The organism is Actinomycetospora cinnamomea (assembly GCF_003096675.1).
In the GTDB taxonomy this organism is placed as follows: domain Bacteria; phylum Actinomycetota; class Actinomycetes; order Mycobacteriales; family Pseudonocardiaceae; genus Actinomycetospora; species Actinomycetospora cinnamomea.
Genome location: NZ_QEKW01000013.1, coordinates 109895 through 161207, shown reverse-complemented (window position 1 = coordinate 161207; position 51313 = coordinate 109895). Strand labels below are relative to the sequence as shown.

General features: G+C 75.0%; 43 protein-coding genes and 1 pseudogene (1 of these 44 only partly in view). 23 read left to right on the top strand and 21 right to left on the bottom strand.

Features of this window, described 5'->3' with window-relative positions:
• From C8D89_RS29870 to C8D89_RS21425, 3 genes are all read right to left on the bottom strand, one after another.
• The coding region (locus C8D89_RS29870; protein ID WP_207787349.1) for a hypothetical protein at positions 1–301 on the bottom strand (301 nt) is incomplete at its 3' end.
• A 211-nt stretch (positions 302–512) separates the two neighbouring features.
• Positions 513–1376, bottom strand: a complete 864-nt coding sequence (locus tag C8D89_RS21430) for a DedA family protein (RefSeq protein WP_207787348.1) — start codon at positions 1374–1376, stop codon at positions 513–515.
• Positions 1377–1489: 113 nt separating this feature from the next.
• Positions 1490–2836: an FAD-dependent oxidoreductase gene (locus tag C8D89_RS21425; protein ID WP_116710174.1), complete on the bottom strand. Its 1347-nt coding sequence runs from the start codon at positions 2834–2836 to the stop codon at positions 1490–1492.
• Between the two features lie 134 nt (positions 2837–2970).
• Between C8D89_RS21425 and C8D89_RS21420 the strand changes: the two genes are divergently transcribed.
• The 3 genes from C8D89_RS21420 to ppk2 all read left to right on the top strand — a co-directional run bounded on the left by C8D89_RS21420 (position 2971) and on the right by ppk2 (position 8053).
• On the top strand, positions 2971–5814 hold the full coding sequence (locus C8D89_RS21420; RefSeq protein WP_165825853.1) for an ATP-binding protein: 2844 nt from the start codon (positions 2971–2973) through the stop codon (positions 5812–5814).
• A gap of 149 nt (positions 5815–5963) precedes the next feature.
• Positions 5964–7205, top strand: coding sequence for an AI-2E family transporter (locus C8D89_RS21415; RefSeq protein ID WP_116710158.1), 1242 nt, complete (start codon positions 5964–5966; stop codon positions 7203–7205).
• A gap of 26 nt (positions 7206–7231) precedes the next feature.
• Positions 7232–8053 carry a polyphosphate kinase 2 gene (ppk2, locus tag C8D89_RS21410; protein ID WP_116710173.1) on the top strand — a complete coding sequence of 274 codons (822 nt, stop codon included), beginning with the start codon at positions 7232–7234 and terminating at the stop codon, positions 8051–8053.
• A gap of 27 nt (positions 8054–8080) precedes the next feature.
• Here ppk2 and C8D89_RS21405 read toward each other — a convergent pair whose 3' ends face one another.
• From C8D89_RS21405 to C8D89_RS21380, 7 genes and pseudogenes are all read right to left on the bottom strand, one after another.
• Complete coding sequence (locus C8D89_RS21405; RefSeq protein WP_116710157.1) at positions 8081–8677, bottom strand: TetR/AcrR family transcriptional regulator; 597 nt, start codon at positions 8675–8677, stop codon at positions 8081–8083.
• 79 nt (positions 8678–8756) lie between these two features.
• The gene (locus C8D89_RS31000; protein ID WP_243418284.1) at positions 8757–9296 is read right to left on the bottom strand and encodes an NAD-binding protein; all 540 of its coding nucleotides are present in this window, start codon (positions 9294–9296) and stop codon (positions 8757–8759) included.
• Positions 9297–9374: 78 nt separating this feature from the next.
• A pseudogene (locus C8D89_RS30995) lies at positions 9375–10414 on the bottom strand (cation:proton antiporter domain-containing protein); the annotation flags it as partial.
• A gap of 2 nt (positions 10415–10416) precedes the next feature.
• Positions 10417–11277: a universal stress protein gene (locus C8D89_RS21395; protein ID WP_116710156.1), complete on the bottom strand. Its 861-nt coding sequence runs from the start codon at positions 11275–11277 to the stop codon at positions 10417–10419.
• Positions 11278–11283: 6 nt separating this feature from the next.
• Positions 11284–14061 carry an HAD-IC family P-type ATPase gene (locus tag C8D89_RS21390; protein WP_116710155.1) on the bottom strand — a complete coding sequence of 926 codons (2778 nt, stop codon included), beginning with the start codon at positions 14059–14061 and terminating at the stop codon, positions 11284–11286.
• Between the two features lie 46 nt (positions 14062–14107).
• Positions 14108–14851 carry a universal stress protein gene (locus tag C8D89_RS21385; protein ID WP_116710154.1) on the bottom strand — a complete coding sequence of 248 codons (744 nt, stop codon included), beginning with the start codon at positions 14849–14851 and terminating at the stop codon, positions 14108–14110.
• Between the two features lie 131 nt (positions 14852–14982).
• A complete protein-coding gene (locus C8D89_RS21380) occupies positions 14983–15297 on the bottom strand; it encodes a YdhR family protein (protein WP_116710153.1) in 315 nt (104 codons plus the stop codon).
• Between the two features lie 325 nt (positions 15298–15622).
• On the opposite strand from C8D89_RS21380, the gene C8D89_RS21375 reads away from it, so the two are divergent.
• The 3 genes from C8D89_RS21375 to C8D89_RS21365 all read left to right on the top strand — a co-directional run bounded on the left by C8D89_RS21375 (position 15623) and on the right by C8D89_RS21365 (position 19976).
• On the top strand, positions 15623–18460 hold the full coding sequence (locus C8D89_RS21375) for a helix-turn-helix transcriptional regulator (RefSeq protein WP_133252009.1): 2838 nt from the start codon (positions 15623–15625) through the stop codon (positions 18458–18460).
• A gap of 111 nt (positions 18461–18571) precedes the next feature.
• A complete protein-coding gene (locus tag C8D89_RS21370) occupies positions 18572–19405 on the top strand; it encodes an oxygen-binding di-iron domain-containing protein (protein ID WP_116710172.1) in 834 nt (277 codons plus the stop codon).
• Positions 19398–19976: a hypothetical protein gene (locus C8D89_RS21365; protein WP_116927974.1), complete on the top strand. Its 579-nt coding sequence runs from the start codon at positions 19398–19400 to the stop codon at positions 19974–19976. Before C8D89_RS21370 ends, C8D89_RS21365 begins: the two co-directional genes overlap by 8 nt.
• A gap of 14 nt (positions 19977–19990) precedes the next feature.
• On the opposite strand, the gene C8D89_RS21360 is transcribed toward C8D89_RS21365, so the two are convergent.
• Positions 19991–20701, bottom strand: a complete 711-nt coding sequence (locus C8D89_RS21360) for a maleylpyruvate isomerase family mycothiol-dependent enzyme (protein WP_165825852.1) — start codon at positions 20699–20701, stop codon at positions 19991–19993.
• 217 nt (positions 20702–20918) lie between these two features.
• Between C8D89_RS21360 and C8D89_RS21355 the strand changes: the two genes are divergently transcribed.
• The 5 genes from C8D89_RS21355 (at position 20919) to C8D89_RS29865 (ending at position 29463) form a co-directional block, all read left to right on the top strand.
• Positions 20919–23825 (top strand): ATP-binding protein, encoded by a 2907-nt coding sequence (locus C8D89_RS21355; RefSeq protein ID WP_116710149.1) that lies wholly within the window; start codon positions 20919–20921, stop codon positions 23823–23825.
• Positions 23822–24913 carry a class I SAM-dependent methyltransferase gene (locus C8D89_RS21350; protein ID WP_116710148.1) on the top strand — a complete coding sequence of 364 codons (1092 nt, stop codon included), beginning with the start codon at positions 23822–23824 and terminating at the stop codon, positions 24911–24913. The genes C8D89_RS21355 and C8D89_RS21350 overlap by 4 nt, the downstream gene beginning before the upstream one ends.
• Positions 24914–24923: 10 nt before the next feature.
• Complete coding sequence (locus tag C8D89_RS21345) at positions 24924–25817, top strand: alpha/beta fold hydrolase (protein WP_133252008.1); 894 nt, start codon at positions 24924–24926, stop codon at positions 25815–25817.
• A 143-nt stretch (positions 25818–25960) separates the two neighbouring features.
• On the top strand, positions 25961–26602 hold the full coding sequence (locus C8D89_RS21340; protein ID WP_116710146.1) for a hypothetical protein: 642 nt from the start codon (positions 25961–25963) through the stop codon (positions 26600–26602).
• A 188-nt stretch (positions 26603–26790) separates the two neighbouring features.
• Positions 26791–29463: an MFS transporter gene (locus C8D89_RS29865; RefSeq protein WP_207787347.1), complete on the top strand. Its 2673-nt coding sequence runs from the start codon at positions 26791–26793 to the stop codon at positions 29461–29463.
• 21 nt (positions 29464–29484) lie between these two features.
• On the opposite strand, the gene C8D89_RS21330 is transcribed toward C8D89_RS29865, so the two are convergent.
• Both C8D89_RS21330 and C8D89_RS21325 read right to left on the bottom strand, forming a co-directional pair.
• On the bottom strand, positions 29485–29736 hold the full coding sequence (locus tag C8D89_RS21330; protein WP_116710145.1) for a hypothetical protein: 252 nt from the start codon (positions 29734–29736) through the stop codon (positions 29485–29487).
• Between the two features lie 108 nt (positions 29737–29844).
• Positions 29845–30657: a DUF3048 domain-containing protein gene (locus C8D89_RS21325; protein ID WP_116710144.1), complete on the bottom strand. Its 813-nt coding sequence runs from the start codon at positions 30655–30657 to the stop codon at positions 29845–29847.
• A 283-nt stretch (positions 30658–30940) separates the two neighbouring features.
• Between C8D89_RS21325 and C8D89_RS21320 the strand changes: the two genes are divergently transcribed.
• The 10 genes from C8D89_RS21320 to C8D89_RS21275 all read left to right on the top strand — a co-directional run bounded on the left by C8D89_RS21320 (position 30941) and on the right by C8D89_RS21275 (position 40231).
• Positions 30941–31291, top strand: a complete 351-nt coding sequence (locus tag C8D89_RS21320; protein WP_116710143.1) for an NADH-quinone oxidoreductase subunit A — start codon at positions 30941–30943, stop codon at positions 31289–31291.
• Positions 31282–32400, top strand: a complete 1119-nt coding sequence (locus tag C8D89_RS21315; protein WP_116710142.1) for a hypothetical protein — start codon at positions 31282–31284, stop codon at positions 32398–32400. Before C8D89_RS21320 ends, C8D89_RS21315 begins: the two co-directional genes overlap by 10 nt.
• Positions 32393–33322: an NADH-quinone oxidoreductase subunit H gene (locus tag C8D89_RS21310; RefSeq protein WP_116710141.1), complete on the top strand. Its 930-nt coding sequence runs from the start codon at positions 32393–32395 to the stop codon at positions 33320–33322. Before C8D89_RS21315 ends, C8D89_RS21310 begins: the two co-directional genes overlap by 8 nt.
• A 16-nt stretch (positions 33323–33338) precedes the next feature.
• Positions 33339–33908, top strand: coding sequence for an NADH-quinone oxidoreductase subunit J (locus C8D89_RS21305; RefSeq protein ID WP_341477331.1), 570 nt, complete (start codon positions 33339–33341; stop codon positions 33906–33908).
• On the top strand, positions 33905–34207 hold the full coding sequence (locus tag C8D89_RS21300; RefSeq protein ID WP_116710140.1) for an NADH-quinone oxidoreductase subunit NuoK: 303 nt from the start codon (positions 33905–33907) through the stop codon (positions 34205–34207). Before C8D89_RS21305 ends, C8D89_RS21300 begins: the two co-directional genes overlap by 4 nt.
• A gap of 30 nt (positions 34208–34237) precedes the next feature.
• Positions 34238–36127 (top strand): proton-conducting transporter transmembrane domain-containing protein, encoded by a 1890-nt coding sequence (locus tag C8D89_RS21295; RefSeq protein ID WP_243418282.1) that lies wholly within the window; start codon positions 34238–34240, stop codon positions 36125–36127.
• Positions 36128–36130: 3 nt separating this feature from the next.
• Positions 36131–37621, top strand: a complete 1491-nt coding sequence (locus C8D89_RS21290; RefSeq protein WP_116710138.1) for a complex I subunit 4 family protein — start codon at positions 36131–36133, stop codon at positions 37619–37621.
• 2 nt (positions 37622–37623) lie between these two features.
• The gene (locus C8D89_RS21285; RefSeq protein ID WP_116710137.1) at positions 37624–39048 is read left to right on the top strand and encodes an NADH-quinone oxidoreductase subunit N; all 1425 of its coding nucleotides are present in this window, start codon (positions 37624–37626) and stop codon (positions 39046–39048) included.
• A gap of 150 nt (positions 39049–39198) precedes the next feature.
• Complete coding sequence (locus tag C8D89_RS21280) at positions 39199–39678, top strand: universal stress protein (RefSeq protein ID WP_116710136.1); 480 nt, start codon at positions 39199–39201, stop codon at positions 39676–39678.
• Between the two features lie 43 nt (positions 39679–39721).
• On the top strand, positions 39722–40231 hold the full coding sequence (locus C8D89_RS21275; protein WP_116710135.1) for a universal stress protein: 510 nt from the start codon (positions 39722–39724) through the stop codon (positions 40229–40231).
• 43 nt (positions 40232–40274) lie between these two features.
• Here C8D89_RS21275 and C8D89_RS21270 read toward each other — a convergent pair whose 3' ends face one another.
• From C8D89_RS21270 to C8D89_RS21255, 4 genes are all read right to left on the bottom strand, one after another.
• Complete coding sequence (locus tag C8D89_RS21270; RefSeq protein ID WP_116710134.1) at positions 40275–40844, bottom strand: rhodanese-like domain-containing protein; 570 nt, start codon at positions 40842–40844, stop codon at positions 40275–40277.
• Between the two features lie 74 nt (positions 40845–40918).
• Complete coding sequence (locus C8D89_RS21265) at positions 40919–41710, bottom strand: OBAP family protein (protein WP_116710133.1); 792 nt, start codon at positions 41708–41710, stop codon at positions 40919–40921.
• A gap of 63 nt (positions 41711–41773) precedes the next feature.
• Positions 41774–42580: a sulfite exporter TauE/SafE family protein gene (locus tag C8D89_RS21260; RefSeq protein WP_116710132.1), complete on the bottom strand. Its 807-nt coding sequence runs from the start codon at positions 42578–42580 to the stop codon at positions 41774–41776.
• A gap of 73 nt (positions 42581–42653) precedes the next feature.
• Positions 42654–44015, bottom strand: coding sequence for an MBL fold metallo-hydrolase (locus C8D89_RS21255; RefSeq protein ID WP_116710131.1), 1362 nt, complete (start codon positions 44013–44015; stop codon positions 42654–42656).
• Positions 44016–44220: 205 nt separating this feature from the next.
• Between C8D89_RS21255 and C8D89_RS21250 the strand changes: the two genes are divergently transcribed.
• Positions 44221–44619: a YidH family protein gene (locus tag C8D89_RS21250; RefSeq protein WP_116710130.1), complete on the top strand. Its 399-nt coding sequence runs from the start codon at positions 44221–44223 to the stop codon at positions 44617–44619.
• The gene (locus C8D89_RS21245; protein WP_243418281.1) at positions 44616–44960 is read left to right on the top strand and encodes a DUF202 domain-containing protein; all 345 of its coding nucleotides are present in this window, start codon (positions 44616–44618) and stop codon (positions 44958–44960) included. The genes C8D89_RS21250 and C8D89_RS21245 overlap by 4 nt, the downstream gene beginning before the upstream one ends.
• A gap of 53 nt (positions 44961–45013) precedes the next feature.
• Here the strand turns inward: C8D89_RS21245 and C8D89_RS21240 are convergent, their stop codons facing one another.
• The 4 genes from C8D89_RS21240 to C8D89_RS21225 form a co-directional block, all read right to left on the bottom strand.
• Complete coding sequence (locus C8D89_RS21240) at positions 45014–46138, bottom strand: Mrp/NBP35 family ATP-binding protein (protein ID WP_116710129.1); 1125 nt, start codon at positions 46136–46138, stop codon at positions 45014–45016.
• Positions 46135–49146, bottom strand: coding sequence for a molybdopterin-dependent oxidoreductase (locus tag C8D89_RS21235; protein WP_116710128.1), 3012 nt, complete (start codon positions 49144–49146; stop codon positions 46135–46137). The genes C8D89_RS21240 and C8D89_RS21235 overlap by 4 nt, the downstream gene beginning before the upstream one ends.
• A gap of 29 nt (positions 49147–49175) precedes the next feature.
• Positions 49176–50714 carry a 4Fe-4S dicluster domain-containing protein gene (locus C8D89_RS21230; protein WP_116710127.1) on the bottom strand — a complete coding sequence of 513 codons (1539 nt, stop codon included), beginning with the start codon at positions 50712–50714 and terminating at the stop codon, positions 49176–49178.
• Positions 50715–50798: 84 nt separating this feature from the next.
• Positions 50799–51313: the 3' portion of a SulP family inorganic anion transporter gene (locus C8D89_RS21225; RefSeq protein WP_116710126.1), read on the bottom strand. 1006 nt of this gene lie beyond the right edge of the window; 515 of the gene's 1521 nt are visible here — the last part of the coding sequence; the start codon falls outside the window, past its right edge; it ends in the stop codon at positions 50799–50801.

The window sequence follows — 51313 nt, the reverse complement described above, 5'->3', positions numbered from 1 at the left end:
CAGCGGTCCACGTCTGCTCACGACCGGCGGGCGCACGATCTGAGGCTAGAGCTGATCTGCGCCCTGGAGAGGTGAGTGCTGACCCGCCGGCCGCTCCCGCAGCCGAGCCTGGCAGAACCAGGACCGACAGGTCCCACGAGGAGGGGGCGCCACGGCGGGCGGCGACCGACGACAGCGCGCCCGAGCGCAGGCCGGGGAGCAGGGAATCGACGTCGCCCGCGACGGCCTTGAACGCCGTGCGGTGGCGGTGTTGTTCGCGCAGGCCGAACACGACCCCGACCTGGCCGTCGGCGGCGAGCATGGCGAGCACCGCGTCCTCGGCGGGGCCTCGGCCGCGACCGCCGCGCCGCGCAGGAGCGGGCCGCGGACGAGCGTGCTGCCGAGGTCGAGCCGTTGCCTGTCGGTGTCGTCACTGAGCAGGTACAGGAGCTGGGGTAGTGATCGGGTCACACGCGGACCCATGTCGTCTCCTCGTCGGGTTGGGGTGCTGACGGTGGCTCGGACGAAGGCGTTCAGGGGCTGCTCGCCGGGTCCGGCGCGGGTGAGTCGGGCGGCCGGCGGGGCCTCGTCGTCCGGTCCTCGCGGTAGCCGCGGTAGCCGGCCCGGACCGACACCACGGCGACGAGCGCCAACGTGATCCACAACGCGTACTCGTCGATGGCCAGGACGACGTCGACCGCGTGCTGGCCGACGCCGTATCCCAGCCCTGCGACGAGTCCGGCGATCAGCGCGGCACCGATCGCGTCGTAGACGAGGAATGTGAGCAGGCGCATGCCCCCCAGTCCGGCCACCGCGAAGACCGCGGGCGCGGGGATCCCGGGCAGCGCCGCCGCGACCACGACCAGCGACATCGCCCACGACGGCCACGACCGGATCGTCGCCACGAACCGCTTCGCGACGTCGCCGGGCGCCCAGAGCTCGACGATCCTGGCACCCCATCGCTTCCCGGCCAGCCAGAACAGCCAGTCGAACTTGACCATCCCGAACACGTCGGCGGCGATCACCAGCCACAGGGCGCCGTCGCCGACCCGCGCGAACGCGGCTCCCGCGCCGATCGCGGACAGGCTGCCGGTCACGGCGCTGAGCAGTGTCGGGTGCGAGGCCAGCAGGAACGGCCGCACCGGCATCGAGGCCGCCATCAGCAGGATCACCGCGAGGGTCGAGAACACCAGGAACCTGTCCGCGCGCGACATGGGGTGCTCCCACGGCCTCGCGTCCCGCCACTTCTGCCTCGCCTGCTCGAGCTCCTCCGGCGAGTGCTGTCGGCGTCGCCGCCGCCGTTGCCGCGGCTGGTCCACCCCGACGTCCTCCGACGCGGCCGAGCCGGCGTCGTCCGGGTCGATGTCCCGGCCCGCGTCGACGTTCGCCCCACTCATCGCTCTCCTCCTCGGACCGCCGTCCCGCGGCGGGTCGCCCAGGGCGCGGGGTCACGCGCCGACGAGAAGGCGACACCATGCCGCGGCGGCACGGTCAAGAGCGGTGATCGGCGTCAGGACGCCGCCGGCGTCCGATCACGGCGCGACGACAGGGCGTGGCGCAGGACCGGCACGGCGACCCGCGGTCGCACGAGGGACCCCGGAGGGTCGACCAGCCCGACGACCCGGAGGAAGGCCCCGGCGACGGTCGGGTCCACGACGGCGGCCGCCTGCAGCCGGGCGAGGTAGGCGCCCACCGCGCGGGTGGCCCGGTCGAGCGGGATCTCGACGCCGGGCAGGGCGGTGTCGGCGCCGAGCATCATCGTCCACGGCGTGTCGGCCACGGCGGCGAGCGCGCGCTGCAGGGGGCGGGTGCGGAGCGGGCCGGCGCCGAGGTGCTGACGCAGCGCCAGCGCCTGCAGCCCGGCCACGGTCATGCCCTGCGCGTAGATCGGGTTGAGGCTGCAGAGCCCGTCGCCGAGGACGATCAGGCCTTCCGGCGCCGCGGGCAGGCGCGCGTAGTGGCGCCGCGTCGGGGTGGGGAAGCGGAACCCGACCGGTTCGTCGAGCGGCTCGGCGTCCCGCAGGACGTCGTGGACCACGGGCAGGTCGCGCGCGAAGTCGAGGAATCCCCGGGGTTCCAGCGGCGGATGGTCACCGGCGACGCCGGCGAGGGTGACCATGACCCGATCGCCCTCCAGGACCTGGAGCCCTCCACCCCGGGGTCGGGTGGGGCCGGGGGCGTACAGGACGGCGAGCGCCGGGGCCAGCGCGGCCGGGGTGCGGTAGATCCGGCTGGCGTAGCCGAGACCGACCGAGACGCGCTCGGAGTCCGGTCGGGGGTATCCGAGGTCCTCGAGCCAGCCTGGTGCCCGCGAACCCCGCCCGGTGGCGTCGACGACCAGGTCGGCGTCGGCGATCTCGTCGCGGCCGTCGCGGTGACGGATCCGCACCCCGACGATCCGCCGCCCGCGGTCGTCGGCGATCGGCGCCTCGGCGGTCGTGGCGTCGAGGACGGTGACCCCGGGCAGCGCGGCGACCCGGGCCCGCACGCGGGCCTCGAGGCACGGCCTGCTCGCGCAGAGGAACGTCAGCCCCGAGGTCCCGGTGGCCAACCGTCGGCCGTCGACGTGCCACCGCGCGTCGTACCCCAGGTCCCCGGCCGGCACACCCTCGGCGACCAGGTCGGCCGTGAACCCCGGGAAGAGCTCCTCGAGCACCTGCTGGCCGCGGGCGAGCAGTCCGTGGGCGTGCCGGCCCTGGGGGATCCCCCGGCGCGGTGCGGGGGTGTCGTCGAGGCCGGGCAGGTCGTCGCGGTCGACGACCACCACCTCGCGGCCGCTCCCGGCGGCGGCGCCGGCGGCGAGCAGGCCCGCCATGCCGGCACCGAGGACCACCACGCGCTCGTCTTCACGTGCCATGTCGACCTCCCGGGTGGAGCTGGTGGGTCGGGAGCCAGCCTGCGGCCGGGAGCCGTGACGACACATCGGTGCGACCACGTACACGCGGGCCGGATGCCTCGTACGTGGCCGCCTCCCCGCGGGACACTCGGCGGGTGGAGCCGCTGCGCTGCCCCGTCCTGGTGGGGCGCGACACCGAGGTCGCCGCGCTGCGGCGCGCGACGACCCGGGCGGCGCAGGCGCACGGCGGCGTGGCCGTGGTCAGCGGGACGCCCGGGGTCGGCAAGTCGCGGCTCGCCCGCGACGCCGCGGCGCTGGCCCCGCCGGGGTGGGCCCGCTGGCGGGGTCGCTGCGCGCCGACGGTGGCGCCGTCCCCGCTGCGGCCGTGGGCGGAGGCGTTTTCCGCGGGCTGGCGGGGGCGCGAGCCGCCCGACGTGCCGCACGCCGCGGGCCTGCGTCCCGCCCTCGAGCTGCTCGTTCCCGCGTGGGCGCGCCCACCGGTCGCCGCGCCGTCGCCGGTGCTCCTCGGCGAGGCCGCACGCCTGTTGCTCGCCGCCGGGGCGTCGGCGGGGGAGGGCACGCTGGTCGTCCTGGAGGACCTGCACGACGCGGACCCGGAGTCGGTGGACCTGCTGGGGCACCTGTCCGAGGCACTGGACGGGACCCGTGTGCTGGTCGTGGCGACCACCCGTCCGCGCAGCGGGACCGCGGCGCTGGACGCGCGCGCGCTCGCCGCCCGCGTCGAGCTCGAGCCGCTCGGGCCCGAGGACGTCTGCGCCATGGTCGCCGCGACCCTCGCTCCCGGACGGGTCGCGGCGGAGGTGACCCACGCCGTGCTCGCCCGCGCCGGCGGCGTCCCCCTCGTGGTCGAGGAGCTCCTGGGTGCCTGGCGGGCGGCCGGGGCGCTCGTGCGCCGTGGCGTCACGTGGCAGCTGGCGCGCCCGGTCCCGGCCGCGGTCCCCGCGACGCTGGTGCGGAGCATCGCCGACCGGCTCGCGGTCCTGGATCCGCGGTCCCGCACCACGGTCGAGGCCGCCGCGGTCCTCGGTGAGGGCGCCCCGTGGACGAGCGTGGCCGCCGTGCTCGACGACCGGGAGCCACCGATCGCCCAGGACGCCGCCGCGTCCCTGCTCGTCCCCGGAGAACCGGAGGTGCGGTTCCACCACGGCCTCGTCCGCGACGCGGTGCTCGAGAGCATGCCGGCCGCGCGGGTCGAGCACCTCGCGGCCCGGGCGGTCGAGGTGCTCGACGCGGCCGCCCTGCTCGAGGATCCCGCGGGCGCCGCGGCGCCGGCGCTCTCCCGGACCGCCGAGCTCGCCGAGCGCGCCGCACACACCGACCTCGCCTTCAGGCTGCTGGTCGCCGCGAGCCGGGGCGCGCTGGCGCAGGGCGCGGTCGGGTCGGCGGTCCGGAACGCCGAGCGGGCCGCCACGCTCGCGCCGTCCCCCCGCGAGCGCGTCGACGCCGACCGCGCGCTGCTCGACGCCGACACGGCCGCGGGGGATCCGGCGCGGATCCGCGACCGCGGTGCCCACCTGCTCGCGCGTCTCGACGCGCTCGACGCCCCGCTCGCGGAGCGCGCCGAGGTCCACCGTCGCCTCGCCGCGGCGGCGGTCGCCGGGTCGGCCTGGGACGTTGCGGCTACCCACCTCGACGCCGCCGAGCGCCTGGGCGCCGACGGACCCGCCGACCTCGCGCGGACCGCCTGTCTGCGCGCGGAGATCGCCCTCGGGCGCCACCGTCTCGACGAAGCGGCCGAGCACGCCGCGGCCGCGCAACGCCTCGCCGTACGGTGCGCGTGGTCCGGCGGGGAGGCCGAGGCACTCCTCCTGCGCGGTCGTGCCCGGCGCATGACCGACCTGGACGAGGCGGCCGGGCTGTTCTCCGCGGCCGTGGCCCGGGCGGAGCTCGCCGGCGACGAGCTGTTGCGGGCGCGCGCGCTGCTCGAGCTCGGCACCGTCGACGTCATCCGCTGCGGACCGACCGATCACCTCGAGCGCGCCCGTGCGCTCGGCGAGGACCTCGGCGCGGTCGGACTCGTTGCGACGACGGACCTCCAGCTGGCCGTGCTGGCCTGGAAACGGGCGCACTGGCTGGTGGCACGGGAAGCGACCGAACGGGCGGCGACGGCGGGTGAGCGCCACGGCCTCGGGCTGCTGGTGCCCCTGGCCCGCATCATCGGCGGGTGCGTCGACGCGGTGGCGGGGCACCGCGAGGCCGCGCACGCGGCCTTCGAGGCGGCCCGTCCGGAGGCTGATGCGGAGATCGAGGCGTCGGGACGCGGCAACCTCCTCGCGGTCGCCGCACTCGCCGTCGAGGACCGCGAGGGCGCCCTCGACGAGTTCGCCCGTGCGGAGGCGCTCGCCCCGTCCCGGTCGTCCTCGGCCCGCAGCCCCTATCGCGGGCTGCACGCCCTGGCGCTCGCCGTCGTCGGGGACGCCGCGGCCGCCGAGGTGACGCGCGAGGTCGCCTCGTTGCCGGTCGTGGACGCCGTGGCCGGCGGCTGCGCCCGATGGGCCGCCGCGGTCCTCGCCGGCCGTGAGGGGGAGGCCGAGCGGGCGCGCGCCCTCGCCGAGGCCGCCGACCGGGAGCTGGCGGCGTCTCCCTGGCCGCAGGCCATGGCCCGGCGGCTCGCCGCGGAGGCCGCGCTCGACGACGGCTGGGGCGACCCGGCCCGGTGGCTCGAGGAGGCGCACACGGTGTTCGAGTCGGTGGGGGCCGTCGCGCCGGCCCGCGCCTGCCGCTCCCTGCACCGGCGCACCGGCGCACCCCCGCTCCACCGCGCGCCGACCCCCGAGCGCTGGGCCGGCATCGGCCTCACCGCGCGCGAGAGCGAGGTGCTGGCCCTGGTGGCCGAGGGCCACAGCAACCGCGAGATCGCGGCACGGCTCTACGTCTCGCCGCGGACCGTCGAGAAGCACGTCGAACGGTTGTTGGCCAAGACGGCCACGAGCCGTCGCTCACAGCTGACCGCTCTCGCCCTGCGCCTCGACCGGTGAGGGCGAGCCGCCGGAGGGAAGCGGGCCGGGGACCGGCTCGGGGCCGGTGGGCCCGCAGCGTCCAGGACGTTCTCCTGTGCCGTCGACGGCCGGAGCGGGGCGTCCTGACACCGCGAGGACCGCCCTCGTCCCGATCGAACGGAGCGACCATGGACCGCACAGAGCCTGCGGATGACCCGTCGCCCGCCGCGGTGCCGCCCACGGCGCCGGCCGCGGCGCAGAGGACGTCCGAGGCTGGGCCCGGCATCCCGCGCGGTCTCGTGCTGTTGCTCGGGGCCGCCGCGGTCGTCATCGCCGCTGCAGGGCTCTACTGGGTCTCCTGGCTGGTCGGGCCCCTGCTGCTGGCCATGATCATCGTGATCGCGATCTACCCGATCAAGACCTGGCTGGAGCGGCGGGGCTGGCCGACATGGGCGGCGGTCGTGTCGCTGCTCGTGGTCATCTTCGGGGCGATCCTGCTGCTCAGCGCGTTCCTGGCCGCCTCGGTCAGCCAGCTCGCGGCGCTGCTCGGGCAGAACTCGGGACGTTCCCAGCAGCTGATCGCGTCGCTGAGCCAGCAGCTCACCCGGCTGGGTATCGACCCCACGCAGTCCGGCGGTCTCGCGAACCAGGTGAACCCCGACAAGCTCGTCAGTCAGATCGGCGCCGTGCTCTCCGGGCTGGGTTCGGTGGCCGGCACGCTGATCTTCATCCTGGCGCTGCTGCTCTTCCTCACCGCGGAGTCGGGGAGCGTCTCCCGCCGCATGCAGGTGATCCACCAGCAGCGCCCGCACATGACCGAGGCGCTCAGCGGGTTCACCCGCGGAACCCGCAGCTACCTGGTGGTGACCACCGTGTTCGGGGCCATCGTCGCGGTACTCGACACCGTCGCCCTGGTCGTCATGGGCATCCCGCTGGCCCTGCTCTGGGGCGTGCTGGCGTTCATCACCAACTACATCCCCAACATCGGTTTCATCATCGGGCTCGTGCCCCCGGCGCTGCTCGCGCTGCTCACGGGTGGGTGGCAGCTCGCGCTCGCCGTCGTCATCGTCTACTGCATCCTCAACGCGGTCATCCAGTCGCTGATCCAGCCGCGGTTCGTCGGCGACTCGGTGGGCTTGTCGGCCACCGTCACCTTCGTCGCACTGCTGTTCTGGGCCTGGATCCTCGGCCCCCTCGGGGCGCTGCTGGCCGTGCCGATGACCCTGTTGGTCAAGGCCGTACTGGTCGACGCCGACCCGCGGGCCCAGTGGGTCGAGGCCCTGCTCGGCGCCGACCCACCCTCGCCGAAGTCGGTCGCGAAGACCGGCCGCAAGGCCGCCCGGAGGGCCGGGAAGAAGGCGGCCCGGTGGCGTGGGAACGGCGACGGCCGCCAGCCCCGTGGCGCCCACGCCGCTACGCCGACGGCGTGACGGTATCCGAGAGCTGGGTCACGGCGATGACGACGTCCGCGGAGAGGCCGAAGCGCTTTCCCAAGAAGCTGTACGAGGCCGAGCTGGTGCGCCTGCAGGGCGAGCTGGTCCAGATGCAGGAGTGGGTCAAGGCGTCCGGCACGCGGCTCGTCGTGATCTTCGAGGGACGCGACGCCGCCGGCAAGGGCGGCGCCATCCAGCGGGTCGTGGAGAACCTGAACCCCCGCGTCGCACGCATCGTCGCCCTGCCCACGCCGACCGAGCGCGAGCGCACGCAGTGGTACTTCCAGCGCTATGTCGCGCACCTGCCGGCGGCCGGGGAGATCGTGCTGCTGGACCGCTCCTGGTACAACCGCGCCGGCGTCGAGCGCGTGATGGGCTTCTGCACGCCGGGGGAGTACCACCGCTTCCTGCGTCAGTGCCCGATCTTCGAGGAGATGCTGATCGAAGACGGGATCGTGCTGCGCAAGTACTGGTTCTCGGTCAGCCCGGACGAGCAGGAGCGCCGCTTCCGCGAGCGTCTCGCCAACCCGCTCAAGAGCTGGAAGCTCTCACCGATGGACCTGGAGTCGATCAGCCGCTGGGACGACTACTCCAGGGCCAGGGACGACATGCTCGTCGCGACCGACACCGACGTCGCGCCGTGGACGATCGTGGAGTCCGAGGACAAGCGCCGTGCTCGGCTGAACGTGATCGCCCACCTGCTCGACACGATCCCGTGGACGCGGATCGAGCGGCCGGCCCCGGAGCTGCCGGTCCGCCCGCCGGGTGATGGCTACGTGCGCCCGGCCCGCGAGCTCGGCCGAGCCGTCCCCGACCACGCGGCGACGCTGCTCGACGAAGCGTGAGCGGCGGCACGCGCCACGAGCCGTTGATCACCACTGGTCGCGCTCGCCCTGCGCCTCGACCGGTGACATCGCTCGGCGGTCGAGGACGAGGTCCGAGGCACGGCCGAGGACCTGCGGACGGGTGAGGCCGGGGTGGTCGGCGACGACCAGGTGGGTCCCGATGGCGGCGCAGAAAGCGAGGAGGCTGCGCGCCTCCACCTCCTCGGGGTCCTCGCAGAAGGTGCTGATGGCGTCGCGCAGCAACTGCATGCGCCGGTTGTCGACGCGACGGAGGTGCTCGGCGGCCTGGTCGTCGCGTCGGGCCCAGTCCCTGACGGCCAGGTCCATGCGGCTGAGGCGGTGGCTCGAGAAGGTCAACCGACCGGCCAGGCGGACCTTGTCCACCTCGTCGCCGCCGGCTTCCTCGATCTGGCGGAGGACGTCGTCGACGCTCTCGCGCTCCCAGACCTCGAGCATCGTGGTGAGCAGGGCCGCCCGGTCGGCGAAGTAGCCGTAGAAGCCGCCCTTGGTGACGCCGAGCGCCTTGGCCAGGACCTCGACACGCACGGCGTCGACGCCACCGACCGCCAGCGTGCGCAGCCCTTCCTCCACCCACGCCTCCCGCGGCGTCCGCAGGGCACCCATGCCGACCGTCCTCCCTCGTGCGCGCCGATGTACGCCAGCGTACAACGCAGCCCCGCCGTCTCTCCCGATCCGCGGACGATCAGGAGGGTCTGTCGTGGTCGTCGCCGGCCTCGAGCAGTTCCTCCATCGCTTCCGAGGTCACGGTCGCGGCGGTGGCGAACGGTTCGAGCACCGTGCCGGCGCCGGCGGCCCGGAGCCTCTCGGCGTCGAGGCTGGTGAAGGCCGTCACGGCGACGGGTCCGCGGTAGTCGTGGTGGCGGAGGTTGTGCAGCAGCGCGAGGTTGGTCTCGAGGTCGGGGATGGCACTGATGACGCAGCGGGCGCGGGCCAGGGGCAGCGTCTCGAGGAGATGGACGTCCTCGGCGCCCCCGTACACGGTGGACACGCCGTGCCGGACGCCCTCCTTCGTCTTCTGCGGGTCGTGGTCGACCGCGAGCACCCGGTGACCGGCGCGGCCGAGCTGGTCGGCGAGGCGGGCGCCGAACCGTCCGATCCCGTACAGGATGACGTCGGTGTCGGCGTCGTCCTCGGTGGCGGTTCGGTCGGCCCGGTCGGCCCCGGCCCGCTCGAGCACGGCGAGCCGGCGCCCGACGCGTTCGTAGAGCGGGTGCGAGTACATGATCAGGTAGGTGGACCCGCCGATCGTGATCAGGCCGACCACCGTGATCAGGCTGACGGTGGCGTTGGTGATGTGGCCCAGGCCGAGCCCGAGCGCGGCCAGGATGAGGGAGAACTCGGAGATCTGGGCGACCGTGAGCCCGGCCAGGAAGCCCACACGGACCGGGTAGCGCATCGCGGCCATGATCAGCACGACGATCAGCGGGTTGCCGACGAGTACGAACACGGAGAAGACGAGTGCTTCGGTGAGCTGCGCGGCGGCGTCGGTGAACTCGAGCCTGGCGCCGAGGTCGAGGAAGAAGAACAGCAGCAGGAAGTCGCGCAGGCTGACCAGTCGTGCACCGAGGGCGGCACGGTAGGGCGTGGGGGCCAGCGAGATCCCGGCCAGGAAGGCACCGACCTCCGAGCTGAAGCCGAGCGCCTCGCTGACCACGGCGACCGACACGGCGTAGGCGACGCCGAAGAGGACGAGGAGCTCCTGGGACCGGGCGATGTGGTGCAGCAGCCGGGGCAGGACGTAGCGCATGAGCAGCCCGACGCCGACCAGGAGGCCGAGCCCCCTGCCGACCATCCCCAGGATGCCGGGCGCGAGGTCGTCGCCGAGGGGCTGTCCGAAGGCGGTCAACGCGATCATCACCAGGACGACGACGATGTCCTGCACGATGAGGAACCCGACCGCGATCCGACCGTGGAGCTGGTCGAGCTCGCGCTTGTCGGAGAGGAGTTTGACGATGATGATCGTGGAGGAGAAGGTGAGCGCACCGCGACGTAGAGCGCGGTGACGACGTCCATGCCGAGCGCGATCGCGATCAGGTAGCCGAACACCGACGTGAAGAACACCTGACCGAGCCCGGTGGCCAGCGCGACGGGTCCGGTGCTGCGGATGAGGTGCGGGTCGAGGCGCAGCCCCACCAGGAACAGCAGGATCGCGATGCCCATCCGCGCCAGCAGTTCGATGGTGCCGTCGGCCACCACCCACCCCGTGCCGACCGGGCCGACCAGCACGCCGACACCGATGAACGCGACGATCAGCGGCTGTCGCAGCCGGACGGCGAGAAGCCCGACCGCAGCAGCCAGGGCGAGGATGACCGCGACGAGCGGGAACGCGTGCAGGTCCACGGTCAACCCTCTCCGGTGGCCGGGACGACGAGCACGTCCGCCGTCGCCTCGCGCAGGACGTGCTGGGCGACGCTGCCGAGCAGGGCGTAGCCCAGCGCCGACCGATCGCCCGTACCGAGTGCGACGAGGTCGGCACCGAGGCGCCGGCTCAGCGGTGCGAGGCGGGCCTGGGGGCGACCGGACCCGATCAGGACGCGGCTCGGCGCCGGGTCCAGCTCGCCCGCCAGCCGTTCGACGAGGCCACGGACGCGCTCGGTGCTGACCCGGCGGAGCTGGGCGAGGTCCTCCTCGGACGTGCCGTGCAGCCGCAACAGCGTCTCGCCGATGACGGCGTCGAGGTGCACGACGAGGTGCTCGGCGTTCGGGCTCAGCGCGCACGCGAGGTGGGCGGCCTCGGCCGCGAGCGGCGAGGGGTCGAACCCGAGCACGACCCTGCGATAGGCGCCGTCGACCGGACCCCTGACCACGAGGACGGGGACCTCGGCGGCCCGGACCAGGTTCTCGGGTGTGCTGCCCAGGGCGGGACCGCCCAGCCAGTGCTCGCCGTGTGCTCCGACCACGAGCAGGTCGGCACCGCGCTCGGCGGCCTCGGCGACGATCTCGCACACCACACGGCCCCGGCGCACCACGGTGGCCACCGGAGTCGTGCCGATGTGCTGGTGGAGGTGGGTGGCGAGACACGCGCGGGCGATCTCCGCCAGGTCGACGCCCGGAGTCGCGGACAGTCGCGCGGGGACGACGTGGAGGGCGGTGAGGGAGGCGTCGACCTCCCCCGAGAGCTGGACGGCCCGGCGCAGGGCCGGGCCCGCCCGGTCCGACAGATCGGTCGCGACCAGGAGCCGGCGGGGCGTGTCGGCGGCCATCCGGAGTCACGTCCGCGACGCGGCCCGGGGTGCCCGCTCCGGCCGTGTGCCCTCGCGGCCCCTCCGCAGACGCTTGTCGACGGCCACGACGAGGCTCGCGGCGGCGGCGACGAGCAGGATGCGCAGCCACACGTCCCCGCCGAGAGGAGCCGTGTCGAAGATCGTGTTCATGGCGGGCAGGTAGGTGATCGCGGCCTGGCCGAGGGCCTGCACGGTGACGCCGACGAGGATCCAGCGGTTGGAGAAGAACCCGATCCGCCAGGCCGAGCGGGTCAGGGAGCGGCAGCTGAACAGGTAGAACGCCTCGACCGCGACGAACACGTTCATCGCCGCGGTCCGGGCCTCGGCCAGGGTCGCCCCGTGGGCGAGCTCCCAGGCGAACAGCCACCACGAGCCGGCGACCAGCAGGGTCGACACCAGCAGGATGCGCACCACCAGGGCACGCGTGAGGAGTGGCCGCCGGGGATCGCGGGGTGGCCGGGTCATGATCCCGGCCTCCTTGGGCTCGAACGCGAGCATCAGGCCGAGCGCCACCGCGGTCGTCATGTTGATCCACAGGATCTGGGTGGGCAGGATCGGCAGCGCCGCGCCGGCCACGATCGCGGCGAGGATGACCAGGCCCTCGCCGATGTTGGTCGGCAGCGTCCAGGTGATGAACTTGGTGAGGTTGTCGAAGACACCCCGGCCCTCCTCCACCGCGGCCTCGATGGTGGCGAAGTCGTCGTCGGTGAGCACCATGTCGGCGGCGTCCTTGGCCACCTCGGTGCCACCTTCCCCCATGGCCACGCCGATGCCGGCCTGCCGCAGCGCCGGGGCGTCGTTGACGCCGTCGCCGGTCATCGCCACCACGTGCCCCCGGGCCTGCAGCGCCTCGACCAGCCGCAGCTTCTGCTCCGGCGACACCCGGGCGAACACCGAGGCGCGGTCCACGGCGTCGGGGAACTCCTCGTCCGGCAGCGCCGCCAGGTCGGTTCCGGTCAACACTGCCGCCCGACCCCGCTCGTGCCCGTCGAGCAGGCCGACCTGGCGGGCGATGGCCGTGGCCGTCGTGGCGTGGTCGCCAGTGATCATCTTCACCGCGATCCCGGCCGTGCGGCACGCGGCCACCGCCGCGGTGGCGGCCGCACGCGGCGGATCCAGCATGGCCTGCAGCCCGGTGAGGATCAGGTCGTTGCCCAGCGAGTCCTCCGTGAACTCCTGGTCGGGTCCGGTCGGCGCGGAGGCGGGGCGCACGGCCGTTGCCAGCACCCGCAGCCCGTGGCCGGCGAGATCGTCGGCCGCGCGGTGCACCGCGACGCGGTCGAGCGGCTGGACGGTGCCGTCGGCGTGCATCTGCCCGTCGCACCGGTCCAGCACCCGTTCCACGGCGCCCTTGACCAGCACGCGGTGGGCCGTCGGTGGTCCGGCCACGGTGTCGCGGTGGAGCGTCGCCATGTAGCCGCGTTCGGAGCTGAACGGGATGGTCGCCCGCCGGGGCAGCAGCTCCTTCACCGTCTCGGCGCCGAGGCCGGCCTTGGCCGCCACCACCAGCATCGCGCCCTCGGTGGGATCGCCGACCACGGCCCACCGCTCGTCCTCGCCGCTCAGGGCGGCGTCGTTGCAGGCGGCTCCGGCCAGCAGCGACCAGCGCAGCGCGTGCTCGTCGTCCAGCGCCGCCGGAGCGCCGTGCCGGTCGCGCACCTCGCCGACGGGGGCGTAGCCCGTGCCGGTGACGTCGAACCGGCCCTCCGGCGTCCACACCGTGCGCACGGTCATCTGGTTCTCGGTGAGGGTCCCGGTCTTGTCCGAGCAGATGACGGTCGTGCCGCCCAGGGTCTCGACCGCCGGCAACCTCCGGATCACCGCCCGTCGGCGGGCCATCCGGGTCACGCCGATGGCCAAGGTGATCGTCACCGCGGCCGGGAGCCCCTCGGGGATCGCGCCGACCGCGAGGGCGACGGCGGCGGTGAACGTCTCCACCGCGTCGTGTCCGCGCACCAGCCCGATCGCGAAGGTGACCGCGGCCAGCGCCAGGATGCCGACGGTGAGGATCCTGCTGAAGTCGGCGAGCTTCCTCGTCAGCGGCGTCGCCAGGGTCTCGGCGGCGCCGACCAGGCGGTGGATCTCCCCGAGCTCGGTGCCGGCGCCGGTCGCGACCACGATCCCCGCGCCGCTCCCGGTGGTGGTCAGCGTGCCGGAGTAGGCCATGTTGCACCGGTCGGCCACCGGGAGCGCCGTGGGCAGCACGACCTCGTCCTTCGTGACCGGCTCCGACTCACCGGTGAGCGCGGACTCGTCCACCCGCAGCTCGACGGCCCGGACCAGGCGCAGGTCGGCGGGCACCTTGTCCCCCGCCTCGAGCACGACGAGGTCGCCGGGCACGAGCTCCTCGGACGGCATGGTCCGCTCGCGCCCGTCCCGGACGACGGTGGTCTCCGTCCGCACCATGGACCGCAGGCTCTCGAGCGCGGCCTCGGCCCGGGACTCCTGGATCAGCCCGATGATCGCGTTGATCACCACCACGCCGAGGATCACCGCGGAGTCGATGTACTCGGCCAGCGCCGCGGTGATGGCGCCGGCGGCGAGGAGCACGTAGATCAGGGGGTGGTGGAACTGCCGCAGGACCCGCATCAGGAGCCCTGTCCCGCGGGGTGCGGGCAGCGTGTTCGGTCCGAACGTCGCGCGCCGTCGTGCGGCCTCCTGCTCGGTCAGGCCGCGATGGAGATCCGTGCCGAGCACGAGCACGACCTCGTGGACGGCCAGCCCGTGGTGCGCGGTCCGGGAGGGTGACGTCGACGTGGTCATGGGACGACCTCGTGGAGCACCGGGCGGCCCCGCCGCCACGACGTGATCACGAGACGGGGCTGCTCGTGTCCGACGGGGGCTCGGTCGCGCGGGTCGGCCCCTCGCCGGTGGTGCGGTCGGCGGGCGCCGTCCGGTCGGTCTCGGTGGTGTCGCGTGGCGTGGGTGTCGGTTCGACGACGAGCACCGGCACGGGCGAGTGGTGGACGGCGTCGGCCGAGACGCTGCCCAGCAACCGTCGCGACAGCCCTCGTCCGCGCCGGCCGACCACGAGCAGATCCATGTCCTGCTCCTCGGCGAACCGGCGCAGCGCCGCGCCCGGCGAGCCGGCCAGCACCTCGTGGTGGACCGTGATTCCGCGTGCGCTCGCGCGGGCGGCCGCCGTCGCGAGGCGCCGGGTGGCGGCGTCGAGCACCTCGCGGGTGTCGTCGTCCGCCGCCTCGTAGGGAACCACCTCGGCCAGGACGACCATCCCGCGCTGCGGGCCGAGCAGGGCCAGCGCCGTCGTGAGGGCGCGCTCCGACTCCGGCGACCCGTCCAGCCCGACCAGCACCCGAGGTTGACCCGGATCCCCGGCCTGCCGCACGGGCACGGCCTCCGGGCCGGACGCGGCCAGCCGGGCGCGGTGCTCCACCCGCTCCAGCGCAGCGGGGACGAACAACGGCCCCAGCGCCACCGCCACGAAGAGCCACTTCCAGTCGTGGCCGAGGCGGACCATCCACCAGGCGGTGGACAGGCCCACGATGAGCCAGAGGATCACGATGACGAGGACATAGACCAGGCTGACGTCCATGGCTGCACCCTCGCGTGCCCGACGCCGGGCGCGACACGGCCGACGGTCCCCGCCCACGGGGTCGGAGGACCGTTTCGTCCGGGTCGGGGGGTGGGAGGCCGCGGGTGGTGCGCCTGCCTCCCCGCGCGGACTCAGCTGCGCACGAGTTCGGGTGCGGTGACGCTGGTCGGGGCGGCGAGGGTGTCGAACTCGCGGATGGTCAGGTCGGCGAAGGTCGGGTCGGTCTGCATGCGCCTGAAGATCTCGGTCTCACGGGAGGCGTCGGCGTCGGCCCGGGACGCGAAGACGTAGACCCCTCCGTAGACGTGGTGCTCCGGGTCGGCGAGCCAGATCTTCGAGTGCAGGCCGGGCCACGCGAGGAACGCCGGCGCGATCTCCTCGGCGTGCTGCCGGTACTGGTCGCCGGTGGTGCCCCACAGGCGGAAGGTCACGATGCGGACGTACATGTCGGCTTCCTCCTCGATCGGTGTCGTCCAGCGTCGCGGCGAGGAGATGCCCGCGGATCGGCGTCGCCACCCAGGTAGGAATCCGCGGCACCCAGAGAGGGCGCACCCGTGTGGCCGCGGGCCGCGCCACCGGTGCCGGCCAGCGGCCGAGCGGGAGAGCGGTCTGCTCGGCGAGGGGTGACGGCGAGGTCGTCATCGGCCCGGATGCTTCGGCGAGGCCCTCACGCGGGGAACGGCCGTTGGTCCCGGGCCGGCAGGGCGACGGGCTCGCACCCGGCCGCTGTCGTGGCTTGTCGGGCCGGAGGCCTGCCGAGACACTCACGTGGTGGAGCAGCTCCTCTGCCCGCGGGTCGTCGGGCGGGACGCCGAGCTGGTCGCGGTCCACGAGACGGTCGCGGCCGCGGCGCGCGGTTTCGGGGGCGGCACGGTCCTGCTCGGGGAGGCCGGTGCCGGGAAGTCGCGGCTGGTCGACGAGGCGCGCGACGCGGCCCGTGCGCGGGGGCTCACGGTGCTGGGCGGGCGGTGCGTGGAGGTCGCGGGCGTGCCGTTCGGCCCGTTCGTCGAGGCCGTGGCAGCTGCCGAGCGCGCCGGAGCCCCTCGGGGTGCGGCGCTCGCGGCGGCGCGCACGGTGCTCGACCGCCCCGCGGGTGGACGCGACGTGTCCACCCCGACCGAGGTGGCGGAGGCCGTGCTGCGGCTGCTGCGCGAGGCCGCGGGCGGCGGGGGCGCACTGCTGGTCGTCGAGGATCTGCACTGGGCGGACCTGGAGACGGTGGCCGCCCTTGATCACCTGCTGGCCCACTCCGCCGACCACGGCGCAGGGTGCCTCGTGACCCTCCGCCCGGGAGGCGACGCCCACGGCCGGGCCCGGCGGTGGGGCGACACGCGCACGGCGCGCCTCGTCGAGCTCCTCCCGCTGTCGGGAGCGGACGTCGAGCGGATGGTGCGGCTGTGTCTGGGGGTGGACGCAGTCGTCACGGGGCTGCTCGAGTTCGTGCGCGAGCGCGCCGACGGCCTCCCGTTCCTCGTCGAGGAGCTGCTCGCCGGCCTGCGGCGATCCGGCGCCCTGCTGCCGGTCGACGGCGGCTGGCAGGTGATCGAGCGCCGTCTGCGGGTCACCGTGCCGCCGACGCTCGCCGACGCGGTCACGGCGGGCTTCACCGCGCTGCACCCGCGCACCCAGGGCGTCCTGCAGGCCGCGTCCCTGCTGGGGCGCCGCGTCGCGTGGGACCTGCTGCCCCGGGTCACCGGGCTCGCGCCTGACGTGGTCCTGGCGTCACTGCGGGAGGCCACGTACGCGGGCTTCCTCGCCGCCGACCCGGACGACCCCGGCGCCCTGCGCTTCCGCCACGCACTCATCCGCGACCACATCGCCGCCCTGCTGCTCGCTCCGGAACGTGCCGTGCTCGCGCGACGGGCCCTCGACGCCGTCGACGACGTCCACCCCGGCCTGCCCGGACCGTGGTGCGCGCTCGGGGCGCAGCTCGCCGACATGGCCGGCGACCGCGGGCGCACCGCCCGGCTCCTGACCGAGCTCGGCGGCCGGGAGCTGCGGCGCGGCGCCCTGGCGACGGCCACCACCCACCTCGAACGGGCCCTGGAGCTGCTCGATCCGGAGGACAGCCTGCTCGCACTCGAGGAGCTCGTGGCCGCGCACGCCCTCGCCGGTGATGTCGACGCGGCCCTGGAGCGCGGCGTGCCGGCGCTCGACGAACGGCGCGCCCGCGCCGACGCGCCGGCCCGGCTGCTCGAGCTCGAGCTCGCGCTCGGGCGGGCGTTGCTCATCGCGGGTCGCTACGTCGAGGCGCGCCGGCACGCGGTGCGCGCCGGCGCCGTCGACACCGCCTCCGCGGCCGTCCTCAGCGCCCAGGTGGACGTCTCCGCCGGTGACCCCGAGCAGGCGGAGGCGACCGCCCGCGCGGCGATCCGCTCCGGCCGGCTCGCGCCGGATGCGGCCTGCGAGGCCTGGGAGGTGGTCGGCCGGGCGGCCCGCCTCCGCGACGTGGAGGCCGCCGAGCAGGCCTTCACCACCGCGCTCGACCTCGCCGAGCGACACGGGCTCGCCGCCTCCCGGGCGCGGGCGTTGCACGAGCTCGGCACCGTCGACCTGCTCGACACCATGCGCACCGACCGGCTGGGGCAGGCCCGTGCCGCCGCGATCGAGACCGGTGCCGCGGCCACGCTCGCCGTGGTCGACTTCCACCTCGCCGAGGCGCTCGTGGCCCGCCAGCGGGTCGCCGAGGGACGCGAGGCGGCCGGCCGTGCGATCGCCACGGCACGCCGGATCGGCTCCTCGGTGCTGGCGCCGGCGCTGCTCACCCTGGCGCGATCCCACGCCCACGAGCTCGCGGTCGAGGCGATGGAAGGCGCCCTCGACCGAGCGCGGGCGTGCGCGCCCGGCGATCCGGAGATCGAGGCGGGGGAGTGGGGGCGCGTGCGGGCCATGCTCGCGCTGCACCGCGGCGAGCCGGCGGAGGCGCGCGCGGCCCTGGACCGCGCCGTCGTGGCGCTGCGCGCGGTGCCCGGGCACCACTTCCCGCACTGGGGGCTGTGGGCGCTGCTGCACGCCGTCACCGGCGGCGATCCCGACACCGTCGCCGACGCCGCGTCGGCACCGGGCGGGGACACCCGGTTCAACCGGGCCCTCGTCCGGACGGCCGAGGCGGTGTGGCGGGGCCCGCGCGACCCGCGGGCCGCCGAGGAGCGCTTCGTCGCCGGTGTCGCGGACCTCGGCGCCTACGTCGACGGTGAGTGGTTGGTGCACCTCGTGGGGTGGCTCGCGGCGCCGGCCGCCCACCGGGACGGCTGGGGCGACCCGGTCGGGTGGCTGCAGGCGGCGGTGCGCTGGTTCGCCGACCACGACCGCCCGCGGCTCGCGACGTCCTGCCGTACCGGCCTGCGCGCCGTCGGGGGCCCGGTCCCGCGACGCGGCCGCGGGACGTCCTCGGTACCGGACGAGCTGCTGGCCCTCGGGGTGAGCAGCCGCGAGGTCGACGTGCTGCGGCTTCTCGGCAGGAGGCTGACCAACAACGGTATCGCCGAGGCCCTCGTCCTCTCACCGCGCACGGTGGAGAAGCACGTCGCGAGCCTGCTCCGCAAGACGGGCAGCGCCGACCGGGCGGCCCTCGAGGCCCATGCGGCGGTGCTGTCCGCCCGGCCCTGACTGGGTGGTCGCCCGCGTTGTCTGGGGGCACGGCACGGCTCCGTGACCCCGACGCCGCGGTCGACGCTGGAGCCCGACACGCCGACCGACCCCGGCGTGTCGGGAGGAGAGATGCAACCCGAGCTGGGCGAGCCCTACGCGGCCACCCCCGACACCCACGTCGTCCCCACCTACTGGCCGGTCCCGGGCGCCGGCGTCCTCGGCATGAACGCGTTCGTCATCCGGGCCGCGGAACCGGTGCTCGTCGACACCGGCACCGCCGTGCTCTCCGACGAGTTCCTCGACGCGCTGGGCTCGCTCCTGCGACCGGAGACGCTGCGCTGGATCTGGCTGACCCACGAGGACCTCGACCACTCCGGCAACCTGCGCCGACTGCTCGACCTCGCACCGCAGGCGACGGTGCTCACGACGTTCATGGCCGTCGGCCGTCTCATGCCCGGCGCGCCCTTCCCGCTGGACCGGGTGCGGCTGGTCAACCCCGGCGACACCGTCAACGTCGGCGACCGCAACCTGCGGGCGATCCGGCCGCCGCTGTTCGACAGCCCGGCCACCGTCGGGCTCCTCGACGACCACAGCGGCGCGCTGTTCAGCTCCGACTGCTTCGGCGCACCGCTGCCGTCGCCCGAGCTGGCCGCGGCCCACCGCGCGGACGACATCCCGCCCGAGGTCCTCGCCCCCCACCAGATCGCGTGGGCCACCGTCGACAGCCCGTGGGTCACCATGACCGACCCGACCGCCCTGGGGCACGCGCTGGAGCAGCTGCGACGCCTGGAGCCGACGACGGTCCTCAGTTCCCACCTCCCGCCGATCCACCGCGGCCTCGACCGCGCCGTGGAGACGCTGCGCACCGCGCCCGCGGCCGACCCGGTGCCCGCCATGACGCAGAGCGAGCTCGAGGAGCTGCTCGCCACGTTCGAACCGCCGAAGGAGACCGCCGATGTCTGACCACCTGTCCGATCACCTCGCCGACCACCTCGCCGACGACCTCGCCGACCACCGCTCGCGCCACCGCCCCGACGACCGCCTGTTCCGGATGGAGGGCCGGCTCACCGAGCTCGTCACCGTCGGGCTCCTGCCCGAGGGCATCCGGATGCACAACACCTTCGCGGGCACCATCGTCGCGGGCGAGCCCGCCGGCGCCCTCGTCCGCGGCGTCGACGAGTTCGTCATCCGGCCCGACGGCGTCGGCGTGGTCGACGCCCGCGAGGTGGTCACCTCGGAGGCCGGGACGCTCAGCGCGGACGTGTTCGGCTACGCCCACCCGCCGGCCGGGATGGTGATGCCCCCGCTGGAGGTGTTCCTCGATCCCGGCTTCGCCTGGCCCGACGTCCGCTTCACGATCGAGTGCGGCGCGACCTACCGCACCGGCGACGCCGCGCTCGCCGAGCTCGGCCGCATCGGGGTGGTGCACCTCGGCTGGGTCAACATGGCGACGCGGGAGCTGGTGATCGAGGGCTACCGCGGTTCCGCCGTCGCCCCGATCCCGACCGGGGCGCTCGTGGCGGGCCGTGCCTGATTCCACTGGGCCGGTCAGAAGGGCACCGGGGTCGCCAGCAGGCGCGCCCCGGTGCCCTCGGGCTCGTCACCGGGAGCGACCTGCCGGCCCGAGACGGCACGGCAGAACTCCACGGCGTCCGTCGTCAGCTCCGGCCCGCCGGCGCCCCGGGCGAATAGACCACCGGCCGGACCCGACAGCGTCAGGACGAACGGCCGTCCGTGGCGCGCCGCCCAGTCGGCGACGACGTCCGCGACGATCCGCCCGTCGTGGTCGGCGGAGAGCGCCGGCTCCTGGCCCGTCGCGCGACACAGGTCGACGCGGTGCATCCAGACGTCGCGGGTGTAGACCGCGTCCATCAGGTAGCGCAGCCGCCACGTCTCGTGCACGGGCGCGCCGACCCGCAACGGCACCGCGCCGGCGGATCGCGACCACCGCGCACGCCACCGGACCGCGTCCTCGATCGCGGCGCGGAACCGTGCCGCCAGCACCGGCGGGTCGACCCGGCGGCGGTGCTCGACCTGCACCGCGCTGACCGGGTCGACCTCGATCGCCAGGCCACGGCGTCCACGCCGCAGCTGCCGGGCCATCTCCAGGGGCGAGGCGTTGGCCTCCGTCGCTCCGACCACGTGCGCCACGAGCAGCCGCACGTCCCACGGCGCGCACTCCGTCGGGAGCGTCCACGCCTCGGGCGGCAAGCGCTCGATCAGCTCCGCGAAGCGCCCGTACTCCGTGTGCGCGAGCACGGACGCCTCCCTCGGGCGCGCGACGTCTCCGTCCACGGGGCCTTGGCCTCCTCCAGCCGGTCCCCCCCGAGGCCAGCGTCGTGGACCCCGGGACCCGTCACAAGGCGCCGACGGCAGCCCGGCGGTTCCTCCCCGCGCAGGCACGAGGCCCAACGGTGTGTCGGGCCCGCCGTCGTGCCCTGACCGCCACGAGACCTCCGCGCGCCCACAATGAGACGTGGCCGAGGACCTTCGCGTCGCGCTGCTCGGACCGGTGGAGATCCGGGTCGACGGCCGGGTCGTGCCGGTGCCCGGGGCGACGCTGCGGGCGGTGGTGGCGCGGCTCGCCCTGTCGCCGGGCCGGACGGTTCCGGTGGGCGAGCTGGTCGACCTGCTCTGGCCCGAGGGCCCGCCGCAGGGCGCGGGCTCGAACCTGCAGACCTACGTCTCCCGCATCCGCAGGCTCGTCGGACGCGACCGCGTGGTCCTCGAGGCCGGCGGCTACCGGCTGCGGGTCGCACCGGAGGACGTCGACGTCGGCCTCGCGAGCCGGTGGGCGCGCCGGGCGCGCGAGAGCCCGCCGGCCGCCGCGGCCTCGCTGCTCGCCGAGGCGCTCGGCCTGTGGCGGGGAGAGCCGTTGGGCGACGTGGCCGACCGTCTCGCGTTCGCCCCCGACGTGGCGCGCCTGGTGGAGTGGCGCGCCCACCTGCTCGCCGACTGGCTGGAGCTGCGCCTGTCGCTCGAGCCCGTCGTCGACGTGCTCCCCGAGCTCGAGCACGCGGCCCGCACGCACCCGCTGCGGGAGCGGATGCAGCTGCTGCTCATGCGCGGGCTGCACCGCGACGGGCGGACCGCCGATGCCCTGGCGGTCGCCGACGCCTACCGCCGTGCCCTGGCCGACGCGTCCGGCCTGGATCCCGGCCCGGAGATGACGGAGCTGGCCCAGCGTCTGCGCACCGAGGACGGCGGTGCCCCCCGCGGCCGGTTGCCGGCCGCGCCGGTGGTCCGGCGCCGGCACGCGCCGCCCGACCGGTTCGTCGGCCGGGCCACGGAGCTCGAGCGGCTGGCGGAGGCGGTCGCGTCCCCCGGGCTGGTGACGATCACCGGCCCGGGCGGGATCGGCAAGACCCGGCTCCTGCGCGAGTTCCTCGACCGGCGACCGGACGCCGAGGCGACGGTCCTGGTCGCCCTGGGCGAGGTGCTCGCCTCCGGGGACGTCGCCACGGCCGTCGCGGCCGGGCTCGGGCTGCAGGCGGCGCCCGCAGGGGCCGCCGCCGCGGTCGCCGAGGTGATCGGGGCGCAGCCGCTCGTGCTCGGCCTGGACAACTGCGAGCACGTCCGAGCGGCGGCCGGCCGGCTGGCGGTCCTCCTGCTGGCGTCGTGCCCGCAGGTGCGGCTGGTGGCGACGTCGCGGCAGCGCCTCGGCGTGCCCGGCGAGCGGGTCCTGCGGCTCGCGCCCCTCGCCCCGCCCGAGCAGGTGGAGCTGTTCGTCGACCGGGCGACCCGGCTGCGCGGCGACTTCGACGCCGCCGCGCCGACGGTCGAGGCCGTGTGCGCCCTGGTCGACGGCCTACCGCTCGGGGTCGAGCTCGCGGCCGGGCGCGAGGCGGTGTTCGGCGTGACCGGCCTGCGGGAGCGGCTGGCCGGCGGGCTGGCGGTCCTGGAGCCCACCGCCGGCGGGGACCGGTCGACCGCCCTCGGCGCCACCGTGGAGTGGTCCTACCGGCTGCTCGGGCCCGACGCCCGGGCGCTGTTCGACCGGGTGGTCGTCTGCCGCGGGGGCTTCGGGCCCGACGCGCTGACCTTCCTCGCCCCGCACGGCAACGCCGAGGGCGCGCTCGCCGAGCTCGTCGAGGCGTCGATGGTGGTGGCCGACCACACCGCCGACCCCCCGCGGTTCCGGGTGCTCGAGACGATGCGCCGGGCCGGTCTGGGGCACCTGGACCCCACCCGGCGCGAGGGCGCGGTCGAGGCGCACACGCAGTGGATGCAGGCGCACGTCGACACCGTCCGCGCGCGCCAGGACGAGCGCTCGCCCGACGCGGCGAGCCTGCTGCGTCGCGAGCGGGCCAACCTCGCGGAGGCCCTGGCGCGCGCGGTCGAGCAGGAGCGGTGGGACGTCGCGGGGCGGCTGGCGGTGCCGCTGGCCGTGGCCGTGTCCGACGATCCGCACCTCGACCTGCTCGAGCAGCTGGCGCGGCTCGACGGCGCGCCGGCCGCCGCCGCCGACGACGACGCCGACGCCGGCGCCGCGCGGTGCGCCGTCGCCGCGGGCGGGGCGGCGTGGCTGCGTGGGGACACCGCGCGTGGCGAGCAGCTCCTGACGTCCGCCCTGCAGCGGCTGCCGCACGACCACCCCGACCGCTGGGCCGGGTGGTGGTTCCGGTCGATGAGCAGGATGTACACGGGCGACGCGGCCGCCGTGGAGTCCGACGTCCACGAGCTGCTCGCGCACCCGGGGGCGCCCGACTGGGTCCGTGCCACCGCGATCTGCAACGCGGCGCTGATCCGCCTGTTCACCGGCGACCGCACCACTGCGGAGGCGTGGCTGCAGGCCCACACCGGGCTGCTGGCCGAGGTCGGCGAGGTGGACGGGTTCGTCGCGTACACCCGCGGCGAGCTCGCCGCCGAGACCGACCCGGACGCCGCGCTGGGCTGGTTCGAGCTCGCCCACCACCGCAACGACGAGCGCGGCGACACGTTCAACCGCGAGGTCGCGGGGGTCGGGCGGGCCGCGGTCCTGCTGCGGCTGGGCCGCCTCGCCGAGGCCGGCGAGGCGCTGCGGGAGCTCCTCGGATCGCTGCGCCGCCTCGGGATGTGGCCGCAGGTGTGGACCACGCTGCGGCTGGCCGCCGAGCTCCTGGTCGAGCTCGACGATCCGGGGCGGGCCGCGGCGCTGCTCGCCGCCGCCGACCGTGACCCGCTCGCTCCCGCGATCCTCGGGGCCCACCGGGAACGTGACGACAGGCTCCGGCGACGCATCGCGGCCAGCACCGACGGGCCCGTCCCCCCTCCACCCGCCGGGCGCGCCGAGGCCGTCGCCCTCGCGGTGTCCGCGCTCGCCGTTCGCCGGAGCGGCGGTCAGCCCACGGCAGGTGGCGAGCAGGTGCCCAGCAAGGAGCGCGCGGCACCGTCCCGGACATGAGCACCGACACCCTGCAGCACACCGACCCTGTCGTGGACGAGGCCCGCGTCGAGGCCTTCGTCGAGCGGTACCTCACCGACCTCGCCGGCGCCGCGACCACCGCGATGACGGTCATCGGCGACCGACTCGGTCTCTACGCGGCCCTGACCGGCGCCGGACCCTTGACCGACGGCGAGCTCGCCGCGCGGACCGGCCTCCACCCGCGCCTGGTCGCCGAGTGGCTCGCCGCCCAGACCGTCTCGGGCTACGTCACCCACGACGCGACGACCGGCACCTACGAGCTGCCCGTCGAGCACGCCGCGGTCCTCTCGGTGGCCGACTCCCCGGCCTACCTCGCCGGCGCCGCGGAGATCGTCACCGGCCAGTACCTGACCCTCGAGCAGCTGGCGGCCGCCTTCCGCGGGTCCGGCGGCATCGACTACGCCACCCTCCCGGCCTCCATGTTCGAGGGCGTCGAACGCTTCTTCCGCACGGCCTACACCCACGAGATGGCGTCGGTGTGGTTCCCCGCCGTCGACGGGCTCGTCGACCGGCTGGAGAGCGGCGCCCGGGTGGCCGACGTCGGCTGCGGCCGCGGCCCGTCGAGCCTGCAGGTCGCCGGCCACTGGCCCGCGTGCAGCGTCACCGGCTTCGACGTCCACACGCCCTCGATCCTCACCGCCCGCGCCGCGGCGATCGAGGCCGGGGTGGACGACCGCGTGGGCTTCGTCGTCGCCGACGCCGTCGAGATCGGGCCGGGGCCCTTCGACGTCGTGCTCTTCTCCGACGCGCTGCACGACATGGGCGACCCGCCGGCGGCGCTCCGGCGCGCCCGCGAGGTCCTCGCCGACGACGGCATCCTCGTCGTCGTCGAGCCCTGGTCGCTCGACCGGCTCGTCGACGGCATCGGCAACCCGTCGGTACGCCTCGACTACGCGATCTCGACGTCCGTGTGCACCCCGGGCTCGCTGGCCCAGCCCGGGGCCTACGGCCTCGGGACCCAGGGCGGCCCGGCCGTGCGGCTGCGCCTGCTCGCCGACGCCGGGTTCCGCGACCCGGTGCTGGCCGCCGACACCGGAGCCAACCTCGTCCTCGCGGCGAGGAAGTGAGGTGACGAGGATGCCCACCGGGACGACGGTCGTGGCCGGTGACGACGCCCGGGACCGCATCGTGGTGGTCGACGGGCTCTCCTTCCACGTCCGCGAGCTCGGCGATGCCGCCGCACCGGCGGTCGTCGTGCTCCACGGGATCATGGGTCACGCCCGCGAGTGGGACACCCTCACCGAGGGCCTCGGCGACGCCTTCCACGTCCTGGCGGTCGACCAGCGGGGGCACGGCCGGACCCCCTGGGCCGACGAGTACACGGCGATCGCGCTGGCCGACGACGTGGCGGCGGTGATCGCCGCCCTCGGACTCGGTCGCGCCCACCTGGTCGGGCACTCGATGGGAGCCATGGCCGCCTCGGTGTGCGCCGCGGAGCGTCCGGATCTCGTCGACCACCTGGTCCTGGTCGACCTCGCGCCCGACGTCCCCGACACGGACTTCTGCACCCGCGAGCTGCCGGCGATGCTGGCCGCGTTCGCCGACGCCTCCTACGCCACCGTGCAGGAGCCCCTCGACGAGTGGCTCGCCGCGAACCCGCTGGCGGATCCGCGCCACCTGCGCCACTACGTGGAGCACGGCCTCGTCCGGCGCGACGACGGTCGGCTCGTGTGGCGCTTCGACGGGGTCGGCCTCGCCCGGTTCGTCACCGACGGACTGACCTCCGCGCAGCTGTGGCGTGCCCTCGATCGGCTCGCCGCGCCGACCCTGGTGATCCGAGGGGAGCAGAGTCCGCTGCTCTCGTCCGACACCGCCGCGGCCATGGTCCGGCGGCTCGACCGCGGCAGCCTCGTCGAGATCGCGGGCGGGGGCCACGACCTCGGCGTCGAACGACCGGGAGCGGTGACCGCGGCCGTCCGCGCGTTCCTGGGCGCACCGACGGTGGACCGGCGTCCCCGAAGCGGGCCGTAGCGGACGACTCGTCAGCGGATCGTCAGCCCGCGCACCTCCACGCCGGGTCGCCGACGGGCAACCGTGGAGCACGCCGCATCCGGGCAGCGCCACCGGCGTGCCGCGGCGCCACTCGGCACCGTCGAGATGGAGGAGGGCCTTCGATGAGTACGCACACCGACGAGTCACCCCGTGGCGGGAAGCTCCGGACCGCCGGGACCCGAGGAGCGCTGACGGGCACCGCGATCACGGTCCTGGGGCTCTGGTCGCTCCTCGTGCCGCTCATCGGACCCTACTTCGGCTACGCCCTCAGCCCGGAAGGGCCGTGGACGAGGCCGTGGGCCGCACTCTGGCTCCAGATCGTTCCCGGTGTCGTGCTCCTGCTCGGCGGCATCGTGCTGGTGCTGACCCGGCGTCGCCTGCTCGGACTCGTCGCCGCGGCGCTCGCCGCGGCCGCGGGTCTCTGGCTCGCGATCGGCTTTGCGCTGTGGCCCTGGGCCCCGACCGGCGTTCCCGTCGGCGGGTTCGCCGGCGAGGGGATCAGTGCCGTGGAGCAGATCGGCATGGCGAGTGGGCTGGGTGCGGTCGTCACGTTGCTGGCCGGTCTCGCCTTCGGCCGGTTCTCGGTGCGCAGCACCCGCGACGTCGCGGCGGCGCAGCAGGAGGAGTCGCAGGCACGGTCGACGAACGGGTCCGACACGGCGACCCGGAGCGGCTCCCCCGAGAGCGGGTGGGGCGGCCGGCCCACCGTCCCGTCGCCGCGGCACGCGGACGACCGCCAGGCCCGCAGGCCCTCCGACGCCTGAGCCGGTGAGAGCTACGAGCTGACGATCAGCTGCCGACCGTCCGAGCGGACCCTGTCGGCGTCCGGGCGGGGGTAGCTCCTCTCCAGCGCGGCCGGCGCGACCACGACGTCGCGCGAGCATCCACCCCGCGGGTCTCGTCACGGCACAGCGCTCACGCCTCTCCTTCCCCCCACCCTGTGGAGGCACCGATGGCGAGCGACGTCCAGACGGGGACGATCGAGACACGCGTGCCGGCGCGCATGGACCGGTTGCCGTGGTCGAAGTGGCACTGGCGCGTCGTGCTGGGCCTGGGCACGGTGTGGACCCTCGACGGCCTCGAGGTCACGATGGTGGGCTCGGTCGCCTCCCGGCTGACCGAGCCGGGCAGCGGCGTCGGCCTCACGCCGGGGCAGATCGGGCTGGCCGCGGCCATCTACATCGTCGGGGCATGCACGGGTGCGCTCGTGTTCGGCCAGCTCACCGACCGGTTCGGCCGCAAGAAGCTCTTCCTGCTCACCCTGCTGATCTACATCGGGGCCACGGTGGCCACCGCGTTCGCGTTCGCGCCCTGGTACTTCTACATCGCCAGGTTCGTGACGGGAGCCGGGATCGGCGGGGAGTACGCCGCCATCCACTCAGCGATCGACGAGCTCATCCCGGCGCGGGTCCGCGGCCGGGTGGACCTCGTGATCAGCGGGACGTACTGGCTCGGCGCGGCCGGCGGGGCGGGGCTGGCCATCTTCTTCCTCAACGAGGCGATCTTCTCGACCTTCCTCGGGTGGCGGCTGGCGTTCGCCGCGGGCGCCGTGCTGGGCCTGGTGATCCTCTTCGTGCGCCGGCACGTCCCGGAGAGCCCGCGGTGGCTGTTCATCCATGGGCGCGAGGACGAGGCCGAGCGCGTCGTCGACGGCATCGAACGCCAGGTCGCCGACGAGACGGACGAGGAGCTCGAGGAACCGGGCAAGTCGCTGACCGTCCGGCAGCGGCGCCGCATCCCGTTCCGGACGATCGCCGCGACCGCGTTCAAGCTCTACCCGCGGCGCGCCGTGCTGGGGCTCGCGCTCTTCGTCGGCCAGGCGTTCCTCTACAACGGCGTGACCTTCAACCTCGGCACGTTGATGTCCACGTTCTTCGGGGTGGCCTCCGCGTTCACGCCGGTCTTCTTCGTCATGTTCGCGCTGGGGAACTTCCTGGGGCCCCTCACCCTGGGTCGCCTGTTCGATTCGGTCGGGCGCCGGCCGATGATCACGCTGACCTACCTCGGGTCGGCGGGTCTCACCCTTCCCCTGGCGTGGTGGTTCGTCACGGGCGCGTTCAACCAGTGGACCTTCATCGCGATGGTGATGGGCGTCTTCTTCCTCGCCTCCTCCGGGGCCAGCGCGGCCTACCTCACCGTCAGCGAGATCTTCCCCATGGAGACCCGCGCCCTGGCCATCGCCTTCTTCTACGCCACCGGGACCGCCGTCGGCGGGATCACCGGTCCTCTGCTGTTCGGCCAGCTCATCGGCAGCGAGAACGCCGACCTCGTGGCCGTCGCCTTCCTCATCGGGGCGGGCGTGATGGCGCTCGGAGGGTTCGCCGAGCTCGCGTTCGGGGTGCGGGCGGAGCGTGCCGATCTCGAGGCGATCGCCGCGCCGCTGACGGCGCAGGAAGCCGCGAGCGGGTCGGGGGGGTCCTCCGACGAGGAGGAGAGCCGCGGGGATCGGCACCGCCGGGAGGCCGAGCGTGCGCGTGAGGAAGCCGCGACGGCGCGGGCACGCGCCGCGGAGCACCGGGCCGCGGTCCACGAGCTCGGGTCGCGCACGGACGCCCGCGCCGACGGCGACCGTGGCGTGACCGAGGAGACGTTGGCCGAGATCGCCGAGCTGAACGCGCAGGAGTTCGACGAGCGGGCCCGGGCCCAGGAGGAGCTCGGTGTCGCCGACGACGCCGAGGCCCACGAGGCGGGCGCGGCGACCCGCCGCGCGCAGGCGGCCGACGAACGCGCCGACGCCCTCGCCGAGCACGCGGCCTCGCTCGGGGCCGACTCCGAGGAGGACGCCGACGCCCACCTGGCCCGGTCCCGGGCCGCGCTGGAACGCGCGCGGGCCGCGGAGCAACGGGCGCGGGCCGAGCAGGCCCTCGCGGACGTCACCCACGGGGTCGCCACCGGCGGCGAGGGGTCCGAGGAGGGGTCCGAGGAGGAGGCCGAGGAGGAGGCCGAGGAGGAGGCCGAGGACCGGGACGCCCGCGAGGAGCCCGCCCGGGCCCGCAGCGAGATGCACACCGCCTGGGCGGAGGTGCACGACGAGCGGGCGAGGGTCGAGACCGACGTCGCCGAGGGACGCGGCACGCCGGACGAGCACGATGGCCGCGTCTCCCGGCTGGAGGAGCGCGCGCTCGCCGCGGAACAGCACCTGCAGGCCGCCGAGCACCGCGCCACGGCCCAGGACCGGCGCGAGCACCGCGAGGCGTCCGAACAGGCGGGGGAGCGTCAGGCCGAGCGCAGCGAGAGGGAGCGCCGGACCCGCGAGCTCGAGGAGCGGATCGAGCAGCGCCTGGCTCGTCGCTTCGAACGGGAGCGCCAGTGGCCGCGCCGGTTGCGGCCGGGGCCCGGTCGGTCGCTGGGACCATCGCTGGGCGGGCTCGGCGTCAGCCCGGTCGACCCCTCGTCCGAGGAGGCCCTGGACCGGGAGATCGCGACCCTCGAGCGTGCCGTGGCCGAGCACGGACCGACCCAGCGGCACGAGCTCGCGGGGCTGGTCGGCGCGCGGTACTGGGGACCCGGGCGTTTCGGTGCGGCCCTCGACGAGGCGGTCGAGGAGGGCCGGGTCCGGCGGCTGTCGCCGCGGACGTACGCCCCGGTGGAGCCGAGCCGTGACGGGCACGACGGGGATCGCTGAAAGGCGACCCGACCGCTCCGGTCAGGAACCGGAGCGGTCGGACCGCGTCAGGGCGCGCCACACCCGCAGCGGCCACATGCCGAGCAGGGGAGCGCCGCGGCCGAGGTCCTCGGTGTCCTTGCGGTCGAACGCCTCGGCGTACCGCCGGGCGTCGGCGGCCGTGGCGTACCGCTTCGAGCCTCCGGCGCCGCACTCGCGGGCGCAGGACCAGACCATGACCTCGTCCTGCGCCGTGAAGCGATAGTCGTGGCCCAGCACGACGCACGCCTTCATCGCCGGCCTGCCGGGTCGTCCCGTCCGGTCCCTGCCCCGTCCACGACGAGGGGGATGCCCGCTGTGCCGCCCGCACACGCGCTCTGCGGGTCCGGAGCGGCACCGTGCTCAGTCCCCGGGCGCGAGGACGACCCACACGCGGCCTGCGGCGAGGGGGAGCTCGTCGCCGCCGGGGGAGGTCAGGCGGGTCGGGTCGGTGGCGCTCCTGCGGGACCACCGCGCGGGGTGGGAGCGTCCGTCGCGCAGGACCTCCGCGTCGCCCTCGCCGACGGTCACGGCGACGGGGGAGACGGCACCGGCGGCGTCGCGCACCGACGAGTCCCGCAGGGACACCCGCTGGACGACGACCGTCTCGGCGCGGACCGGGAGGCGGTCGGGGCCGTAGACGGCCGTGACACCGTCCATGGCGATCGTCCAGGCCGCGTCGTCGGGGGACCAGGTCAGGCCGACCCGCGCGGCGGGGAAGCCCACGGTGCGCGCGGACGTCGCCTCGCCGCCCGCGGGCGGGGGACCGAAGCGGAAGCCGACGTCGCGGGCGGGCTCGGGCACGGGCACCGCGTCCCGCACCGCCGTCAGGTCGACGTAGAGGTTCTCGGGCACGGGGCGCCCGGTGCTGCGCCGGAACGCGCCCGGGGCGTCGTGGGGCACGGTCGAGATCAGCGACGCCGAGGTCACGACGGGGACGAGCTCCGGGGCGGCGCCGGAGTACACCAGGGCGGGCAGCCCGTAGGCGCCGAGGATGCCGACGTCGGTCTCGCGGGCGCTGCGCACCGGGCCGACCGAGGCCGGGAGCCGGGAGGAGAAGACCGCCAGCAGCCGGGTGAGCCCGCCCTCCACGGGCTCGACGTGGACCACGTCGGCGAACTCGACACCGTCCCAAGGTCGACCCCGTGCGGTGTTGTCGATCTTGACGGCGTACACCGGGCACCCCGCCCGACAGGCCCGTCAGCGGGGACGTCCGGGAGGCGGCGACGCCGGGTCCCATGTCGGGCACGAGGGTCCCTCGGACGTGGACGCGGATCCGGAGGACCCGGACCAGCTCACGATCCCCAGGAGGAATGTCCCCAACCCCGCACGGGTACTGCGCCGGCAGCCCCGGGTTGACCCCATCAGCCGCGCGCCCCCCGTTCGACGGAGGGGACGACGCGCACGCCGCCCCGACGCACTCGACGCCGCGTCCGCGGGCGATCGGAAGGAGTCGGGCGTGACGCCGTACCTGGGAGTGTTGTCGCTGCTGCTGGTGGCCCTCGCGGTGATCGGGAGCGTGTGGGCGGTGCACCGGCTGGTCACGGTCACCGCGCAGCCCCTGCGGTCGCCGCCCTTCCTCTCCGGCTGGCCGCCGTCGGAGCACGCGCTGTCCCGGTTCCACGCCCGCTGGTATCCCGCGACGCTGCTGTTCCTCGCCTTCGACGTGGAGATGCTGTTCATGTACCCCTGGGCGGTCGTGGTCGCCCGGGTCGGGCTCTCCGCCGTCGTCGAGATGTTCCTGTTCCTCGGTGTCCTGTTCGTCGCGGTGGTGTGGGCCTGGCGCGAGGGGGCGTTGCGATGGACCTGAGGCAGCGGCTCGTCCACCTGGCGCTGCGCCGTCCCCACGCCCTGCTCGTCGAGGTGCCGGGCTGGTGGCGTACCCGGGTGGAGACCGAGCGCGCGATGGCCCGCCGGGGGTGGCGGCCGGCGTCGTCGCCGGCCGGCGCCGACGTCCTCGTCGTGTGCGGGAGTCCCGGCGCCGATCTCGGCGAGGTCGTCGACCGCGTGACCGACCAGCTGCCCGGCCCCCGCGCCCGGGTGGCCGCGACCGCGCCCGAGGAGGTCGCGACGGCCCTGGACGAGGCGGCGGCCCGGCTGGCCGACGAGCGCGCCCAGCGCGACGACGCCCGCGACCGCACCCGCGCCGACCGGGCCGACCGGGCCGACCAGGGTGGCGACGGCGGGGACGACGGCGGCGACGACGGCGGCGAAGACGGCGGCGAAGACGGCGGGGACGACGAGGACGACGGCGACTCGGAGATGGCGCCCGAGGGGATCCCGCTGGCCGGCAGCGGCCCGGACCGCGACGGGCTCGAGATGGACGTGCTGAACGTGCCGCTGGGGCCCGTGCTCGAGCACTGGCCGGCGGGCCTGGTGCTGCGCTGCGTGCTGCAGGGCGACGTGGTCGTCGAGGCGGACGTCGACGTGCTCGCCGGAGGCGCCGCCGCGTCCCCGTCCGCCACCGCGGCGGTGACCTGCGACGGTGCCGCCCGCGCGCTCGACCTCGCCGGCTGGGGCGACGCGGCGGCGGGCGTGCGCCGGGTCCGCGACCTCGTCCTCGACGGGCACCACGACCAGGCCCGCCGGGACCTCGACCGGCTGGCCGCCCGGGTCGCCCGGTCCCGCGTGCTGCGGTGGTCGCTGCGCGACCTCGGCCGTCTCGATCCGGCGCAGGCGCGGGCGCACGGCCTGCCCGACGACGCGGTCGGCGACGTGCACGACCGGCTGGTCGCGATGCTCGAGCGGGCCCGCGACGGACTCGCCGGGCGGAGCGACGCGGCGGGCGACCGGTCGGCGGTGGTCGAGGCGCTCCCGACGCTGGTGCACGGCCTCGAGCTCGCCGCCGTGCGGCTGGTGGTCGCGAGCCACGACCCCGACACGCTCGGGGCGTCACGACAGGAGCGGGCCGATGCCTGAGGTCGTGACGGTCGGCGCGGCGTGGGCCGTCCCGGCGGCGCTGCTGCTGGGGCTGGTCGCGGTCGTGGCCGCGAGCGCCGACGCGGTCATGGTGGCGCGGCGCGACGGGGTGGACGTCCGGACGGGGGCGATCGCGCCCCTGGCCGAGACCGCCCGGCTGCTGCGGCAGCCTCGGCGCGTGACGCCCGCCGCCGACGCCCCGTTGTGGCGCGTCGGGCGCGGCGGGCTGCTGGTGGCCGCGCTGCTCATGGTCGCCGTCGTGCCCTGGGGCTCGTGGGTGCCGGCCGACCTGCCCGTGGGCGTGGTCTGGTTCAACGCCGTCGACGTGACGGTCTGGGCGTTCGTCTGGCTGGCCGGGTGGGGGCCGAACGCGGCGTTCTCGCTGGTCGGCGCCTACCGGTTCCTCGCGCAGGCGCTGGCCTACGAGCTGCCCCTGATGTTCGCGCTGACCGCGCCGGCGCTGGCGGCGGGGAGCCTGCGGGTGGCCGACGTCGCGGCGGCCCAGCAGGGCCTGTGGTTCGCGGTCTGGATGCCGGTGGCCTTCGCCGTCTACTGCCTCGGCGTGCTCGGGTTCGCGGTGTGGGGGCCGCTGGCGCCCCCGACGGGCGGCGACATCGCCGGCGGGGTGCTCGCCGAGGTGTCGGGGCCGGACCGGCTGCTGCTGCTCGCCGGCCGGTACGCGCTGCTCGCCGCCGGCGCGGTGTTCGCCGTGCCGCTGTTCCTGGGTGGCGGGGCCGGGCCCCTGCTGCCGGGCTGGCTGTGGGTGCTGGTGAAGGCGCTCGTGCTCGTGGTGGCGCTCGTCGCGGTGGGGCGTCGGCTGCCGGCGCTGCGCCCGGACCGGTTCCTGGAGCTGGGCTGGATGGTGCTGCTGCCCGCGGTGCTGTTGCAGGTGCTCGTGGTCGCCCTGGTGGTGGTCCTGTGAGGAGAGGAGGGGAGCGGTGACCGTGCTCGCGGACGTCGTGTTCTGGGTGCTCGCGGTGATCGCGGTGGTGGCGGGCGCCTGGGTGTTCCGCTTCGACTCGATGGCGCGGGCGACCTATGCGCTGGCGGTGTCGTTCGTCGCGGTCGGGCTCGCGCTGCTGCTGGTGGACCTCGACTACGTCGGGATGGTCGTGGTGCTCATGATGGTCATGGAGATGGCCGTCATGGCCGTCTACATGATCATGTTCATGGGGATGAACCCCGCGCTCATGCCGATGAGCATGGTCCACGACAACCGCAAGGCGGTGGTGGCCGCGGTCGCCGGCTTCGTGCTGCTCGGCGGGGGCGCGCTGCTCGTGCCGTGGCCGGTCCGGCGAGGCGTGCCCGCGCCCGACGGCACCGCCGCGCTCGGCGAGGCGCTCATGGGCTCGAAGATGCTCGTGATGATGGCCGTCAGCCCGGTCATGGTCGCGACGATCGTCGCCGGGATCGCGATCGCCGCTCCCCGCGGCCGTTACGACCGCCTCGGCGACGACCTGGATCGCGGTCGGGCCGACGACCCGCAGCCCGGGGGTGTCGGCCGATGACCCTGCAGGCCCTGCTCGTCGTGGCCGCGGCGCTGTTCGGCGTCGGGCTCTACGGTGCCCTCTCCCAGCAGGTCGTCGTCATGGTGATGATGGGCCTGGAGCTGATGCTCAACGGGGTCGTCCTCGCCGCCGCGGCGATGTGGTGGTTCCTCGCCCCGGACCCCACGGGCCAGGTGCTGATCCTGGTCGTGGTCGCCGCGATGACGGTCGAGATGGCCATGGGGTTCGCCGTCGCGACGCTGCTGCACCGCTCCCGCAGCGCCGACATGACCGACATGGCCACGGACCTCTCCCGGTGATGTCGAGGTGATGTCGCGATGATCGACGCGGTGAGGGACGTGACCGGGACGACGGCGCTGTGGCTGCTGGTGACCCTGCCGGCGGCCGTCGGGGCGCTGCTGTGCCTCGGCGGCCGGGGTGCCGAGCGGGGGGCGGCGCCGGTGGCGGTGGCGACCACGGCCATCGGGGCGGTGCTCGCCGTCGATGTGGCGATCCTGCGGCCGGCGGTGTCCGCGCCGTTCGTGGCCGGCGCGCCGTTCGGGCTGGCCGTGGACACGCTGTCGGCGATCACGGTCTGCCTGGTCGTCGGGGTGACCCTGCTGGTGCTGGTGTTCTCCACCGGCGCGATCGCCTCGGAGCGGGCGCGCTTCCACGGGCTCATGCTGCTGTTCCTCGCCGCGGTCGTCGTGACGGCGAGCGCGACGACGCTGCCGGCGCTCCTGCTCGGGTGGGAGGTCATGGGCGCGACCTCCTACGCGCTCATCGGCTTCTCCTGGCGGGACCGGCAGCGGGTCGCGGGGGGAGCGACGGCCTTCCTCACCACCCGCGCGGCCGACCTCGGTCTCTACGCCGCCGCGGCCGCCGCCGTCGCCGGCGCGAGCGGCATGGCGCTGGACCGCCTCCCCGCGGCGAGCGGCGCCTGGCTGCACGTCGCCGCCGCCGGCGTGCTCGTGGCCGCGCTCGGCAAGGCCGCGCAGCTGCCCTTCTCGTTCTGGCTGTCGCGGGCCATGGAGGGCCCCAGCCCCGTGAGCGCCCTGCTGCACTCCGCGGCCATGGTCGCGATGGGCGGCTACCTGCTCCTGCGCGTCGGGCCCCTGCTGGAGGCCAGCGGCTGGGCCGCGCCGGCAGCGGCGTGGATCGGTGCGCTCACGGCGCTGCTGCTGGGGGCGGTCGCCCTCGCCCAGCGCGACCTCAAGCAGCTGCTCGCCGCCTCGACGTCGGCCCAGCTCGGCTTCGTCGTGCTCGCCGCCGGGGTGTCCGCGCTCACGGGGGGCACCGCACACCTCGTGGCCCACGCCGCGACGAAGGCGTTGCTGTTCCTCGCGGCCGGGGCCTGGCTCGGCGCGCTGGGCACCAAGGCGCTGCCGGCGTTGTCCGGCGTGGCCCGGCGCTGGCCGGTCGTCGGGGTCGCCGCCACGGTCGGCGCGCTCGCGCTGGCCGGTGTGGCGCCGCTGTCGCTGTGGGCGACGAAGGACGCGGTGCTGGTGGTGGCGCTGGAGCACTCCGCGGCGCTCTACGTCGTCGGGCTCGCCGCGACCGCCCTGGCGGCGGCGTACGCGGGGAAGATCCTCGTCGTCGTCTGGCGGTCGTCGGCCGAGGCCGAGGAGCCGCTCGACACCGAGGAGGCGGGCACGCGGCGCGTGCACCGCGTGCAGCAGGCGCCGCTGGTCGTGCTCGCGGCCGGGGCGGCCGTCCTGGGCGTGCTCGCGCTCCCGCCCGTCGTCGAGCTGCTGGCCCACGCCCTGGGGCAACCGCCGCCCCCGACCGGTGGGCCGTGGGAGCTCGGCGGCTCCGCGGTCCTGGCCCTCGTCGTGCTCGGCCTCGTCCGCTGGGCGATGCGGGCCCGGCCTGCCCCGTTCCACCCCGCCCCACCCCGCGCCGCGACCCGCTGGGCGACGAGCTGGCTGGGGCTGGAGGCGGCGACGCACGCCGTGGTGGTCCGCCCGGCGCTCGCCCTCTCGCAGTGGCTGGCCCGCCTCGACGACCGGGTGCTCGACCGCGCGGTCACCGGCGTCGCCCGAGGCGCCCTCGCCGTGGGTCGCGGCGCGGCCCGCGTCGACGTCGGCGGGGTGGACGCGGCGGTCGAGCGGCTCGCCGGCGGTGTGCGTCGGCTGGGCGGATACGTGCGGCGGCTGCAGACCGGCGAGCTGCACCACTACTACCTCGGGGCCGTGGCGGTGCTCGCGGCCTGTGTCGTCCTGCTGGTCCTGGTGAGGTGAGGAGTGCTCAGCATCGTCGTGTTCCTCCCGCTGGCCGCCGCGGTCGTCCTCGCCGCGGCGCGCGGCCTGCCGGACGCGGTGGCCCGGTGGGCGTGGGTCGCGGTCGCCGCGGTCGACCTCGCCCTGGTCGGCGTCGTGTGGGCGGGCTACCGCACCCCGCCGCCGGGCGCCCTCGCCTGGAGCGAGCAGGTGCCCTGGATCCCCGGGGTGAACTCGAGCTACCACGTCGGCGTCGACGGCCTGTCGCTGCCGCTGGTCGCCCTCACCGCGGTCGTGTTCCTGGCCTGCGCCGTCTACGCCCTGCGCGAGGAACGCCGCCCGCGCGCGCAGGCGGCCCTGTTCCTGTTCCTCCAGACCACCTGCCTGGGGCTGTTCGTCGCCGCCGACCTCATCCTGTTCTTCCTGTTCTTCGACCTGTCGATCGTCGCCATGTACTTCGTGATCGGCGGCTGGGGTCACGGCGACCCGGCCCGATCGGCGCTGAAGTTCTTCCTCTACACGTTCCTGGGGTCGCTGGCGCTGCTCGCGGGGTTCATCGGGCTCTACGTCGCCGCGAGCCCGCACACGTTCGACATGGTCGCGCTGGCCGCGGCGCCGCCGCTGACCGGCGCGCCCGTGGGCGGGGGCCTGGTCCTCGCCGCCGTGCTCGTCGGGCTGGCGGTGAAGACCCCGACGGTGCCGTTCCACACGTGGCTGCCGCCGGCCCACACGGACGCCCCGGCCGTGGGTTCGGCGGTCCTCGCCGGCGTGCTGCTGAAGATGGGCACCTACGGGTTCGTCCGCATCGCGATGCCGATGCTGCCCGCGGCGTGGCGCGCGTGGGCCTGGGTGATCGTCGTCGTGGGCGTCGTGTCGGTGCTGTACGGCGCCTTCGTGGCCCTCGGCCAGACCGACCTCAAGCGGATGATCGCCTACACCTCGGTGAACCACATGGGCTACGTGGTGCTCGGGGTCGGCGCCGCCGGCCTCGTCGCGGGTGCCGACGCCGCGACCCGGCAGGTGGCGGTCACCGGCGCGGTGACCCAGATGGTCGCCCACGGGCTCATCACCGGGGCGCTCTTCCTGCTGGTCGGGGTGCTGCGCGACCGCGCCGGCACCTACGACATGGCCTCGTTCGGCGGCCTCGCCCGGCCCGCGCCCCGGTTCGCGACCCTGTTCGCCGTCGCGGCGTTCGCCTCGCTCGGCCTGCCCGGGTTCGTCGGCTTCGTCGCCGAGTTCCAGGTGTTCGTGGGCACGATCGCCGCCGTGCCGGCCGCCGCGCTCGCGCTGCCCGGCATCCTCGTCACCGCGGCACTGTTCCTGCGGGCGCTGCAGTCGGTGTTCACCGGGCCGGCCGAGGCCACCACGGAGGGCTTCGGCGACCTGCGGCGCGTCGAGGTGTGGTCGGTGGCGCCCCTGCTCGGCCTCGCGCTGCTGTTCGGGGTGCTCCCGCGGCCCCTGCTCGACGTCATCGAGCCCGCCGCGCAGGCCGTCACCAGCATGGTCGGGCGCTGACCATGGACATGACCGCGATGGTCCTGGCGCTGCTGCCCGAGATCTGCCTGCTCGCCGGCGCCGTGCTCGCGCTGATCAGCGGCTCGTTCCTGCCCCGCCGCCGGCAGTGGGTCAGCCGGCTGATCGCCGTCGCGGCCCTGCTCGCCACGGCGGTCACGGCGGCGGTCGCGCTGCCCGGACCGCCCACGACGGTGTTCGACGGCTCGTACGCCGTCGACGGCGCCACGGGCATCGCCCGCCTGGTCCTCGCGCTCTCCGCGCTGCTGGTGATCGGCCTGGGCGTCGACGAGCTCGCCGGCGGCAAGCAGGAGAGCGAGACCTACGCGATGCTCCTGCTGTCCACGACGGGCGCGGTCCTGCTGGCCGGTGCCGACGACCTGCTCGTCCTGGCCGTCGCCTTCCTGCTCACCAGCATCCCGCTCTACGGCCTCGTCGGGCTCGCGCGCACGCCGGCGGCGGCCGAGGCGACGATGAAGACCTACCTGCTCGGCGCGCTCTCGGGCATCACCCTGCTCCTCGGCGTCACCGTGCTCTTCGGCGTCGCCGCGACCACCACCTACGCCGGCCTCGCCGAACGGCTCCCGGCCGCCCCGGTCGCGGCCGTCGCGCTCGGGGTCGTCGCCGTCGCCGCCGGGCTGCTGTTCGAGGCCGGCGCGGTGCCGCTGCACGCCTGGGTGCCCGACGCGGCGCAGGGCGCCGCCACGACCGCCGCGGCGTTCCTGACGACCGTGCCGAAGCTCGGCGCCCTCGTCGCGCTCTACCGCTTCGTCGAGGTCCTGCCCGGTGAGGTGGCGTGGCCCCTGCTCGTGGCGGTCCTCGCCGTGGTCACGATGACGGTCGGGAACCTGGCCGCATTCGCCCAGGACGACCCCCGCCGCCTGCTCGGCTGGTCGACGGTGAGCCAGGTGGGCTACCTGCTCGTGCCCGTGGCGGTCGCCGGGCGCAGCGACCTCGCCCTGCCTTCCCTGCTGCTCTACCTCGCCGCGTACGCGGTGACCAACCTCGGCGCGTTCGCCGTGGTCGCCGCCGTCCCCGGTGTCCGCGAGCTGGCCGGGTACGCGGGCCTCGCCGCCGCCCGACCCTGGCTCGGGGGTGCGCTGCTGGTCAGCCTCCTCGGCCTGCTCGGTACCCCGCCGACCGCGGTGTTCGTCGGCAAGCTCACCGTCGCCGCGGCCGCCTGGGACGGGGGCAGCGCCTGGCTCGCGCTGGCGGTGCTGGCCAACACGCTGCTCAGCCTCTTCTACTACCTGCGCTGGATCGGCCCGACCTTCCGGCGACGGTCCGCCGCCACCGACGACGGTGCGGCCACCGCGCCGCCACGCCCGTGGGCCGCGGGAGCGGCCGTCGCCGCCGGCGCGGCCGGGCTGGCCCTCGGTCTCGGCGCGGGGGTCGCCTGGACGCTGCTCGACGTCACCCTGATCCGGTAGGTGAGCTGACCAAGGTCCCTGGTGTCCCGGGACCGTCGGGCGGCCCTTCGCCCCTGACGCCCGTGCGCCGGGCGGAGGACGATGTCTGCGCCGGGTGCGGACCCGGCTCCGGCGCAGCCGCGTCGGGACGACACGGGACGGGAGTGCGCGATGTCCGAGGAGAGAGGTCCCCTCGTGGTGGCCGGTGTCGACGGCTCCCCGCACGGGGACGTGGCCCTGCGCTATGCCCTGGAGGAGGTCGCACGGCGGGGCGGACGACTCCTGGCGGTGTCGGCCTGGGAACGCCCGGAGCTGACGCTCTCCGAGTTCTACGGGCTGCCGATGCACGACGAGAACAAGATTCACGCGGCGCACGAGAAGGACACCCGCGAGCGCGTCGACCGGATGATGGCCGACCACCCCGAGCTGGCGGGGGTGACGGTCGAGGTCCGGGCCCAGGTCGGGCGCCCGGCCGACGTCCTCGTGGAGGCCGCGCGGGACGCCGACCTGCTGGTCGTGGGGCACCGAGGGCGCGGAGGCCTGCGCAGTGTGGCCCTGGGATCGGTCGGGCTGGGCTGCGTGCTGCACGCACCCTGCCCCGTCCTCGTCGTGCCGGCGAGCAAGGAGGACGCCGAGGCCGAGGCCCGGTGAACGTCGACGTCCACGCCCGCGGGCACCACGCCGAGGAGGACTGATGGAGCAGCAGAGGCGGACCGTGGTGGTCGGCCTGGACGGGTCGCCGCACGCGGAGACGGCGCTGCGGTTCGCCGTCGAGGAGGCCGCGCTCCGCGGCGCACAGGTGCGGGCGGTCACCGCCCTGGAACCCCCCGAGATCTGGGCCTTCGCCGCCGGGATCGACCCCGTACCCGATTCCGACGTGATCCGTGCCGAGAGGCGCGACCAGGCGAGCGTCGAGGTGGAGCGCGTCCGCGAACGCCTCCCCGAGCACCTGCGCGCCGTACCGATCGCCGTGGAGGCGGTGGCCGGCCGCGCGGCGCCGGTGCTCGTCGAGGCGGCCCGGGACGCCGACCTGCTCGTGGTGGGACACCGCGGCCGCGGCGGGCTGCGCAGCACGCTGCTGGGCTCGGTGGGCCTGGGCTGCGTGCTGCACGCCACCGGCCCCGTCGTCGTCGTGCCCCCGTCGCCCGGGCAGGAGGCGACGGAGCCCGCCGACGCGAGCGGAACCGCTGCGGCGCGAGCGTGAGCACACCCCGTGTCCGCGGGTCCCGGACCCGGGGCGGCGTCGGTCAGGCCAGGGCGGCCAGGGCGGCGGCCGGGTCCGGGGCACCGCGGCGGTTGTGGGGCAGCAGGGCGAGCAGACGCGCCATGCCGCAGGTGTTCGTCACGGCGGAGAACGTGAGGCCGGCGCCGATCACGCCGGCGAGCGCGACGAGGGGTCGGTAGCGCAGGCTGCCCAGCACGCCGGCGAGCACGAGCGAGCCCGCGGTGAGCCGCACCTGGCGCTCCATGGCCCACGTGCCCGCGCCCTCGCGGATCGGGCCGCCGTCGCGCTGCCAGTCGGTGACGCCACCCCGCAGCACCTCGAGCCGTTCCAGGCCGGTGCGGTCGAGGACGCCGCGGGCCTGCTCGGCTCGCGCGCCCGAGGCGCAGACGAGCACGACCGGGTCGTCGTGCTCCGCGCGGAGCTCGTCGCGGTGCTCGCGCAACAGGTCGAGGGGGACGTTGTAGGAGCCCGGGATGTGCGCGGCGGCGAACTCGCCCGGGCTGCGCACGTCGATGAGGCGCGTGCCGGGGTGCGACGCGAGCAGCGCGCGCACGGCAGCGGTGTCGAGCAGGGGACGGGTGGGAGTGCTCATAGGTACCAACATACCGACATACAAGGGCGCGGGCGACGAGGGGCGCACGTGAACGTCGCCACCCGACCGGGAGGTCACGGCCGGTGGAACGGCCTCTCCTCCAGGGTGGTCTGCACGGTGCGCCCGCTCTCCCACGGGTTGGCGCCCGGCAGCACGTCGGGGGTGGGGATGTCGGCACGACGCTGCCGCGTCTGCGAGCTCGAGACACCGACCCGCCGGTCCCGCTCGGCGATCTGGGCCTCGTCGGCCTGCCCGTCCTGGGTGAAGGCCATCATCAGCTGCGGGACGCCGTAGGGGAAGTCGTCGCGGTCGTACTGCCACGTGTGGAAGGTCTTCCCGTAGGTCGTCACGAGGTCCTCGAAGTAGGCGCGCGAGGCGAGCTCCGGAACGCCCGGGGTGACCAGCACGCCGGACTTGACCTCGTAGTGATGGCTGTGCCAGAGCCGCTTCTCGTCCTCGGGCAGGCTGCGGAAACGGTCCGCGCTGATGATGTACTCGATCCCGATCAGCCGCGCGTCCGTCGCGTTCCGGTCGAAGATCACGCACTGGTGCAGGTCGGGCTGCAGGTGGATGCAGAAGTGCGACGCCTCCACCTGGCGCCCCATGTCGTCGGCGTACATGTGGAAGCCGTTGAGGTACGTGCTCATCGCGTCGAGCGGATACTTCGGCTGGATGGTGCCGGCCGCGGCATCGAGGACCCGGTGCTTCAGGGGATGTCCCTGGCTGATCTTCGCGAGGGTGGCCGCCTTCCGGCCGGCGAGCACGCCGACCGCGGTGGCGAGTCCGGAGGCGACGCCGACACCGATGGTCGAGGCGAGGCCCCGACCCCGAGGGCGCGAATCCGTTCCACGGTGCACAGCTGCCATGGGAGCGGCTGCCCGGGGCGGAAGGACACCGAAACCGCGCCGCGGCGCGCCGTCATCCGTTCGTCAGGCCGCGAGCGTGATGCCGGACCGCACCGCGGTGTACGCGGCGAGCAGCAGGAGCAACGCGGCGAAGACGCGGCTCAGGGAGGGTGTGGAGACGCGGTCGGCGGCGAGTTTGCCCAGCAGGGTGCCGGTGACGGCCGCGGCGGTCACCGGGACCACGAGCCGGGCGTCGAGGGCCTCGGCTCCGAGGCGTGGGACGAGCGCGCCGATCGAGTTGATCACGATGACCAGCAGCGACGTGCCGATGGCCGCGCGGGCCGGCCACCGCAGGACCAGCACGAGCACGGGGACGGCGAGGAAACCGCCGCCCACGCCGAACAGGCCGGTCATGAGGCCGACCGCGAGGCCCCCGAGGACCACGAGCGCCGACCGGAGGACGCGGGAGCGCCGCAGGGCGCGACCCCGCGCGGCCGCGGGGGGTGACCCCGCGTCGTCCTCGTCCCCGCCACGGCGGGCGTCGCGGATCATGAGCACGGCGGCCACCGTGATGACCCCGGCGAAGGCGAGCAGCAGCACCGACGGATCGAGGTCACGGGCGAGGACGGTGCCGGCGACGGCCGACGCCGTGCCGACCGCCCCGAAGGCCACCCCGGCACGCCAGCGGACGTGGCCGCGGAAGGCGTGCGCGGGAAGCCCGGTCAGGGCGGCGACGCCGACGATGACCAGTGATGCCGTGGCGGCCTCGTGGGTCGACGCCCCGAGCAGGTAGACGAGGGCGGGCACGGTGAGCACGCCGCCCCCGCCGCCCAGGGCACCGACCACGAGCCCGATGACGAGACCGATGCCGATCTCGAGCGCGAGCGTCACACGTTCTCCTCGGCGCAGGCTCGTGAGCGGAATTCACGGTGACCACCGTGAATTCCGCTCACGTGGGACGGGGTCAGCCGGTGGCGAGACCGAGCTCGACCGCGCGGGAGTACTCGTCGTCGATGAGGACGACGTCGCGCCCGGCGCGGTCGAGCAGGCTCGCGGCGATGCTGGACCGGAAGCCGGAGGCGCAGTGCACCCACAGCCGCCCGGCCGGCAGCTCGTCCAGGCGGGTCAGCAGGTCCTGCAGGGGGATGTGCGTCGCGCCGAGGATGCCGCCCTGGGCGCGCTCGTCGTTGCGGCGGACGTCCAGCACGGGCTCGTCGGCCTCGGCCCCGGACCGTGCCGCCACGTCGGCGAAGGTCGCCCTGGGGTAGTGGCGCAGGTCGCCGGAGGGCGCCAGCTCGGCGGGGGTGCCGACGGCCGCGCCCGCCGGCCGGTCGATGCCGATGCGTGCCATCTGCCGCTGCGCCTCGGCGACGTCGTCGGCGGTGTCCCCGATCAGCGTCACCGGCGTGCCCCAGGGCAGCAGCCAGCCGAGGTAGGTCGAGAACTGGCCGCCGAGCGCGATCCCGATCGTGCCGCCGACGTGTTCCGCGGCGTAGGCGGTGCGGTCGCGCAGGTCGACGACCCACTCGCCGTCGGCGATGCGCTTGCGCAGCTCGTCCGGGTCGACCGCGGCCACCGGCGAGAGGTCGGCGGCGTCCGGCCCGGCCAGGTTCCGCGGCCCCATGTGCGCGTAGTAGCGCGGGTAGGCCGTCAGGTTCGCCACCAGCGTCTCGACGAAGCTGTCCTCGTCGGTGGCGAGCAGGGCGTCGTTGGCGGCGCGCTCGGCCCCGATCGTGCTGGACTCGGCGCCCGTCGCGTTGCCCGAGGAGCAGAAGCTGCCGAACCCGTGCGTGGGGTACACGCGGGTCTCGTCGGGCAGCTGGGCGAGCCGCTGGGCCGAGCGGTACTGGTGGTGGGTCAGCTCGATCGTGCGGGCGGCGTCGACGAGGTCGGTGCGTCCGACGCTGCCGAACAGCAGCGAGCCGCCGGTGAAGACCGCGGCCGGCTCGTCGGGTGCCGCCGTGTCGTCGACGACGTAGGACAGGTGCGTGACGGTGTGACCCGGTGTCGCCACCGGCCGCACGCGCAGGGTTCCGACCGTGATCTCGTCGCCCTCGGCGACCCCCCGGCGGTCGAACGTCACCGGGTCCTCGGCGTTGACGAGGTAGTCGACCCCGATCTCCGCGGCGAGGGCGTGCCCCCCGGTGACGTAGTCGTTGTGGATGTGGGTCTCGGCGACCGCGCCGACCCGCACACCCTGCTCGGCCAGGACCGCGTGGACGCGGTCGAGGTCGCGTTGCGGGTCGACGACGAGCGCGACCTCGCCGTCGTGCACCACGTAGCTGCGGTCCCCGAGGGCCTCGGTGGCGATCACCTCGACGTGCATGGAACGACCTCCTTGTCGTCGGTATGTCCCTACATTACGGACGGTCGAGGGCACCCGTCAAACTCGATGGTCCGCGCCCCCGAGGCCTGGGATCTCCTGGACCGGCGTGGCGTGCCGTGCCGGAATCGCCGAATGTCGGGACACTTGAGGGGAGCGCGGTCGGGGACGGGAGCCCCGACCGCGACCGACGGACCGGGAGGCGGAGATGAGCCGGACGACGGGGTCCCGGTCCGGGGACACGTCCAGCGGGGCGGCGGACGAGCCCGCCGAGGTCGACATCGAGCCCGACTACCGCTTCACCCTGGCCAACGAGCGCACCTTCCTCGCCTGGAACCGCACGGCGCTGGCGCTGATCGCGGGGGGCGTGGTCGTGACCGGGCTCGTGCCCGAGTTCGGGCCCGAGGGCTCGCGGCACATCGTCGGCGGCCTGCTCGCCGTGCTGGGGATCGTGGTCGCGGTCATGGCGCTGCGGCGCTGGCAGCGCGTCCAGCGGGCGATGCGTCGGGACGCGGACCTGCCGCCCAGCCGGCTCCCGCTGCTACTGACCGTCGGGCTGGTGGTCGTCACCCTGGCCGTGGCGGTGCTCATCGTGGTGGCCCGGTGAGCGCTTTCGACCCGCGAACGCGTCGCCTGCAGGACCGCTCGGGGCTTCCGGCCGAGCGCACGGTGCTCTCCTGGGACCGCACGGCGCTGGCGATGCTGGTCAACGGGGCGCTGCTGCTCCTCCGGGCGAACCGCAACGGCAGCCTGCTCGTCTGGGTCCCGGCGGGCCTGGCCCTGCTCGCCGCGGTGGCCTGTGCCCTGCTCGGCCGGCGTCGCCACCGCCGCACCGTCGTGGCGGGGTCGGCGAACGTGCGCGCCGACACCGTCGGGGTCACGGCGGTCGCCGGCATGGTCGTCGCGTTCGGCGTCGTCACGCTGCTGCTCGCGGTGCCGGAGATCTGAGGCGCGCTACCGCGCCCGTGAGCAGTTCGGAGTGCTCCAGCACCTCGAAGCGCTCATGTGCGCGGAGCGCACACCGTGAGCGGCAGGGCGCGGCCCACGAGGGAGCGACGCCGGGCGGGCAGGGTGGCGGCGACGCGGGTGAGCTCGCGGGCCGAGGGCGCCCCGGGGGCGTCGAGGACGACGGGCACGCCCCGGTCGCCCGCCTCGCGCAGCGGGACGTCGAGGGGGACGCGGCCGAGCAGCGTGGTGCCCGCCTCGTCGGCGAGCAGCTCGCCGCCGCCGGAGCCGAACACCGCGCTGGTCTCGCCGCAGGAGACGCAGACCGTGCCGGCCATGTTCTCCACGACACCCGCGAGCGGCGCGCCGGACTCCGTGGCCATCCGCACGACACGCCGGGCGACGACCCGCGCAGCCGTCTGGGGAGTGGTCACCGCGAGCAGCGCCGCGTCGGGCAGCAGCTCGAGCACCGAGAGCGTCGCGTCGCCGGTGCCCGGCGGCAGGTCGACCAGCAGGACGTCGAGCGGACCCCACGCCACGTCGGTGACGAACTGCTGCAGCGCCTTGTGCAGCATCGGCCCGCGCCAGATCACCGGGTCGTCCTCGTCGACGAAGAACCCCGTCGACATCAGCGCCACCCCGTGGGCGCGCACCGGCTGCATCTTCTCGCCGAGCACCACCGGGTGGCGGCGCACGCCGAACAGCTGGGGCACCGAGTAGCCCCAGACGTCGGCGTCGATCAGGCCGACCCGCTGCCCGGACGCGGCGAGCGCCGTCGCGAGGTTGGCGGTGACCGTGCTCTTGCCGACGCCGCCCTTGCCGCTGGCCACGGCGTAGACACGGGGAGCGGGGCCACCCGGCCGCGGCGCAGCGGCGGCGGCCAGTCGCTCGGCGAGCTCCGCGCGCCGGCGCGGGGTCATCGGCGTCGTTTCGACCGCCACCCGGCCCGCGCCCGCACCCTCGGCGGCCGCCCGGACCGCCGCGACGAGCTCGGGGGCGACGTCGTGGGTGGGGGTCGCGACGCGGACGAGCACCCGCCCACCGCGACCGTGGGTGACCTCGTCGACGGCCCCGAGCTCACCCAGCGGGCGCCCGAGCTCGGGGTCGACGACGGCGTCGACGGCCGCGCGGACCGCTGCGGGGTCGACGGCCGGGCCGCGCCGCCTCGTCAGCACGCTCATCCGGACGCCCCGCCCTCGGACGGTGCCGGGTCGGGGGTCCGCGGCGGCTGGTCGCCGCCGTCGACCCGGTAGGCGCGCCGACGGGGCTTGACCGGGCGCATGAGGAACTCGGGGCGCCGCTGCCCGCCGGGGCCGATGGTGGCGCGCGTCTTCGCGAGCCACTGCCGGTAGACCTCGCGGGAGCGGGCGGTGTCGACGTAGACGTCGCCGTACCGGTCGCCCGGGTGCGCGCGTTCCATCCGCACCTTCTGCAGCCAGCAGTGCATGCCCGACCACGGGTCGGGCTGCACCCCGAACGCCAGGTTCTGGTGCACGCCCGGGTCGTTCCACCAGATCCTCTCGGAGTCCGGGTCGTCGGAGGTGAAGGGCTCGATGCCCCCGCGGTAGCGCAGCTTCCAGGTGTCCGGCCCGTCGGGGTGGGTGATGTCGACCAGGCCCTGCACCCAGCGACTGCCCTCGGTGTCGTGCAGCCGCCAGCGGCCCATGTGGTGCGACAGCGCGCACACGCCGGGGCGGATCCCCTCGGTGACCCAGACGCGGGCGACGAGGTGGCCGATCGCGGTGGACAGGCGCACGAGGTCGTCGGTGCGCACCCCGTGGCGCTGCGCGTCGCGGGTGTGCAGCCACAGCGGGTGCGAGTTGCTGATCTCGTTCAGGTACTTCGCGTTGCCCGACCGGGTGTGGATCAGCGTCGGGAGCCGGAACGTCGGGACGAGCACGAGCTCGCCGGACTCCAGGTCGATCTCGGAGCGCGCGACGTGCGAGCGGATGTAGCCCGGGGTCGCGTGCTCGGGCCAGCCCCAGTCGCGCATGGCCGTGGAGTAGACCTCCAGCTTGCGCGACGGGGTGAGCCAGCCCGCGGTCGCGGTGCCGTCGGCGTGGCGCACCCCGACCGCCCCGGCCTCGCCGATCAGCGGCGGCACCGAGTCGTCGTCGGTCGGCGTGCGCAGCACCCCCCGCGTCTCGGGCGACGTGTCCTCCACCGTGCCGGAGAGCTCGGACTCGGAGAGCAGGCGCTCGTCCTGGCGGTAGAGATCCGTCGCGACCTCGACGACCCCGTAGCGACGCATGTACTCCAGCGGGGTCATCCCCTCGGCCTGCGCCTTCTCGGTGAGCCCGGGCACCCGGTTCTCGAAGATCCAGCGGTAGTACTCGTCGACGGTGACCTTCTCGCCCGGCCGGTACGGCGACTCGAAGTGGCGGCGGATGCCCAGCGCGTCGTCGGGGTCGATGCGCCAGGAGAGCTCGAACCAGAGCTCGTTCTCCTCCCACACCTCGCCCGGGTTGGTGTCCCGGGTGTCGCCGACGGGGCGTCCCAGCCGCTCCCGGGCCACCCGCTGGACCGGCTGACGGAAGCCGAGCCACTTCGCGGCGTGGGTCTCGTAGGAGTGGGTGTCGTGGCGCTCGGTGGCGTGGCCGACCGGCAGGACGTAGTCGGCGAACTCGGCGGTCTCCGACCAGGTCGGGGTCAGGGCGACGTGCAGCCCGACCTTTCCCGGGTCGGACAGGGTCTTCATCCACGTGAAGCCGTCGGGGTAGGTCCAGATCGGGTTGAAGACCCGCGAGAAGTAGACCTCGAGCCGGCCGCGCCCCTCCTGCAGGAAGTGCGGCAGCAGGATCGACATCTCGTTGGTCGACAGGGGGTACTCGCGCGGCCACGCCAGCGCGTTCCAGTGGTCGTGGGCGGGCACGTCCGGGCCGTGCGGGATGAACTTGTTCCAGCCGTTGGGGCTGGTCCCGCCCGGGGTGCCGATCGACCCGGTGAGCGCGAGGACGAACCACAGGCAGCGGGCCACCTGCCAGCCACCGAGGTTGCCGGCCGCGGCCGAGCGCCAGATGTGCGCCGAGAGCCGGTGGTCGCAGTCGGCCACCAGGCGGGCCAGCTCCTCGATGCGCTCGACCGGGACCTGGGACTCCTCGGCCGCGAAGTCGAAGGTGTAGTCGGCGTAGTCGCCCTCGAGGTGGTCGAGGAACGCCTCGAACGTGCCGGCCCGATCAGATGTGGCCGCCCCGGGGTGCAGCTCGGCGAGGTAGGTCTCCCAGTTGAACCACCGCCGCAGGTACTCGTGGTCGATGCGGCGGGTCCGCAGCAGGTACGACGCGACGGCGAGCAGGATCGCGGCCTCGCTGCCGGGCCACGGCGCCATCCAGACGTCGGCGTGCGAGGCCGTGTTGGACATGCGCGGGTCGACGACGACCAGCTTCGCACCGGCGCTCTTGCCCTCGAGGATGCGCTGGGCGTGGGGGTTGAAGTAGTGCCCGGTCTCCAGGTGCGAGGAGAACAGCAGGATCACCTTGGCGTTGCTGTGGTCGGGCGACGGCCGGTCGAACCCGCCCCACAGGGTCTGGCCGAGACGGGCGCCCGAGCTGCAGACGTTGGTGTGGCTGTTGTGCCCGTCGACGCCCCAGGCCTGCAGCATCCGCTCGGCGAAGCCGTCCTCGCCGGGTCGCCCGACGTGGTAGGTGACCTCCTCGTGGCGGCCCTCGAGGATCGCGGCCCGGATGCGTCCGGCGACGTCGTCGAGCGCGGTGTCCCAGCTGACCTGCTCCCACTGCCCGCCGCCGCGCTCCCCGGTGCGCCGCAGCGGGTGCAGGATGCGCTCCGGGTCGTCGATCTGGTTGATCGTCGCCGGGCCCTTGGCACAGTTCCGGCCCCGGGAGCCGGGGTGGGCGGGGTTGCCCTCGACCTTGCGGACCGACAGGTCGGACTTGTCGACGTAGGCGAGCAGCCCGCAGGCGGACTCGCAGTTGAAGCACGTCGTCGGCACGAGCATGTACTCCCGCGGCACCTTGCGCGGGTGGGCCCGGGCGTCGTGCTCGACGTGGTGGTCCCAGTCGGAGACCGGCGGGAAGTTGCGCAGGTGCTCGTGGGTCCGGGCCCCGGGCAGCGGGTGCCGCTCGGTGCGCGGCGGGGTGTCGTCGGGCGGTGTCGCCGGCGGTGTCCCCGGCGGTGTCGACGGTGCCGCCGGCCGCGTGGGGGCGGCGCCACGGGGGGCGGTCTCGGTCATCGCTTCTCCCGGTGTGGTCGGGACAGGGGTCAGGACAGGGGGAGGTCCTGACCGGCGCGGACGAACACGGATTCGTAGGCCAGCAGTGCCACCTGGACGGCCAGGCCGGCGAGGGCGGCGAGTGCGAGCATCCCGCCGCCCCAGGCCGGGAGGGCGACGAGGGCGGCGAGCAGCGCGAGGGCGACGCCGGCGGTCCAGAACAGCCGCGCGTAGCGGCCGTGGGTCACCAGGTGTGCCGCGGTGGCGGCGGCCCTCGTGGCGTGCCGGCCGAGGTACTCGACGAGCAGCATCGCCACGTGCACGACGGTGGCGACGACCAGCGCGCGCACGATCAGGGCCGCGCCGGCCGCGTCCGTGCCGGCGACGAGCGCGGCGACGGCCAGCGCGCCGGCGCCGACCATGACGGCCTGGACCACGAGGTGCCAGAACAGCAGGGGGGACTGCCACAGGTCGCGGCCCTCGGCCTGGCCGAAGAGGAACGCGGTGTAGCCCGCGACCATCAGCCCGGTCGGGATCCCGAGGACCGCGAGCACGGTCCAGACCACCGGGCTCGCCGCGAGCAACCCGGTCTCGAGGGCGATGCCGTAGAGCAGCCACACCCCCGACACCGCCGCGAAGGCGGCCAGCGCGTACGCGCCGAGCACCAGCCAGGAGCGGGGGTTCGACTTCGTGAGGATGTACCAGAAGCGGTCGGGGCGCTTGAGATCCCAGACCAGGAGCCCGCCGGTCACCGCGGTGCCCAGGACGCCCAGCGCCGGTGCGACCAGCGTGGTGAGCACGCCGAGGTCCACGCCGAGGAGCAGGGCCAGCGCGGCGAGCAGCACCGCGCCCCCGCCGACGCCCTTGGCCCAGAGGTAGGTGGTGACCCGCCAGCCCCAGGGCCGGGGATGGGCGGTGTTCAGCGTGGTGCGGGCCTTCGTCACCGGGTCGGTCGCCATGTCCCGCGCGACGTCGGCGCGGTGGCGGTCCGGGCGCGAGTAGATGTAGCCGGAGTCGGCCGGCGCGGCCAGCGGGTCGAGCACCGCACGCTCGGCGCCGAGGTAGAACACGTTGGGGCCGGTGTTCTGCTCGGGGGAGCGGACCTGGGTCGGGCGGGAGCTGACCAGGCGCGAGATGCCGCTCGAGGGGTCGTCCAGGTCGCCCACCCAGATCGAGTGCGTCGGGCATACCACGACGCACGCCGGCTCGAGGTCGTCGTCGATGCGGTGGGCGCAGAAGTTGCACTTGGCCGCGGTGTGCGTCTCCTCGTCGATGTAGATCGCGTCGTACGGGCACCCCTGCATGCAGCTCTTGCAGCCGATGCAGCGGTCCCGGTCGAAGTCGATGATGCCGTCGTCGCGCTGGAAGAGCGCCTGCGTCGGACAGATCGTCACGCAGGGGGCGTCGGTGCAGTGGTTGCAGCGCATCACCCCGAAGTCGCGGGTGCTGTTCGGGAACGTGCCCTGGTCGACGTACTTGACCCAGGTGCGGAACTGGCCCACCGGCACCTGGTGCTCGGTCTTGCACGCCACCGTGCAGGCATGGCAGCCGATGCACGTGGTCTGGTCGATCGCGAATCCGTAGCGCACAGGACGCCCCCCTCCTCGACGGCCCTGGGAGCCGGAGTGTGACATGGGTACCAATGTTGGGACAAGAAGTCGAAGGTCCCGGGGTCACGACAGCGAGCTCCGCGAGGTCAGGACACGCCGGGTGAGGTCCTCCGACTGCGGCGGGATGCCGCGGGCCTCGGCGGTCAGACCGGCCGCGCGCGCCTGGTCCAGCACCGAGCGCAGGACGAGCGCCCCCGTCGTGTCGATCCGGCCGAGGCGCTCGAGGTCGATCACCAGCGCCGTGGCGTCGGTGTGCTCGGCGAGCGCGTCGAGCAGGGCCGTGTCCAGCTCCTGGGCGGTGCCGAACCAGAGCACGCCACGCGGCCGGAACGTGATCACGCCGTCCTCGACGTGGGTGTCGACGTCGAGCCGCAGCATCCGTGCGAGGAACACCAGCAGCGAGAGCCCGATCCCCACGAGGACGCCGAGGTCGACCCGTGGCGCGAGCAGGATCGTGGCGAGGAAGGTGCCCCAGGCGACGATCGCCTGCGGGACCGAGACACGCCAGAGCGCCAGCAACGGCCCGAACCGCATCAGGTTGACCACCGCGACCACGACGATCGTCCCGAGCACGGCCG

What these genes read in the sequence shown, in the direction of transcription:
- C8D89_RS31000 (WP_243418284.1), bottom strand. Translation starts at nt 9,296, where the DNA reads ATGTACTCGCACCCGCTCTACGAACGCGTCGGGCGCCGGCTCGCCGTG.
- C8D89_RS21405 (WP_116710157.1), bottom strand. Translation starts at nt 8,677, where the DNA reads ATGGGTGCCCTGCGGACGCCGCGGGAGGCGTGGGTGGAGGAAGGGCTG.
- C8D89_RS21235 (WP_116710128.1), bottom strand. Translation starts at nt 49,146, where the DNA reads ATGACCGAGACCGCCCCCCGTGGCGCCGCCCCCACGCGGCCGGCGGCA.
- C8D89_RS21315 (WP_116710142.1), top strand. Translation starts at nt 31,282, where the DNA reads ATGGACCTGAGGCAGCGGCTCGTCCACCTGGCGCTGCGCCGTCCCCAC.
- C8D89_RS21395 (WP_116710156.1), bottom strand. Translation starts at nt 11,277, where the DNA reads ATGGCCGCCGACACGCCCCGCCGGCTCCTGGTCGCGACCGATCTGTCG.
- C8D89_RS21275 (WP_116710135.1), top strand. Translation starts at nt 39,722, where the DNA reads ATGGAGCAGCAGAGGCGGACCGTGGTGGTCGGCCTGGACGGGTCGCCG.
- C8D89_RS21280 (WP_116710136.1), top strand. Translation starts at nt 39,199, where the DNA reads ATGTCCGAGGAGAGAGGTCCCCTCGTGGTGGCCGGTGTCGACGGCTCC.
- C8D89_RS21385 (WP_116710154.1), bottom strand. Translation starts at nt 14,851, where the DNA reads ATGGACGTCAGCCTGGTCTATGTCCTCGTCATCGTGATCCTCTGGCTC.
- C8D89_RS21255 (WP_116710131.1), bottom strand. Translation starts at nt 44,015, where the DNA reads ATGCACGTCGAGGTGATCGCCACCGAGGCCCTCGGGGACCGCAGCTAC.
- C8D89_RS21345 (WP_133252008.1), top strand. Translation starts at nt 24,924, where the DNA reads ATGCCCACCGGGACGACGGTCGTGGCCGGTGACGACGCCCGGGACCGC.
- C8D89_RS21285 (WP_116710137.1), top strand. Translation starts at nt 37,624, where the DNA reads ATGGACATGACCGCGATGGTCCTGGCGCTGCTGCCCGAGATCTGCCTG.
- C8D89_RS21430 (WP_207787348.1), bottom strand. Translation starts at nt 1,376, where the DNA reads ATGAGTGGGGCGAACGTCGACGCGGGCCGGGACATCGACCCGGACGAC.
- C8D89_RS21270 (WP_116710134.1), bottom strand. Translation starts at nt 40,844, where the DNA reads ATGAGCACTCCCACCCGTCCCCTGCTCGACACCGCTGCCGTGCGCGCG.
- C8D89_RS21330 (WP_116710145.1), bottom strand. Translation starts at nt 29,736, where the DNA reads ATGAAGGCGTGCGTCGTGCTGGGCCACGACTATCGCTTCACGGCGCAG.
- C8D89_RS21240 (WP_116710129.1), bottom strand. Translation starts at nt 46,138, where the DNA reads ATGAGCGTGCTGACGAGGCGGCGCGGCCCGGCCGTCGACCCCGCAGCG.
- C8D89_RS21300 (WP_116710140.1), top strand. Translation starts at nt 33,905, where the DNA reads ATGACCCTGCAGGCCCTGCTCGTCGTGGCCGCGGCGCTGTTCGGCGTC.
- C8D89_RS21340 (WP_116710146.1), top strand. Translation starts at nt 25,961, where the DNA reads ATGAGTACGCACACCGACGAGTCACCCCGTGGCGGGAAGCTCCGGACC.
- C8D89_RS21365 (WP_116927974.1), top strand. Translation starts at nt 19,398, where the DNA reads ATGTCTGACCACCTGTCCGATCACCTCGCCGACCACCTCGCCGACGAC.
- C8D89_RS21265 (WP_116710133.1), bottom strand. Translation starts at nt 41,710, where the DNA reads ATGGCAGCTGTGCACCGTGGAACGGATTCGCGCCCTCGGGGTCGGGGC.
- C8D89_RS21415 (WP_116710158.1), top strand. Translation starts at nt 5,964, where the DNA reads ATGGACCGCACAGAGCCTGCGGATGACCCGTCGCCCGCCGCGGTGCCG.
- C8D89_RS29865 (WP_207787347.1), top strand. Translation starts at nt 26,791, where the DNA reads ATGGCGAGCGACGTCCAGACGGGGACGATCGAGACACGCGTGCCGGCG.
- C8D89_RS21350 (WP_116710148.1), top strand. Translation starts at nt 23,822, where the DNA reads ATGAGCACCGACACCCTGCAGCACACCGACCCTGTCGTGGACGAGGCC.
- C8D89_RS21390 (WP_116710155.1), bottom strand. Translation starts at nt 14,061, where the DNA reads ATGACCACGTCGACGTCACCCTCCCGGACCGCGCACCACGGGCTGGCC.
- ppk2 (WP_116710173.1), top strand. Translation starts at nt 7,232, where the DNA reads ATGACGACGTCCGCGGAGAGGCCGAAGCGCTTTCCCAAGAAGCTGTAC.
- C8D89_RS21425 (WP_116710174.1), bottom strand. Translation starts at nt 2,836, where the DNA reads ATGGCACGTGAAGACGAGCGCGTGGTGGTCCTCGGTGCCGGCATGGCG.
- C8D89_RS21380 (WP_116710153.1), bottom strand. Translation starts at nt 15,297, where the DNA reads ATGTACGTCCGCATCGTGACCTTCCGCCTGTGGGGCACCACCGGCGAC.
- C8D89_RS21250 (WP_116710130.1), top strand. Translation starts at nt 44,221, where the DNA reads ATGAGCCGGACGACGGGGTCCCGGTCCGGGGACACGTCCAGCGGGGCG.
- C8D89_RS21370 (WP_116710172.1), top strand. Translation starts at nt 18,572, where the DNA reads ATGCAACCCGAGCTGGGCGAGCCCTACGCGGCCACCCCCGACACCCAC.
- C8D89_RS21310 (WP_116710141.1), top strand. Translation starts at nt 32,393, where the DNA reads ATGCCTGAGGTCGTGACGGTCGGCGCGGCGTGGGCCGTCCCGGCGGCG.